A 57,671-nucleotide genomic window follows, 5' to 3' on the forward strand; every position below is an offset into this window, starting at 1 on the left:
AGAAAGCCCTGATTGGTCTGCCGCCTTTCAGGGCTTTTGTTTTATGCCTTTACCTGTTCCCGTGCATGCTCTCTGGTCTGACTGATTGGGGTAAGTTTTTCGATACGGGGTTGCAGCCGTCCTTGGTAGTTACTCCAGCCGATAGAAGCCATATAAAAGCCAGCCTCAGGCTTGAATTCCGGGTCATAACTTGGGATGACCCCTACTACCTGATCTACGAAGCATTGCAGATCGTGGCGGACGTATTCCCCGCGTTCACTTTTGCCAGTGCGTGAGCTGATTGCCAGTACTTGAATCTTGAGTTCCATGGTGTGTTTCCTTTAGTTGATTGAGTGCTTATGTACCCGCTGATTGGGTGTTAAGCCCCTACGGTGCGGGCGTTGCCGAGGGGAGTTCTATTCATAAAAGGATTGCTCTAACGCGTTTTTGGTGACGAGCGCGAGGTTGACCAGGCGGTATTTGCCGATCTCAACAACGGGGAGGTAGCCCTTATTAATCCAGCCCGTCACGGTGTCTTCAGTGACGCCTACCAAGTCAGCAAACTTGCGACGCGCCATCACGGGCACAGGTGGCAATTGACTTGTATCTAATTGAGTGTCCATAATCACCTATAGCTTTCATTGCATGTCATTGGATGTTCTTATAGGACTATATTCGTTTAAGAATATAGTATGGATCAAACTATATTCGCATAAAGATACAGATGTCAATATCTCAGGGTAAAAAAATTAGATTGATCCGTGAGAGCTTAAACATGGGGAGAGGTGAATTCTCAGATACCACGGGGATACCAAAACAAACCTTGATTGGTTATGAGATGGAAAGAACAAAACCCGGGGGAGAAGCTCTCGCTTCAATCGCAAAGGTGTGGCCAGAGTTTGCTGCATATCTTCTTACGGATGAAACTCACATAAAACAAAGAAAACCCGAGTTAGATCAAACAAGATTAAAAAGCCAAGAATGAAACATCAAATAGGCTAATAAATAATAAGCACAAACAGTTAATTAAAGTCAGGAGGGGAACATGGCAAGACAAATAGGATTAAGTATTTCGGGGATTAATATCGTTACACACCCACACTCCCCAGAGAGATATGTGGATTTATTCAAGTCTCTTTACTCACTTAAACTAAGCAGATCAATTCGCACCACTCAACGCATCATGCTTGGTGAGCTGTCAAGAATTGATGACAGCGATCTTACAGAAGGAATTTTTGGAAGAATATACAAGTTTGATCAAATTGATCCAAATATGCCTTGGTTCAATGTAGAAACAAATGAGGTTGCTACAGATGAAGAACTTGCTGCTATTTCGATACCAGAATCATTAAAGCCAAACTTCACAACATTTGATTTTGTCTTCTACCCTAAGACACACAAATTTTTCTTCACCAGCTCTCATAAAGGGAAACATTTAAGCGCTGGCGTTGTGAAACGGCTATTTGAATATCTTATCGAGCACCCAGCAATCAGAGAGAATTTTGGAAAAGTAGAAATAACAATAATTCCAGACCAAACACAGCTAGAAAATATATTTAATATTTACAATTTACGGAAATTAGAGATTGATGTTGTTTTACCTAATCCAGACGACAACGAAGAGGACGAAAGAGAAATATTTAGTCGCTTAGAGCGGCAAAATGCGAGAAGAATTAAACAAGTAATTGTTGCAGAACCTAGAGAATCAATTGAGCCTGACGAAGAAACAAAGAAACTTGCAAGAGTTGCCGCTTCGAACGGAAAGGTAATAGGAACTGGTTATACCCAAACAGGTGAAAAGATTGAAGAGTCAACAACAAAAACCCCATGGAGCAACCAAATCACATACGATCCGGACACTGAAATTCCAGCACTTGTTCTAATCCAAAACACCAGGCCATGAACACGATCAAAAAGTATGGGAAACAATATATAGGTGTAAAAAACATCCTTAAGAAATATTGGAGGATTTATGGTGGCTGTAATGCATTGATTGGCTCACCCTATTTGCACCTATCTTTACTTTTAACAGCGATAAGCTCGCACTACTGGATTTATACGGAAAATTGGTTTGATCTCCCGACATCGGTTCTTCCAAATCTTATTGGTTTTACACTAGCCGGGCTGGCTATTTTCTTATCATTTGGCAATGATCAATATCAAAATCTCATAACCGGAAAATTCCCAGATGAAGACTCCAACAGAAACTCTCCATACCTAGGATTTTCAGTTACCTTTCTTCATTTTGTTTTAGTGCAAATAGTTGCGCTTCTTTTTGCATTGATAACAAAATCCCTTCAATTTCCATTTCCATTTGGAGTTGAATTTTATAACAACTATTTCAAATATTTTGTTATAGCTGCAAATGGAATAGGATACTGGATATTTTTATACAGTATCTGCATTGGGATTGCAGCGGTTTTTAGCATATTTAGACTAATTTGTTCCTTTGATGAATACGCCACTCTCGAAAGGGAAAGGCTATTACAAATAGAAAGTGAGTCTAATGCTAAAAACATTTCTAAGAATGATGATATCAAGCTAAAAAATTAGAGCTATATTCATACATTAAATTCAAGCAAGTAGTCAGCCCATTTTTGCATCATCTCCGTTCTCTGTTCGATAAATTTAGTGCGGTTATACGCAGCACCTAAGGCATCTGGGACTTTATGGGCTAGCTGATGCTCGATGACGTAGGGATCGAAGTTTAAGCGTTCGTGCAGTATCGTGCGGGCCATGGCGCGAAAACCGTGGCCTGTTATCTCTGTTTGGGTGTTATAGCCCATTCTCTTTAAGGCGGCATTGATTGCTGCCGCGCTCATGGGCTTTTTTGGATCGTGTCCACCCATAAATACCCATTCTCCATGCCCCGATACAGGCTTGATCGCTTCCAGCAGCTCAACCGCCTGTGTGGAAAGTGGCACCAAGTGATCAATATTGGTTTTGCTGACCCTAAAGCGCCACTCCTTCTTTTCCAGATCAATATCTGCCCATCTTGCCTTGCGTAGCTCGCTAGGGCGCACGAATACGAGTGGGGCTAACCTCAGGGCTGTCTGTACCGTGAAAGAGCCTGTGAAGCCTTCTATTGCTTTCAGCAGTTGGGCAACTTGCTCGGGTTCTGTGAACGAGGCCATATGCTTGACGTTATGTGATGGCAGAGCTCGTCTTAAATCATGCGTAACGTCACGTATTGCCCGGCCCGTTTGAACCGCATATCTGAAGACCTGCCCTGTCGCCTGCAATGTGCGGTGCGCAGTCTCTATTTTGTTTTGCGCTTGAATACGCCGAATGCATTTCAGAATCTCAGGGGCAGTTAACTGATCAATAGGGACTGCTCCGATCCAAGGGAACATGAAGACTTCCAGCCGCCGAAATACGCGCTGGCGGTGTAAGTCGCTTTTATTGAGCATATAACTGGCGACCCACTCCCGCGCTATTACCTCAAAGCAGCTTTCATTTTTGGCGGTTCGTGAGGCGCGCTCTGCTTTTCGGTTCTCACCTGGATCAACAGGTGGATCATTTGCAAGGAGCTTACGGGCTTTATCAAGTTTTTCTCGGGCATGGGCAAGTGTTGTATCTGGGTAAACACCTAGAGCAAGCGTCTTCCGTTTGTAGTTAAACCGATAATCGAAGCGCCAATATTTACCGGATGACTTTACGAGTAGATATAGACCATTGCCGTCTGTCAGCTTGTAAGGCTTTGGTTTGGGATCAGCATTCTTTACTGCGAGGTCTGTAAGGGCCATGACGGTATCTGGTAATGACGGTACTTGAGATACCGCGAAAGATACCGTCAACGATTATGGACTGTCAACGAACCTCAATAGAAATCTTTAAATGTGGAATATTTATAAATAATTGTATTTATTGATATTTATAAATCGCATTAGACACCATTGGATGTCTTTGGATTGCATTATGCGAGGAGTGGTGCCGGAGATAGGAATCGAACCTACGACCTTCTCATTACGAATGAGCTGCTCTACCAACTGAGCTACACCGGCACTTGAAAGAACTGCATGAGGAATGCAGGGCTTGAATTATAAGGGCTTGCGGCGGCGAGGGCAAACCGTGGCGTGACCTTGCCCACGCTTAAACCTAGTGCTGATTGCCGTAACCGATAAGGCCGAGGATGAATCGGACGGCGCCGAAGACCAACCAGGAAAAGCCGCGGCGGATGAAGTGACCGCGCTGCCATTCTTGTGGACGTATCTGCACGGCGCCCTCTTGAATGGCGAGCTCCAGATCGTGCTTGAGGGTGAGGGCAAAAGCGTTATCCATGACGGCGACATTGGCCTCGCGCGCCAGCAGAAGACTGAATGGGTCGATGTTGGAGGAGCCGACGGTGGCCCATTTGCTATCGACCATGGCAACTTTGCTGTGCATGAAGCTTTTACGGTATTCGTAAATCTCGATACCGCTATCCAGCAGCTGATGGTAGATGGCGTGGGTGGCGGTCATGAAGACGTACTCAAGCCGCCCTTGCAGCAGCAGGCGCACGCGCACGCCGCGCTGGGCGGCGGCAATCAGGGCGCGGCGAAAGCGGCGGCCGGGCAAAAAATAGGCATTGGCGATGAGGATTTCATCGCGGGCGCGGCCGATGGCTTGCAGGTACATGCGCTCGATATCGCGCCGGTGCAGCACGTTATCGCGAATGAGAAAAGCGGCGCGGACGTTGCCAGTGATGCTGGGTTTGGTGTCGCCATCAACCGTGGAGGCATAGCGCACTTGCAGGTGCATCCAGGCGATGCGCTGCCACAGGCGCTCTACGCGCAGCTGTATTTCGGGCAGCAGCGGGCCTTGCACCCGCACGGCATAATCAATGCGCGGGCCCATGTTTCCCGGCACATCCATGTCGTCAATAATGTTGATGCCACCGACAAAGGCGACTTGCGCATCGACCGTGACCAGCTTGCGGTGCAGACGTCGAAGGCGGTTGCGTTTGAAGGTCCAGGGCGAAATCTTGGGGCGGTAAAACAGCACCTGCACGCCTGCCTGCTCCAGCTGCTCGCGGGTGTTTTCAGGGAAATGCCGGCAGCCGTAGCCATCCAGCAGCAGATGCACCTGCACACCACGGCCCACCGCATGCAGCAGCGCCGCAGTCACCTGCTGGCCGATGTCGTCCATTTCGTAGATATAGGTTTCGAGAAAAATCTCGTAGCGCGCGCTATCCAGCGCTTGCAGCAGCGCGGGAAAATATTCCGTGCCGTTGCGCAGCAGGCGTACATCATTGCCCCGGCTGTAGCGCGGCCTCATCGTTTTTCCAGCACTGCTGAGAGGGCGGCATGGTCGGAGGTGTTGGCCGCACGCACGCCACCATGCACATGCGCGCTGTGGATGTGAAAGCCGCGCACATAGATGCGGTCCAGCCGGAACAGAGGAAACATGGCGGGGAAGCTGCGCGCCGGTTTGCCATGGGCATGCTCAAACACTTCGCGCATGTTGAGCGCATCCATCACCTGATGCCCGGCCGAGAGGCGCCAATCGTTAAAATCCCCGGCGATCACGAGCGGTGCATCTTCCGGAATCACGGCATGAATGTAATCGCGCAGGGCGCCAAACTGCTTGAAACGCCAGCGGGCCAGCAGCCCAAGATGCACACAAATGCAGTGCAGGGTTTGCGGCCAGCCTTCTATCGCGATTTCACAATGCAGCAGGCCGCGCTGCTCGATTTCATGCGCAGAAATATCGTGGGTGGTGGATTGCAGGATGGGAAAGCGCGACAGCACCGCATTGCCATGATGGCCGCCGGGGTAAACCGCGTTTTTGCCATAGGCGTAGTTGGGGCCGCAGGCGTCGGCCAGAAAATGAGTTTGGCCGTTCGTCGGCCAGTGTTTAAAGCGCAGGCCATTACCATGGTGCTCGTCTTGCACTTCCTGCAAAAACACCACGTCAGCCTGCAGGTTGCGGATCATCTCGCGCTGATCATGCAGGGCCAGACGCGCATTGAAGCTCGTCACCCCTTTATGAATATTGAATGTAGCTACGCGCAGCGTGGGCAGCATGGAATCCCGATTAAGTGAACACGCAGGGTGCGACGCTGAATCGGCATCAAGGTTCCTCGCTTATGAGGCATCCAGCATGCGTTGCAGCGTGAGCTTGGCCAGCTCGGCCTCGTGTGGCGGCACGCTGATGCGGTTGACCACATTGCCATCCGCCAGGTTTTCCAGCGTCCAGGCCAAGTGTTGCGGGTCGATGCGCGCCATGGTCGAGCACTCGCAGATCACGTGCGACATGAATTGCACCAGTTTGCCTTCAGGCTTCATCTGCTCGGCCAGGCGGTTCACCAGATTCAGCTCGGTGCCCACCAGCCACTTGGTGCCCGCGGGCGCTTCGGACACGGTCTTGAGGATATATTCGGTGGAGCCGACATAGTCAGAATTCAGGCACACCTCAAACGGCGACTCGGGGTGCGAGATGACGAAGCCATCCGGATGTTCAGCACGGAAGCGCGTGATGTTCTGCTCGCGGAACATCTGGTGCACGGCGCAATGGCCTTTCCACAACAGAATCTTGGCATTCTTGATCTGCTCTTCGGTGAGGCCGCCCATGGGCTGGTCCGGGTCCCACACGGGCATTTGCTCCAAGGGAATACCCATCTTGTAACCGCTCCAACGGCCCAGGTTCTGATCCGGGAAGAACAGGACTTTTTCGCGCTGGGCAAATGCCCACTCCAGAATCTTGGGCGCATTGGTCGAGGTACAGACGATGCCGCCGTGCTCGCCGCAAAAAGCTTTGAGGTCAGCAGCGGAGTTGATGTAAGTGACCGGCGTAATGGTGGCATCAAAATCCAGCACCTTGGCCAGCTCGCGGCGCGAACGCTCTACCTTGGCGAGGTTGGCCATATCGGCCATGGAGCAACCCGCCGCCAGGTCAGGCAGAATCGCGATCTGCTCGGGACGCGACAGAATATCCGCCACCTCGGCCATGAAATGCACGCCCAGAAACACGATGTACTCCGCATCCGTCTGCGCGGCAAAGCGCGACAACTTGAGCGAATCGCCGGTGTAATCGGCATGGCGGTAAACGCTCTCCTGCTGGTAATGGTGACCGAGGATCACCAGGCGTTTGCCCAGCCTGGCCTTGGCCGCCAGAATGCGTTCCTGGCAATCATCCTCGGCGGCGTGTTGGTAGCGTTCAAATTTGATGGTGGCTGTTTGCATGATTTCCGTTTACCTGTTGGGGCGCAAGCATCTGGCTGCCGCCCTATTGTGAGCCTGGGGCTCGAATTTCAAAAAACACCTGACTCTATAATGTTTCACCATGGCGGGCGCCCAGCATGCGCAGGGCTTCGACATTGGTCCATGAAAATACTTTTTTGGCGGCCTCACGCCAGTCCACCCACTTATAGCGCACGTGCTCATCCGGCGCGAGCTGCACGGGCAATGGGGCTGGCAACTCAAGGCCGAACACATGCTCGGTATTCTCCGTTACCCCCGGCGCGTAGCGATAACGCCAGTGCGGGTAGATTTCGTACACATTGGATGCCTGCCAGTCCGTGAACTCATACTGCCGGGCATCCAGTCCGGTTTCTTCTGCCACCTCGCGTATGGCCGCATCAAACGGGGCTTCCAGCGTGCCATCGGGCAGACGTTCCACACTGCCCGTCACCGATTGCCAGTAACCCGCCTTGTCGGCGCGCTCCATCAGCAGCACTTGCAAATCCGGCGTATGAATCACGATCAAGGCAGATACCGGAATTTTAAAAGAAGACATAGTCCAGGGACAGGCTAAAAGTTAAGTGGAATCGAACTATACCAGCGGGGGAGAGGCGGCGGCTTGGTTCTCCCCAAAATCAGTCACCCTCAAATTCGCACAGGGCATAAGCTTTGAGGCCCAGCGCCGCCAATCGTTTCATGCCCCCCAGATCCGGCAGGTCGACAATAAACGCACACTCGGCCACTTCGCCACCCAGCTGGCGTATCAACATCACCGCCGCCTCGGCGGTGCCGCCCGTGGCAATCAGGTCATCTACCAGCAATACCCGCTCGCCCGGCGCAATCGCATCAGTATGAATTTCCACGCGGTCAGTACCATACTCCAGCGCATAGTCATGACCCAGCACCTCGCCCGGCAGCTTGCCGCGCTTGCGCACCGGCACAAAGCCCACGCCCAGCCGATACGCCAGCGCCGCGCCCACGATAAAACCGCGCGATTCTATGCCCACCACCTTGCTGATGGTCTGGTCACGATACCGCGCCGCCAGTTGGTCTATGGTCAGCCGCAAGCCCTCTGCATCTTTCAGCAGCGTCGTGATATCACGAAACTGGATGCCAGGCTTGGGGTAGTCGGGGATGGTGCGGATGAGGGATTTGATGGTCATAAATGCTTTTGTGAAAATCAGCTCAATGAGGCAACAGCAACCAGCCCGTCACGATGTATTTGGAGCCTTGCGATACCACTTCGCCAGCATGCGCATGCGTCCACTCGGCTGGCCAGATCAGGGTTTTGCCTTTTTCCGGTTTGATCCTGAGTTGCTGATGAATAAAATGGGTGTGGCCATCCTCAAAATCATCGTTCAGATACGTCATGAAGGCAAACAGCCGATGCAATGATGCAATATCAGTGCGCTCGCTGTGTACATGGGCAAAATGCCCGCCCGGATTGTATTTCTGGATATTGAATCGGCCGATATCCAGCACGGGAAAGGTTTTCTCCAGAAAAGGCCATTGCTTGGCGTAATCGGTATAGCACGCATAGAGCTGAGCCATATACGCCTTGATGCAGCGATGACTGGGCGTATTGATATCCGCCGGAGCAATCGACATATCCAGCGAGTTTTTGACCTTGGGATCAAAGCCCTCCAAGGTCACGCCTTGGCGCTGCCTGTCTTGATGCTCCTCAAAAAAACGGATGAGCTCATCACACAAGGATATGTCATCCAGCTTCCAGGCACCGATAAAATGCGGACTGGTCTCACAGGCAATTTTGATTTGTTCCATCAGCTTACGCCTATAAAGTGGCGTACCCCTTTCCTAGCCTGAATCTTATAAAACCAGAGCCCTTGCGTATGGTCTCCAGTCCCTTGGTATGCATGCCTTGCGACAAATACAGGTTGCCCAGGTTATCAAAGGCTTCCTTGAAATTCTTGTGCGCCTTGGTCAAGCGCTCATAGGTCTCGATGGCACCAGCAATGTCGCCGCTACCCTTGAGCGCCGTACCGAGGTTGAGCAGAATTTCCGGCTTGTCAGCGATGTGTTGCAAGGCCGTACGGTAGCATGTGATAGCTTCGGCATATTGACGCTTTGCCAGATAAGCGTTGCCCAGATTGATATACGCCGTATGAAAATCCGGATGCCCCGCAATAATCGCCTGTAAGCGCTGGATGGCTTCATCCGTCTGCCCGGCATTCAACAAGGCATTCGACAGATTGAACCTGGCCTCCAGATGATCGCCCTGCATCGCCAGCACCCGCTCATACGATTCAATCGCCGCCGCATACTGCCCGGCTTGCGCAAGGGTATTGGCGAGATTGAAATGCGCCTCCCATACCTGCGGATTGCTCGCAATCACATACCGGAAACTGGCGATAGCCTCGGTTAACTGGCCCAGCGCCTTTTGCTGTACACCAAGCAGAAAATAGGCCTCTGCATATTGCGGATTGGCCTTGATCGCTGCCTGCAGACTGGCAACCGCCTCTTTTACCTTCTTCTGCTCTACATAGAAGACCGCAAGGTTGTAATGCGCATCCGCAATATGCGGATGAATGGCCAGAGCCTGCTTGCAGGTAGCAATCGCTTGCTGCAAACGTCCAGAGACATAGTGCAGATTGGCATAGTTAAGATACACCGCCGGATTGCGCGAACGCATGCCAACCAATTGCCGAAAAACCGCTTCTGCTTCCTTGTACTGACCACGTTGCTGCAACAACAAAGCCTGATCCAACAGCTGGTTCTCGGTAGGCATGCCAGGTGAGCCAGGTTTCATCGCTTCACTCCTCTCGATCTGTTGCCGCTAGTGCCTGGCGAAACAGGTCTTCAAGATTGGCCGCATAACGCGCCGCATCAAACACGTGACGCTCATTTTTGTTGCGTTCCAAAGCCTGCCGCAATGTATCACGCCGGGATTCGTCCCCGGCCAGTTGCAAGGCGAGCCGCTCGTAATCAGACAAAGAGCTTGTCATCAGCTCCTGCATGCCTAATGCCTGTAACAGACTGCCCGCCACTCGCGAGGAGAATATCTGCCCCATGCAAGTAATGACAGGCAAGCCAGCCCATAAAGCATCGCTGGCAGTGGTATGAGCATTATAAGGATAGGTATCCAGGAATAAATCAGCCAGCCCTTGGCGTGCCAGATGGTCTTCCAGACGAGGCAAGCGCGGAGCAAAGACCAAGCGATCAGCCGCCACGCCTAAACGTGTTGCCTCGGCCCGCAAATTGTTTTTCACGTGATCACTCGCATCAGACAACCAGAGCACGCTAGCTTCAACATGGTTCAACAAGCGCATCCAGACCTCAAACACCTCTGGAGAAATCTTGTAATGATTGTTGAAAGCGCAAAATACCAGGCCCTGCTCAGGCAGCCCCGCTTGGGCACGGCTTGGCGTGGCAGCGGGCAGCACGCTGGTATCGCGTGGCAACAACGGCTCTGGCAGTCGCAATACCTGCTCAGAATAATGCGTGGCTAGCTCAGGCGGGATAACCGTATTGTCCGCAATGATGTAATCCATGTAAGGCGCACCCGTCGTACCGGAATACCCGAGATATCCTATCTGCAAAGGCGCCGCGCGGAGAGCAAAAATCGCAGGGCGGGCATGCGTGGTATAGCCCATCAAATCAATAGCGAGATGCACACTCTGCTCACGCATCAGAGCCACTACTTGCTCGTCACTCTGCTGGCGCACATCAAAAAACTGATCACATGCATTGATCACACGCTGGCGAATGGGACTACCATCATTCGGGCCCAGAGATATGCCAATGACTTCAAACTGGGAGCGGTCATGGCGCTCAAGCACTTCAATCAAAAGCTGCGAAACAGGATGCTGGCGGAAGTCTGCAGAAACATAGGCAACCCTTATTTTCCCGGTAACTTCGGGCATGGCGGGACGAGCTGCCCCTTCAGGATACATCGTCTGGGCAAAGGTACGCGCACACGCAAGTTCAATCTCAGGGGCATCTGACACGGGGCGCAATTCAAACACCTTGATCGGACGACCACCACTCATGATCTGGCGCCTGATTTCTTTTACGCTGGCAGCATAACCATGCCAATCGCAGCCATGGATACGAGAATACAGTCGACCACCCTGCGCCCACTCATAGGAGGGATCCAGGGCTAGTAGACGGTCAAACGTAGCAATGGCTTCCGGGTGAAGGTAAAGCTGCTGATACACATTCGCCAGATTGCTCAATGCGCCCGCATGTTGAGGCGCAATGTCTAGTACTCGCTCATACAGGGCAATCGCACCCCGGTAATCATAAATATCCTGCAAGGCGTTACCCTGATTGATCAGAGCGCCGACATGCTGAGGATTCAACTTTAATGCCTGCTGAAAATGCAGTACCGCACGTTGAAGCTGACCGCTGGCACGACATATTTCACCCAGATTGTTATGGGCATCTGGCTGATTGGGATACGTGCGTATCGAGCGTTCTAGCAACTGGATAGCTGCCTCTGCATTACCCGCGTAGTAGGCCAGCACGCCCAGCAGCGTCATGGCCTGATAATGGGTAGCATCTGCCTGCAAAATACGCTGGCAGATGCCTATTGCTGACGCAAAATCTCCATTTTCAAAATGCCGAACAGCTTGGGCCAAGGCTTGTGCATGCACCGGCGATGAGGCATCGCCGGCCCTCCCACAGCACTGTTTATATTTTTTACCGCTGCCGCAAACGCAAGGATCGTTGCGGCCCGGTTTTGCTGCTGACATCAATCTCGCTCAAGCCTTTGCTAATCGCAAAATCAGGCTGCAGCGTTCTGTTGCCGTACGCGGATATGCAACTCACGCAACTGCTTCTCGTCGACTTCGTTGGGCGCATTGGTCATCAGGCATTGCGCGCGCTGGGTCTTGGGGAAGGCAATCACGTCGCGGATGGATTCGGCACCAGCCATCAGCGTGACCAGACGGTCCAAACCGAAGGCCAGACCTCCATGCGGAGGTGCGCCGTATTGCAGGGCGTCGAGCAGGAAGCCGAATTTCTCCTGGGCTTCTTCCTTGCTGATCTTGAGCGCGTCGAATACCTTGGATTGCACTTCCTGTTTGTGGATACGCACGGAACCACCGCCGACTTCCCAGCCATTGAGCACCATGTCGTAGGCTTTGGACAGGGCAGCACCGGGGTTGGTGGTGAGCAAGTCTTCGTGACCATCCTTGGGGCTGGTGAAGGGGTGATGCAACGCGACCCAGCGGTCGGCTTCTTCGTCGTGTTCGAACATGGGGAAATCCACCACCCACAGCGGTGCCCAGGCACGGCCATCAACATGGCCTTTTTCGTGGCCGACCTTGGTGCGCAAGGCGCCCAAGGCTTCGTTCACCACCTTGGCCTTGTCGGCGCCGAAGAAGACGATATCGCCATTTTGCGCACCGGTGCGGTCAATGATGGCTTGCAGCGCATTGACGTGGATATTCTTGACGATGGGGCTTTGCAGGCCTTCTTCGTTGAGCTTGGTGATGTCGTTGATCTTGATGTAAGCCAGACCCTTGGCACCGTAGATCTTGACGAACTCGGTGTAGGCATCGATCTCGGAACGGCTGATGGCGGCGCCATTGGGCACACGCATGGCGGCCACGCGACCACCCACCATATTGGCAGCACCGGCGAACACCTTGAAATCGACATCTTTCATGATGTCGGTCAGCTCGGTGATTTCCAGGGTGACGCGCATGTCAGGCTTGTCGGAGCCGTATTTGTTCATGGCTTCGGAGAATGGCATACGTGGGAACTGCGCAGGCAGGTCAATATCCTGCACGCTCTTGAACATCTTGCGGATCATGTCTTCCACGATGTTCATGATCTCTTCTTCGCCGAGGAAGGAGGTTTCGATATCGACCTGGGTGAATTCAGGCTGGCGGTCCGCACGCAAGTCTTCGTCGCGGAAACACTTGGTGATCTGGAAGTAGCGGTCAAAGCCCGACACCATCAGCAATTGCTTGAACAGCTGGGGCGATTGCGGCAGCGCAAAGAACTGGCCGTGATGCACGCGTGATGGCACCAGGTAATCGCGGGCACCTTCTGGAGTGGAGCGCGTCAGCATCGGCGTTTCCACTTCAATGAAACCGTTGCTGTCCAGATGGTCGCGCAGGGTCTTGGCCACGCGGTAGCGCAACATCATGTTTTTCTGCATGGCGGGGCGACGCAGGTCGATGTAGCGATGCTCCAGACGCACCATTTCGCTCAGATTGTCGTCATCCAGCATGAAGGGTGGTGTCAGCGATGCATTGAGAATCTCGATCTCGGTCGCCAGCATTTCAACTTCGCCAGTAGGAATATTGGCATTCACCGTGCCTTCAGGACGGGCGCGCACCTTGCACACCACCTTCAGCACAAACTCGCTGCGTACGGTTTCGGCCAGCTTGAAGGCTTCCGGCGTATCGGGGTCGATCACGATCTGGGCCATGCCCTCGCGGTCGCGCAGGTCGATGAAGATCACGCCACCATGGTCACGGCGGCGATGCGCCCAGCCGCACAGGGTAACAGTCTGGCCAATGTGTTCGCGGTTCAGGTGACCGCAGTAATGAGTACGCATAGTGAATATCTTATTTTGTCGGGTTGGTGATGATAGGGGATTTGTCGGCAGGTGCCACCACCCCCATGGAAATAATGTACTTGAGCGCTTCGTCCACACTCATGTCGAGCTCGATCACATCTTCGCGCGGCATCATCAGAAAGAAGCCGGACGTCGGGTTGGGCGTGGTCGGCACATACACGCTGACGTAGTCACCCTTGAGATGGTTCGAGACATCGCCGCCGGGCTGCCCGGTCAGGAAAGCCACGGTCCAGCTGCCTTCACGCGGGTATTGCACCAGCAGCGCCTTGCGAAAGGCATTGCCGGAATCGGAAAACAGCGTATCCGATACCTGCTTGACGCTGTTGTAGATGCTTTTTACCACCGGCACACGGCCTAACAGGTTTTCCCACAGGGCGATCAGCTGCTTGCCGAAAAAGTTGGTGGCCACCAGCCCGGTGACAAAAATAATCAGCAGGGTAAGAATGGCGCCAATGCCGGGGACACTGCGCCCGAACTGGGCTTCAGGGCGCCAGGCCAGCGGTAGTAGCAGCAGGCTCTGGTCCATCAGGCCGATCAGGGTCGCCAGCACCCAGGCAGTAATGAACAGCGGCACCAGCACAAGCAGGCCGGTAATAAAATAACGCTTCATGGATGGATTTCTTGATTAGGGGTTAGTGGCAAGCGCAGCCGGGGTTGCAGGCGGCAGCTGCCGCTTCAGTCTTTTTTTCGGGTTTGGCACTCCCACCCTTGAAATCGGTGGCATACCAGCCGCTACCGCTCAGCTGAAAGCTGGGAGCCGATACCTGCTTGGCAAAGGTTTCCTTGCCGCACTCAGGGCAAGCAATATTCGAGGTGGCTTCGCTGACCTTGCGCATGACTTCTTTTTTGAATCCGCAACTGGTGCATTGATAATCGTAAATAGGCATGACGAATCCTATATATAAACGTAAATGATAAAAAACGTAATTATACCCGAACACAAGCCCATACATAGGGCGATTAGGGCGAATTATCAAGTGCTTGGCTCAGGCCAACCACAATAAAAAAACCGCCAGCCCCAGGGCTGACGGTTTGGTATGGCGGCCGCTTTACATCAGGATGAAAGCGGAAACTCGCTGACTCAGGCAAGCTGGGCTTGCAACTCATCCTGTATCTCGAAGATATCCGCCACGATGCCGTACTTGGCAATGGTGAAAATCGACGCGCCGGGATCGGTATTGACCGCCACGATGGTGCTCACATGCTTCATGCCTGCCATGTGCTGGATAGAACCGGAAATCCCCATCGCCACATACAGTTTGCAGGCACTCACCACCTTGCCGGACTGCCCGACCTGGCGCGACTTGGGCAGCCAGCCGGCGTCGGCAATCGGCCGCGAGCAGCACAGGGTGGCATCGATGTTATCCGCCAGCTCGCGGAAGTCTTCCACATTGGCCTCTTCGCCTATGCCGCGGCCGATGGACATGATGAACTCGACCGTGGTGATGTCGATATCGCCACCCCCGCCCTGCTCAATGAACTCCAGCGGACGGCTGCGGCCGCTCAGTTCACTGCGGTCATCCACGGTCAATAGCGGTGCCGCTGCGGCTTCTACCGGCTTGAAAGCGCCGCCGCGTATGGTCATCACCGCACAGGCATGGCCAGGGAAATCCACCTCGACATTCACCTTCTGGTTATAACCACCACGCGTGGCGACCAGAGCGCCACCATCGTAGGCGAGCTTGAAAACATCGGTGGCATAGCCATAACAGCCCTTCACCGCCACCGCCGTGGCGTAGCCCAATGAATCCACACTGTGCGGTAACAGCACGGCGATGGGTTTACGCGAGACGATCAGCGCAGACACCGCCTGTTCGGCCAGCTCCGGTTCAAATTCGGCACTATTGGTCTTGCAGGCGATGATTTCGTCCACGCCTGCCCATTGCAACTGGCTGGCGAGCAACTCCACCTCTTGACCAATAATCGCTAGCAGCACGCGGTCATCCGCCGCGGTTTTCAATTGCTGGGCAGCGGTGATCAGCTCCAGCGTCACCGGACGCACTTCGCCGCGCCGGTGTTCGGCTACTACAAGAATAGTGTTCATGCAGCTTCTCCCTTGTATTCCTTGATGATTTCAATCAGCTTTGCAGCTTGCTCCGCGATCGTGCCTTCTATCATCTGGGCGCGACCCTTGACCGGGATTTCCATGCGGCGCACACGCGATAGCGCGGCGGTGGCGCCTACTTGCGTGGCATCCATCCCCAAGTCGCCCAGACTCCAGTGCTCAATCGGTTTGGCGGCCGCCTGCTTGATACCACGCAGCGAGGCATAGCGCGGCTTGTTGATGCCAAGTTGCAGCGTCAGCACGGCCGGGCAATCAATCTCTACCGCCTGCAGCATGCCGCCTTCCAGTTCGCGCTTGATGCGCGCAGTGGCAGCGCCGGGCTGATAATCCAGCTCGGCCACCACCGCCGCATGCGGCCAATCCAGGCTGGCGGCGATTGCCATGCCGGTGGCGGCATTCGCCTGGTCCGAGGACTGCACCCCGGCAAACACCATGGCAGGCGCTTCCTTTTTCACCACGCCCGCCAGAATGCGGCCTATGGTCACGGCATCCAAGCCTTCCATGGCGTCATCCCACACGCGGATAGCGCGATCAGCGCCCTTGGCCAGGCACTTGCGCAGGCTTTCATCCACACGCTCCGGCCCCACCGAGACGGCAATCACTTCCACCGCGCCTTCGGCAGCGGCTTCCTTGATCTTCATGGCCTCTTCCAGCGAGTAGTCATCCCACTCATTGAGGTCATACATCAGAAAATCCTCATCCACATCCAGGCCATCGGCGCGTATCTCGAAATCATCATCGAGCGCGGCCACCTGTTTTACTGCCACCACTATTTTCATGCCTTCCTCCTGTAGAAATACCGGTCGGCCACCGGGCGCAAGGCGCGCGCGGCCAGCCATTGAAATAAGGCGAAACGCACCCGCGCATCGGGGTCGTCCCGCAGTTGCCATTTGTCCTGGTCGCTAAGTTTGGGGCTGCTCGCCAGCATCACGCGATGCAGGTAATACGGGTCTTGCAGCAGCGGCAGCAAGACGTCTGGTCCGGCGGCCGGGTTCAGGATCACGCCGCGCCGCACGTCAAGTTCATCCGAAAACACCAAACGCTTCAGCAGCGCTGGCGCCGTGTGTGGATTGGCCGCCACGCCGGACAGCACATCCACCGCGCTATCGCGCGCCAGGCTCGCCATCAGACAGGAAGTGACATTGGGCTGATACGCCACTGCGGCGCGCACCCAGCTTCTATGGTCAGAAGCCAGTTTCTCCAGCAGGGTGATGGGGCAATTCGGGTTACGCGCCACGGCACGGCGCACATCTTCATGAATATCCAGCGCGAGCTTTTGCAGCACATGCTTGCCCACCACCGGGTTACGCCCCAGCCATTGCCGCACCCAGGGGTCGCGGTCTTCCGCCAGCATCTGCATGAGAGCAGGCGAGAGATCAGCCCGGCAGGCCACCGCACGGCGCACGCTGTCACTGTCGTCCAGCGCCAGACGCGCGCTCAAGGCCAGGGGCAAACCCACCCGGGTCGCCAGTGCGGCGCGTATGGCGTTGTCCTTGTGTTGGCTCAAGGCATCCACCGTCGCCGCAGGCAACAGCGGATGCTTGACCAGCGACCGCAAAATCAGGGTTTCGGTGGATTTAGCCGCTTGCAGCAGCAAGGCTTCCGGCACCTGCTTGTGCGCCAGCACCGCGGCGCGCACGAACTTGTCGCCACGGTGATAGAGCGTGCTCAGCAGATCAGCAGGCACCGCCGCATGGCTGGCAATTTCCTTGTCAAAACGCCTGGGAAAGCGCTGCGCCAGCAGGCGCAATACCTCAGGCTGTGCGCTGGGGTTGCGCGCCAGTCCCTTCAGCACCACCTGATCGTGATCGCCCATGGCAATCTGCAACAGCAAGGGCGCAGGCGTGTTGGCATGCAGGGCAAGGAGACCCGTAAGCGCAGGATCATCCGACTGGCTGAACTGATGCTTGAGCGTGCTGCCTTCCGTGTTGCGGTGCTTGACCACGCGCCCTGCCAGCGGCATATGCTCCAGCCGCGACAGGGCATCCAGCACATTGGCGGGCGTGTGCTCCCAGCGCGCCAGCATCAGCACATCGCGGCGACTGCCAAACAGTCGCTCCTCCAGCCGCTGCCGCTGTCTGGCATCGGCGATACCATGCACGGCCACCGCCGCATAAAAGTCACCACTCTCCAGCACATGCGCTACCAGCGCCTGTGCGGTCATGGGGACCAGTGACTCAGACTTCGACAGAAAGCGCTGGGGACTCATCGTATTCCACACATTCTTCTATCAGTTCAATCAGCTCGCGCACCACAAACTTGCCCTCGTAGCCCGAGGTCTTGAGGGCATCTTCAAACATGGTGAGATCCTTAGGGCAGGACACAACGAACACTTGCAGGCCTTCGATCCTGCCCGCTTCATGCATGCGGTTTTGCGATGGTTTTTCGGTGCCGGGCGCATCGGGTATCCAGATACGGCCTCCACCAGCGCCGCAGCAGAAAGAGTTGTCACGATTGCGATCCATCTCCACCAGCTCGCAACCCAGCATCTGCAGGATGTCGCGCGGCGCATCAAAGCCCTTGTTGTAGCGGCCCAGGTGGCAAGGGTCATGAAAGGTCACGCGGTAGCCCAGCGGTTTGCGCAGGCGCAAGCGGCCTTGCAGCAACAACTCGCGCACCACGGTGGTGTAATGCTGAATCTCGAATTCGCCGCCAAAGTCGGGGTATTCGTTGCGGATAGTGTTGTAGGAATGCGGGTCGGTCGTGACGACGGACTTGAACTCGCAATCGCGTATCGAAGTAATGTTGGCGGTGGCGAGGTACTCATACAGCCCCTCCTCGCCTACCCGGCGCACATCGTTGCCCGCGTTCATTTCGCCCTCAAACAGCAGGCCAAAATCCACCCCGGCCTGTTGCATCAGCCGGGCAAAGGCGCGGGTGACTTTCTGGTTGCGCGGATCAAACGAGGCGTAATCACCGACGAACCACAGCATGTCGACCGCTTCCTTGCGCGCATCCTTGATGGTGAACGGCAACTCCTTGGTCCAGGCGGCGCGCTTGCGTTTGGATTCGCCAAACGAATTACCGGTTTTATGGATAGTCTGCAGGGTTTTCTCCAGCAGCGGCTCCATGTTGCCGTCTTCCACCAGCTTGCGGCGCATCTGCACAATAATCGGCACATGCTCCACCGCCACCGGACAGATTTCCACGCAGGCGAGACAAGTGCGGCACGACCACAAGGTCTCCATGAATACCTGCCCCGGCGCCTTGCCATGCACATCCAGCTCGGCTTTCTCCGGCAGGGTGGCGGCATTGAGGCTGTGGTTGGCAAACTCACGCAGCGACAGGATTACATCGCGTGGCGACAGTGGCGCCCCCACCGCGTTGGCCGGGCAGGCCTCGTGGCAGCGGCCGCACTTGGTGCAGGCATCCAGATGCAACAGCTCTTTCCACTTGAAATCGGTGATGTACTGATAGCCCGCGCTGGCCTGCTCTTCCGGCACCTTGGGCAGGCGACGGCCCGCCAGGGGGTCGCGCAGCATGAGCGAGGTGGGCGCCGTGACAATATGCTTGATCTTGCTGTAGGGAATCAACGCGATAAAAGTCAGCGCCAGCAGGCCGTGAAACCACCACAAGCCGCTGCGGACCAGCCCGGCACCTTCCGGTGACAAGCCGACCGATTGCATGGCATGCGCCATCACGGCACCGACGGGTGACCAGAAGCGCAGGTCCCACACCGTGGGCTGGCCGCTCAGCCAGACCAGACGGGTGGCTTCCAGCACAAAGCCAGTGATGCCAATCAGGATCAGCGCCCACAGAAAGGCCCAGTCCTCGCGGCGATAGTCACGGCGATCGTAATCCGGGTCTTCCGGGCTGCGATCCGGGCGGGCGTAATCCAGCTTGGGCAGCCTCAGCCACTGGCGGCGATACATCATGTAGAGCACGCCTGCGATCAGGCCTGCGCCAGCAAGATCCAGCACCAGCGAAAACCACAGGTAAAATTCGCCATGCCAGAAGCGCCAGCCAAACAGCGGCTGCAAAATGTCATATTCAAGCGTGATGGTCGCCGTGCCGATGAACAGCAGGGCAAAGCCGAAGAAGATCAGCGCATGCGCACGCCCCGCCTTGCGGTCCCGCCGCACCAGCGTACGGTGCGTCAGCATATCCTGCACCATGTTGACAGCACGCTGGCGCCAGGCGCCGATGTCCAGCGGACGGCCGCGCCGGTATTTGCGCACCTGGGTATACACACCGTGGGCAAAGATGCCGATGGCGGTGTAGCCCAGCAGATAAAACAGGGTGATGCTCCAGGAAGAAAAATCCTGGAAAAGTATGCGGGTGACCAGGGTGGTATCGTTCATGAACTGTCTCTTTTGCTATCGGGGTCTTCAGGGCCCGGGCGGCTGACCTGCAAGCCAGCGGGAAGCCATGCCTCCCGCTGTTGCACCGGACCCTGAAGTGAACCGTTGACTAAACCTTGTACTCGATCTTGAACTGACCGCCCGGCATGTGGGCTGCACCCCATACCGCCACCTCGCGCTTGTAAGGCAGCGGGTATTGCGGATTGGCTTCTTCGATCTCGCGCGCCACGCGGTGGCCGGTAAAGGTCGCGTCGGCAATCAGGCGGGGAGCCTCGGCATCGCCAATCAGGTACACACCCTTGATGCCATTGGCCTCCCACTCGCTTTCGCGGGCTTTCAGGTCGTTGAACAAGGCGTTTTCGGAATGACGGCCGGTGACCAGAATCAGCGAATCAAACTCCAGCCAGCGGTGGGTCTTGTTGGCATCACGAGGAGCCACGCCCGGACCGCGATAGGTGCGCTTGGAACCATCGCCCCAGATGTTGTAAATCTCCAGACGGCCCGGCTCAATACGCGAGCAGAAATGGTCGCCCAGCTCTTCCACCCCCAGCTCATGCAGGCGGCGCATCATGTTTGGGTACTCCAAAGTGAAGTGCATGTAGTTCGCCAGATGCACACCAGACACGATAGTGACCTCGTGCCCCGCCACAGCCAGCTTCTCGGCCAGGCTAGGTGCCATGAAATAGGTATCGGCGTTCAGGATCACCACGCGCTTGCCTATCGCCTTCTTGCCTTCCATTACCTGCTCAGGCGTGAGCTGGTCAGCGCGCGAAGCATCGGCGCCGGGGAGGGCGTCGTGCGTCAGGCAGTTGGTGCCATCGGTATTCCAGCTGGAGCCGGTAGCAATCACCACCTTGTCGGCGCCGTATTGCAAAATGTCTTCGGCCGTCAGGCGTTTCTGCCCAAGGGCGATCACGGAATCCTTGTTTTTCTTCACCAGCTTGTTGAGCTGGGTTTCGCGGTAATCGCGGTGGTAGCTCCATTCACCCAGGCCAGGCAAGGTCGCCACACTATTCAGGTGGCCGCCGACTTTTTCGGCGCTGTCATACAGGTGCACGGTATAACCGCTTTCCATCAGCACGCGTGCGCATTCCGAGCCGGATGGGCCTGCGCCCACCACCAGCACGGCATCGCTGGAAGCGGTCTTGCGGAATTTTTCCGGATGCCAGCCACGGCGGTATTCTTCGCCTGCCGTTGCGTTCTGGGTGCAGATCATCGGTGGGCCACCAATTTCCCAGCGCGAGATACACACGTTGCAGCCGATGCAGACGCGAATATCGTCATAGCGGCCTTCTTCAATCTTCTTCGGCAGGTAAGGGTCGGCAATCGATGGGCGGGCCGCACCGATGATGTCGGCATAGCCCTTGGTCACGATCTCGGTCATTTTTTCCGGATCGGTGTAACGGCCCACGCCCAGCACCGGCTTCTTGGAAACCTGCTTAACGAACTTGGTCCAGGGCACCTGATGGCCCTGCTGGTAAAAACGCGACGGGCCCGCATCTTCGCCCCACTCGGCAATATCGCCGACATCCACGTCCCACAAATCCACCAGCGGATCGGCCAGCTCAATGAACTTCATGCCATCCACTTCCACCTCGATCTGGCCAGGGCCATACACGGTGTCCACGGCAAAACGCGTGGCAATCGCACAGTCATCGCCCACGGCGCGGCGTACCTTTTCCAGCGTCTCCAGCCAGAAGCGGGCGCGGTTTTCCAGCGAGCCGCCATAGCCATCGGTGCGTTTGTTGTAGTAAGGATTCAGGAACTGCAAAGGTAGGTAGGAGTGCGCACCGTAGACATACACAATGTCAAACCCGGCATCGCGGGCGCGGTAGGCGGCATCCACATAGTATTGCTGCACCATGGCGATGTCGTTCAGGTCCATTTCCTTGCAATAGGTCAGGGTCTCGAACTCTGAAGCGTACTGGCTGGGGCCGCGTGGCGTGGCGCGGGACTCCATGCATGGTGCATGCGCGCCGCCGTACCACATCTCGATACCAGCCAGGGCGCCGTATTTATGTACCTCATCGGTCATGGCGCGCAGGTTGCGCACGTCACCCTCATCCCAGATACGCGCCGACAGGCGGTGGGTATCGTCAGACTCGGGGTGGATGGAACAGTATTCGGTATTCATCGCCGCCCAGCCGCCTTCGGCCTTCATGGAGCGGTGAGCCGCCTGAAAGCCCGGTTTGTCCGAACCGGCGCCGATACAGTGCGGCACCTGGTAAAAGCGGTTACGCAGGATTTTCGGCCCAATCTGAATGGGCTCAAACAGAATGTCGTGTTTGGGATCGCGTGCCATGAAGTGTCCTCTCGAAATAGGCGAAGTGAATCGTTGTTGTAGGGCTATTTTCGAGGGGCAGGCACGGTCTCACAATTCTCCTTAGGGCTTACCACCTAGGGAGTACCGACAAGATAAACTTTCATTACAAATCAATTGATTAAATAAAAAATGGGCCGCCTTGCGGCGACCCGTCTCCATGCCCGGCTAGCGCGGAATACTAACCGAGATGATGGAACACGTAGACCACCACCACACCCGCCACCAGGGCGACATAGGGCAGGATACCGGCCCGGCTTGCCACACCGGCTTCGTCACCGACATGCATGTCTTCGAGCATGGCCTTGGGGAACTGGCCTTTGTCCTGCACATAGTGGCGGTAGATGAAGACCGGGATGATCAGCGCGGCGAAGAACAGGCCGGTAATCAATGTACCTTCACCCCAGACATCGGCACCGAACCCCATCAGGGCCAGGTTGACGAAGCTGAGTACGCCACCAGCTGCCAGCAGGATGGTGGGGGCCTTGTAGGGGCGCAGCCAGCTTGGACGGTCCATGCGGTGTATCCAGCCGGAGTTGAGGTTGAGGAAGTTGAAGATGATGTAGCCGATATTGGATGCTGCCAGCACGAACACATAGTCAGACAGCAACAGCAGCAGCAGATTGAAGCAGAGGTCAGTCCACATCGCAGGGGTAGGCGCGCCGTGCTCATTGACCTTGGACAGGTACTTGGGCAGCCAGCCATCGACCGAGGCCTGGTACAGCGTGCGCGAAGAACCCGCCATGGAGGTCATGATAGAGAGCAGCAGCGCCAGCACCAGCATGATGACCATGACATTGCCAATGATCTTGCCGCCGCCTGCCATGTCGGACAAGGCGCTGGCAACACCCATGCCACTGTAGATATCAGGCGCCAGCATGCCGCTGTAGACAGCAGGGGTAACCGTAGCGCCTGCAGCATCGACGACCGCTGGGGTGACCAGTTGACCCAGGCCAAGGTGCGCCTGGAAGGCAATTGGCACCAGCGTAAACACGGCGATAGAGAGCAGGCCAGAGTAGAAAATGGCCTTGAAGGTATCGGTCTTGGGGTTCTTGAACTCGCGGGTGTAACAGACGGAGGTTTCAAACGCATAGGTAGACCAGGCGGCAATAAAGAGACCGCCAGCCATCAGTTTCCAGCCTTCAATGCCCCATACGCCATCCACCACATTGCCTGCGGCGTCATAGCTCAGTGGTGCCATGGGGAAGAAGTTTACCTGTGGCACATCGCCCGTCAGGATAGGGATCAGACCAATCAGCATCAGCGGGATCAGTGCGGTAATACCCAAAATCATGGTCACACGGGCTGAACGCAGAATGCCGCCATGCTGCACGGCAAACACCGACATCAGCACCGCAGCGCCGAGGATGAACGTGGCATTGATGCGCAGCACCAGGTCTGTCTTGATGAAGCTCAGATCCATCAGCGTGATCTGCCAGGTGTTGATGACGGCATCCGGCGCAAACAGTGCGCTCAGCATGTAGCCTGCGGCGAGACCGGAGCCTATCGCCAATACCGGCGACCAGGCGAACCAGTTACACCACACCGAGATAGGTGCAATGAACTTGCTGTAGCGCACCCAGGCCACGGCGCCATAGACGGAGGCGCCGCCAGATTTGTGCGGAAACAGGCCAGCGATTTCAGCATAGGTAAAAGCCTGAATAAAGCCGAATGCGATCGAGATCATCCAGACGATCCAGGAGGGTTTGCCGACGGTGGCAGCAATGGCGCCTATGGAAAAAAGCACCAGTGCCGGTACACCGCTGGCCACCCAGAACGCACCCTGCCAGCCGATCTTACGGTGCAGGGTAGAGTTCTGGGCGACGACATCGCCGGATAAATCGGCGGAGATCGCGTCTACGGGCGGATTACTGTTCAATTTAATTCCCCTTATCGAAAAGTCATGCAGTCAGCAGGCCCATGGCCAGCACATACGGTACTGACATGTCCTGCATTGGGCTCCATTGAATACCCGCCTCCCCCGCCTCACAATTCTCACTACGGATTACTACCTAAGAAGTAGCAAGAAAATGGTGCGGCATGCATGGTTTAAAGCAGGTTCCGGTCCAACTTGGGGCATCAGGCAGCCTGGGCGCCAGCATGAGCCCGCCCTACTCCCTCAGGAGTATGGAAAGACAGGCCGCGTGCCCCTTACCATTTCTGGCAAATACCTTTAAAGGAATCCGCCTCATGCAAGCCCCGCCCTATACCGCCAGACTACAATCCACCCTGCACCGCCATTACGCGCGCAACCAGCGCTGGGGATTCATGTGGGCCTTGTGGACCGCGATTCTGTGGGGCGCCTGGTATGTACCCGGCACGGCGCTGTGGTTTGAGTCACCGTATGTCGATATCCCGCAGGACCAGCAATCGCTCAGGCTGGCTGCCACCGCCGTGATGACCTGGGTGCATGCATTGGCAGTGTTTGTGTTTTTACTACTGTGGAATGGCGTGCTGGGCAAGGTGGGGGATTACGCCCGCACCATGGTGCGCTTTCGACGCATCTCCAAGTGGTATGCGCTGGCGTCGCTTTGTGGCGGACCGATGGCGATCTTTGGCTCCTATATGGCCATGGGCTATGTGGGGCCGGTATTTGCCGCTGTCACCTCGCTGTTTTACCCGGTGATAGGCGCCGTGGTGGCGCGCCTGTGGTACCGCGAAAAAATCTCCACCCGCGCCGCGCTGGGCATGGTGATCATCATGATGGGGGGCCTGGTGATTTATGGCCCTGGCCTGTTTGGCGAGGTGGGTGGCGATAACAGCCATGCATGGCTGGGCTATCTCGGCGGCATCATGTCTGCACTGGGATGGGGCATGGAAGGTGCCGTGGCGGCGCGGGCGATGGATGTGACCGACCCGGACGTGGGCATTCATTGCCGCTTCAGTTTCGAGATTCTGTTCTGGGGCATATTGATCCTGCCTGCCCTCGCGCTTTTTACCAGTCTGCCAATAGGTGAGCTACTACTCACTACCGTGCAAAACCCCAAGGCCATGGTGTGGATAGTGCTGGCCTCGGCCTGCCATGCCTATTGCTACACCGCCTTTTACAAGAGCTTCAGCCTGATCGGCGTCGGTCGAGGCGAAGCCATTGGCAACCTCTACGCGGTATTTGCCCTGCTGTTTATTGCAGCCTTTACCCTGCAAATGCCACCGTGGTATTTCCTGGTCGGCCTCATCCTCACTGTGGCGGGCAGCTTTGTCATGTTTGGCGAATCCGCCGAAACCGTAGCCCAGTTACGCGACAATCCAGCGGGAGAACACGCATGAAATTGCATATCAAGGGATTTTTACTGACACGGCTGCACCAGCTGGGCGGCATGCGGGATCAGGCGCTGATCGAGCTGACTCTGCAAGCCTACAGCCTGCAAGGGCGCTACGCGATCAACAGCCTGCATGTGGCGCTGGATGAGTTGTCGGCGGCCGGCCTGGTCGTGCGCAATGAACCGCAGCTCATCACCGAAACCGTAGGCGATATATTACCGCGCGAAGCACTGTCGTTTTATTACCAGCTGACACCGTTTGGACTCACCCGCATGGAAGATACCGGCTTGCTGGCCAAGGATGGCACTGCCATGGAGGAGTATTGCGCATGAACAGTTTCTGGGGATACGCCGGGGCCGATGTGCTGGCCATCATCATCATCGGCCTGGCCAGCTTTATCTGCCTGATCTGCGCCCGGCTGTTTGTCAGCCGCCGCTAGGCTGGGCAAGGCCAGGTGGAAGAGCAGGCACTTACTTTTTTCGATGTGCCCATACGGCCGCCTCAAGCCGGCTGGTGAGCTTGAGTTTGCTGAGCAGATGTTTGATATGCACCTTGACCGTGGTATCGGAAATACCCAGTTTGCGCGCGATGGTTTTATTGTTGAGACCATCCGCCAGGCACTGCAAGATCTCCTGCTCGCGGTCAGTCAGCGCCACGTCATCATCCGCCTTGCGCGTGCGCGGTTCCAGCAAGGCCTGCTTCAGCACTTCGGTCAGGCTGTCCTGTATCACCGTCATGCCGGAGATCACTTTTTTGAGGCTGGCACAGAGGTCTTCCGGTTCCATGTCCTTCAGCAGATAACCATCCGCCCCGGCGCGCAACGCCTCCAGCAAGTCATCCTCGGCATCCGACACCGTCAGCACCACAAAACGGGCCTGCAAACTGCTTTCACTTTTGAAGCGGCGCAGGGTTTCAATGCCGTTGAGACCTTTCATGTTGAGGTCGATCAGCACCACATCAGGCTGCAAAGGCGGAGCCAGCAACAAACCCTCGCTACCGGAAGCCGCCTCGCCCACCACCCGGAATGCCGGGTCGGCTTCTATCATCTGACCAACGCCCTTGCGAAACAGCGCATGGTCATCAATCAGGAACACCTTGGTCGGCATCGCGCCGCCAGATGTCAGCTCAGAAGTCGGTGTACTGGGGGTGCTCAAGGTCGTGCTCTCCTGTCATTGTGCCAATTGCGGCGTAAATACCAATCTTACCCGCGTGCCGCCCGTGCGGCGACGCAAAACTGCCAGCTCGCCCCCCAGGCTGTAAGCACGCTCCTGCATGATGCTGTGCCCGTAATGCCCCGGCTCGCCCGGCTTGCTGGCATAGCCGATACCATCATCATCAATGGTCACGATGACCGAGCCATTGCTCTGGTAGACCAGCGCCACGGTCACCGTGCTGGCGCCGGAATGGCGCACGATATTCGACAGCGCCTCGCGGATGACATGCAGGATATGGAATTCCTCGTTCACCGTCAGGCGGCAATTCACCAGCCGATTATCCAGCGCAATGGAAAGATTGGAGCGCTGCATGAATTCGTCAATCGCCGACTGGATGGCAAAACCCAGCCCGCGCACATCCATGTGCACGCGAAAGGTGGACAGCAGCTCGCGCAACTCGCGGTAGGCATTATCCAGCCCCTGACGCAGCTCGTTCACAATGCCGCGCAGGTCGGCATGCTGAGTCTGCGGATGACTTTGCAGACGGAAAATCTGGATTTTCATGAACGACAGCGACTGCGCCAGCGAATCATGCAGCTCACGGGCAATGGCGGCCCGCTCATCCAGCAGCGCGGCACGACGGCCTTCCTGCTCGCGGTTCTGCGTGCCCATCACCATGGACAGCAATTGCGCAGTCATCTCCACCAGCTCGATGTCGGTTTCATCAAACACATGCGCTGCCTCGGCCTCCACCATCAGCATGCCCAGCGTTTCCCACGGGCCGGTAAAGGCTGCAACGAGACAGTGGCTGCCATCTTCGCCATTGGCTGGTTCAAGCTGGTAACTCACCGCCTGGCTGGTATTCAGCTCGGCCAGCAGGCTGGGCGGCGTAGGATGCGGCGCATGCTGCGAAAACAACATGCGCTCCACCGGCTCACCGGCGGATTTTTCGGCAAACAGCAGCGCCACATTCTGCACATCCAGCGTGCTTTCCAGCATGTACAGCACCTTGCGCAGCAGGGCTTCGCTGATGTCCGGCGTATTGATCATGCCCACCAGCCGGTGCAAAAACCCCTGTGCGCGCAACAAGCGGCGCAAGCGCTCACTGCGCGTCTGGTTGAACCACGCGCTCTCGGCCTTGAAGCCCTCCAGCCGCGCCGCAATGCGAAAGACGGTTTGCTCCAGCCGGGCAAATTCGTCGGCATGGCCCTGGTCATCCGCCACCTGAAACTCCTGAGGCAGCAACTTGGCCAGATGGCCGATGCGGTCTATCAACAGATGCTTGGCCTTGAACGCCACGGCAAACAGGCAGCACACCAGCAACAGGCCACTCACCAGTTGCAAGAGGCCGATCACCGACTGCTTAACCTCCACATCGTGCTGCAGCTCTTCTGCCAGCCTGTCGTAATCATGCAGCACCCGGTCCACGGCCTGCAGCCAGCCCGCCGTATGCTCGGCCTGCGGATAGGTATTGAGCAACGATGCCGTGTCGGCTTCCAGGTGGGCAATGGCTGGCGGCAGACGCGAACCCAGTTGCTGGCGGAACCACGAGAACTCCATCACCCCACCCCCGGCATTGAGTCCGGCACCGGGCAGCCGGCTACCCTGCGGCGTGGCAACGACTTCGGCCCGCAGCACCTGCCAATGGAATTTTTGCGCGTAGAGCTGGCGCATGGCAGACTGGTTGCCAGGAATGTAATCCAGCAGAAACAGGGAGCCGACCTGCATCATGATGATGAGCAAGAGCACACAGAACAGCAGCAGTACCAGCCGCAGGTAAAGCGTATGGCGCAGCAGGGCCTTGATTTCAGCCACTTCAGACAATTGTTTCAACCAGCGCATATCAGGACACGGTCTCCCCGGAAACCCACATATAACAGGACACAAGCATGAGCATATACGTATTCAGCACGCTGATCCTCAGTATCATTTTTCTATTCGTCTTCAACACCTGGTGGGCGGGTAGCGCCCCGTTCAAGATGCATCTGGCCGGGATGGTGATCGTCGCCACCACGGCATTTTCCGCCCTGCTCATGCTGGCGGTATATCCCCTGCTGCGCAATCGCAGCAAGCTGGACCTGAGCAATCCGGGCTTCGACCGCAAGGCCTGGGGCATCAATGTGTCATCGCTACTGGCAACCCCTGCCGCCGTGGTGGAAGGCTATACCGTCATTTTTGCCAACAACGCCTTTCTTGCCGAGCTGGGCATGCAGGGCATTTCGGATCAGATTCTGGGCATGCCACTGACCAATGTCATCCATCCCGGCGATCATCAAGCCCTGGCAGCCCTGCTCGCCACGCCCAACCACGATAAAAAAGCCACTCAACGGTTGCGCCTGCTGTGCATGGATGGCTCGGTGCTGCCTGTGCATATTTCCGTCTCGCCCATCAGTGAAGCCGCCGATAACGAGCAACTGCTGCTGCAATTTTCGGCGGTGTCTTCGCACGATACGCCGGGCGCCAATTTCCGCGAGCAGTTTCCTTATCATCTGCTGGTCAACCAGATCGAGCAAGTCGTGTTCCAGGTCGATACCGCGCAAAACATTCTTTTCCTTAACCCATCGTGGCAAGGCCTGCTCGATTTCAACGTGGAAGATTGCCTGCAAAAACCACTGCTGAGCTTTATCCACCCGGAAGACAAACCGCTGGTGGAAGCCCGCCTGCATTCGCTGATCCAGGGCAAGCGCAGCCGTTGCCTGCTGGAAGCCCGCGTCATCAGCAAAAACGGCGACTCTACCTGGGTGGAGCTGCGCGCGCGCAACACCTCGTCAGTCAAGGGCGAGCGTTCCAGCGTGGTCGGAACCCTCACCGACATCAGCCACAGCAAGCAGGCCGAGGCCAGCCTGCGTACCAACCGCCGTTCGCTCAGCATGCTGATCAACAATGCGCCCTGCATGATCTATCGCTGCAAGAACGACAGAAACTGGAGCTTTGAATTCGTCAGCGATGGCTGTGCCGAAGTCACCGGTTACGAGGCGCATGAGATGATCAATTCGCTTAACTTTTCCTATGTCGAGATCATCCATCCGGAAGACCGGGTCCCGGCCTGGCAGCATGTGCAGGAAAAACTCGCCATGCAGGACAAGTTTCAGCTGGTGTACCGCATCATGACGCGGGCAGGCAATACCAAATGGGTATGGGAACAGGGCAAGGGCGTTTACTCCAGTGCCGGTGAACTGCTGGCGCTGGAAGGCTTTATTGCCCACATCAGCGATGACGATGCCCCCACCGGCCTGATTGCCGATATCAAGCGACTGATACAGTCCCAGCCTACCCACAGCGGCGAATAAAAGAGGGCGTTTTGCAACGCCCCCTTCAGGTACATCCCGGCTAAACCCCCAGGGATCAGAACGTGCGCTTGATAAACAGCACCAGATGGTCATCACCAGTCTTGCGGCCCTTGGCGTCTACCCACAAATCGCCATCGGCATTGGTACCGGTGTAGTTGAAGCCGGCATTCCAGCCTTCACTCTTGCCAACAGAGAAGTCCTTGTTAAGGCCGATCAGGTAATCGCTGTAGCTCAAGTCCCCGTAGTTTTCAACACGCTGATGACCTGCGTGTGCCACCAGGTTGATATCCTGTACTGGCAACTTGTAGTTGAAATTCAGCTCGATGTAATCGGTGCCCTTAGTATCGCCATGGCCCAGCGTGCCACCGATAGACTTGGTGTTGTAACCGAAGAAATCGGTCACGGCACGCGAGTACTTGAGAGTGAACCACTTGTAGCCCAGCGCGCCGTTCAGCTCGGTGGTATTGGCAGACTGACCGGCAATCTTTTCATTGTCAGGATAGTAGAACTGCAAGAAACCAACATTCAGGCTGAGGTCAGGCGTGAACTGGTGCAGATAGCCGCCGTAGATATCGACTTCGAGCGTATTGCCATAGAGCGCATTCTTGTCGACATTGGTGCCCCATACACCCAGGTAAAGACCGCTGGAGTGGGCATAGTCAAAACCACCTTGCACGGCAGGGCGCTCGTTGGTGTAGGTGATGCCACGAAACACATACTGACCAAAGAAACCGATATTGCTGGTCAGGGTGTGGGGCGAGGCTTCGGCGGCGGCTTCATCCGCAGCCAACGCCGGCAGGTTGAAAAGACTGCAGGCCACAAGACCGGCCACACTCAGACGCTTTACATGGTTCATTACGTTCCCCTTATGAAAAGATAGATGCAAATGGAATTGCCCGGTAACCACGGCGCCATGGCTTAAGCCTTATTCAGGCTGGGTGCCAGTGCCGATGTCGGCGCCGTCGTCGAATCTGGAAAGCCAGGCCAGCACGGCCTGCTGATACTTGGTGATGCCCTTGTACTCCACGAGATCAGGGTGAAGATCGCGCAGCACGCGATGAAAACGCTTGGCCCAACGTGGGTAGGTCGCCATTTCCTGCATGCTGATGAGGTAGCAGCGGATGCTGAAGACAATGGCATTGCTGCGCGGCATGCGGAACAGGGTTTGCAGCTCCACACGCAAATGCGCGAGTTCGCCTGCATTCTCTGCGGTGACCTTGTTGCGGTCGCCGCCCCATAGCGGGTAGTTTTCGGGCGAAGTATCGAGGCGCGGATTGATGGTCATGGTCCAGTTGAGGCGCCGTACCGGATTGGCCTGTTGCAGGCTCATCAGGAATTTCAGCGCGCGATCCATCACACCCAGCTTGGTGACTTGCGGCACCGGCCCGTGCCATTCATTCCATGACATGCCGACATTGAATGCCAGCGACCAGTCAGCCTGGCTGGTGACAATGCCCGCATCGGCAAACAGGGTGTCTTCACGCTGATCCAGCAGCACAAAGTCGCCCTGCACCTGGCGGCCCATATATTCAAACGGGCCCATGGGCAGTGTGGCGGCATCGCCAAATACAAAGGATTGCTCAATTCCCAGCGGACGATTGACCCAGGTCCAGGCCTTGCCGTTTTTGCTCAGGCTGAATTGCTCAGGATAATCGCGCGCCAGGCTTTCCATGGTGAATTCCAGAAAATCCCACTCGGCATCCATCATGTGCGGCAATACCGCGCAGCGGCCCGGGTCCTGCTCCAGGGTAATCGCCTTGTCGCGGCACTCGGCCACGTAGTGCTCGTCCACATCCAGCGTGAATTCAGTCACCGCACCCTTGGGACCCGCCGTATGCGGCTCGATGTTGACCGAGTACATGTACTGGTCTTCGGGAAACGGAAAGGGGAAACGGCGTATGGCTTCCGGCGAATTGCGGAAGGTATAGTCGTCGCGAAAGGTTTCCTGCTTGAAAGCGAGGCTCATGGGAGCATTCCTCAAAGGTTGAGTTCCAGATAACCGCATTTGGCCCGTGACACACAGGGCATGATCTTGCGGCCGCTAGCCTTGTCGGCGTCGCTCAGGTAGTGATCGTGGTGTTGCAACTGCCCATCGGTGCCCAGCACCTCCAGCTCGCAGCGGCCACAGGCGCCACCACGGCATAGCGAAGGCGCATCCACGCCAGCGGCCTCCAGGGCTTCCAGCATGCTCATGTCGCCTTGCACGGTAATTTCCAGTTCGGACTTGCTGAGTTTGAGCGTGAATGGCTCACCCACCGGTGGGGCCAGGAATTGCTCGCTATGGATGTGGTGCTCGGGCCAGCCGAGCGCGCGTGCTGTCGCCACCAGCGCTTCGACCATGCCTTGCGGGCCGCAGGCATAGACGTGGGTACCCAGCGGCTGGGCGCGCAACAGGGCGTCAAAATCCATGCGCTGGCCCAGGCTTTCGTCATAGCACACCGCCCGCTGGCTGACGCGCCCCTTGAGGGCATCGGCAAACGCCGCATGCTCGCGTGAGCGAAAACCATAGTGGAGGCTGTAATCGCCGCCCAGACGCTCAAGATCATGAATCTGCGCCATGAACGGCGTAATGCCGATGCCACCAGCAATCAGCAGGTGATGCTTGGCCACGCGTGACAAGGCAAACAGATTCACCGGATAGCTAATATCAAGCACGCTGCCGACCTTGACCGCTTCGTGCATGTAGATGGAGCCACCGCGCGACTGTGGTTGGCGGTGTACGGCAATCTCGTAATGCGCGCGGTCTTCCGGCGAACTCAGCAGCGAATAGGCATTGCGATAGGTGCGGCCGGGCGCAGGCATGGTGACGACAATATGACTGCCGCCAGAAAAGGCGGGCAGCTCGCCGCCACTAGCATCCACCAGCGTGAAGTGACGCACGCCAGCGCTGACGTCCTGAATGGAGGCCACTTTGACCTGTAACTGACTCATGGATAAATCTCCTCGATCTGGGGCACTTCGCCGGGGTTTTCGGCATCCACCATCAGCCCCATGTAGGCGCCCATGCGCCGCGAAAAGTGGTCGCGCACAAACAGCTTGCGGCCGCAGCCGCCGCAGGTGGCGATATTGCTGGTGACTTCATGCGTGAGCGACTTGCAATGCACGCAGTACACCGACCGCGCCAGTGAGCCGGTCAACTCTTTCATGACGTCTTGATTGAGAATGCCGAAGGAAGCGGCCGTCTCGGCCACATCCCACATGAATTTCTCGATGCCTGTGGTGTAAATGCGCAAACCCATGCGGGCTTCGGCCAGATAGCTTGCCCAGGCAGCCATCAGATCGGCCGTTGTCTCAAACACACGCAGATCGGCATCTACTGCTGCCTGCAAGGCTGGCAGGTAATCCTTGTCAGCGCCTGCCGGGCTGTAAAACACCGTGATCGGCTGCTCGGGCAATGCCTGCTGAAAAAGCTTGAGTACGGCAAGCCCGCCTTCGCCTTCTGCCAGCACGGCATGCGCCGTGGCTTTATCGTTCCAGAGTAGGGCCGTATAGACCGGCTTGCTGCGTATCCAGTAACCGCGTTCCATCTTAAATGTCCTCTTAAACTGCTTAACCTGATCCTGCTGACCTACGCGCCTTCGGGATGGGTGCGCAAACGCAAGGGGTCGTAAAACGGCGTAGGCGCGATGTGGGCTTTGCTTACACCGCTACTGTTGTGCACTTCCAGCGTGGTGCCGATGGCTGAGAGTTCTGGTTTCACATGCGCCATGGCGAGCGAGAGCATGAGGTAGCGGCTGTAACTGGCACTGGTGATCACGCCGATTTCCTTGCCATCCTTGAACAGCTTGGCGCCGGCTTCCATAGCCGATGCGCTGCGACAGACGAGGCCGACATGGCGCACACGCTCGCGGCCTTTCAGCTTGAGTACGGCGGCCTTGCCGATGTAATCCCCCTTCTTGTCGAGGTCCACGCCCCAACCCATGTTGACTTCCCACGGTGTGGTATCGCCTTCCGGCATTTCAAACGGAAAGAACAGCAAGGCGGCTTCAATGCGGGTCAGCTCCAGCGAATTCCAGGAGGCGGCAATGGCACCGAAAGGGGCACCGACCTCGAGAATCTTGTCCCACAAGAAGACGGCATCGGCGGCGGTACAGTAAACCTCATAGCCACGCTCGCCGGAGTAACCGCCACGGGCGATGATGATGTTTTTGCCAAACAGCACAGTGGGCACATGGCGGAAATAAGGCAGGCCTGCCAGATCAAAGCTGAGGTGCGGTGCCAGGATAGCCAGCGATAAAGGGCCTTGCAGCGAGAGAATATGTATATCCAGATCAGGCTCGATCTTGATGTTTTTACCAGCAGACAACAGCTTGAGTTGCTCGGGGGTTTTACCGCTGCCATGCGAGAGACGGAAATCGGTGGCCGAGTCGCGAATCACCATGATGTCGTCACACAGCGCGCCGGTTTCATCGACTTCGGCGGCCAGCAATGAACAGCCGGGCTCGAGCCGGGTGATATCGCGCGCCACCAGCTGGTCGATCACGGCTTCGGCATCCGCGCCGCTGACCTTGACGATGTTCAGTGCCGATACATCATACAAACCCGCTTTGCTGCGCACGGCCACGACTTCGTCATGCACGCTGGTATTGTAGCTCCACGGAATCGGCATATCGTTCCAGGTATCGCCATCGAGCTTGGAGCCGAGTGCGCGATGTCGTTCATTCAGGATGGAATTTCTTGCCATGTGGATGTCCCCTTTAAAATTTGATGCGGTGTTGAACTTGGCATCACGATAGCCAAATCACCGGGGGACCAAAATTCTCTTGAAGGGGTACTACCAAAGAAGTACGCATAAGAAATCTAAGTTTTTAGATGCAAAAGCTTGAACAAGCCAATGAAAACACTTTAATTCTTCGCATTAATTCTATATATTCGCGAATAGTATGCGCGAATATCGGTCTGGCCTCATGCCCATTTCGCGCTCAGAATAATCATGACATATCGATGGGTTTTGCCGCGCCAATGAACTTCCGAACGTCCGCGTTGGATATAACTACAAGGCTCTTCTGGTGCACAAAACTGGCAGTGCTTGCCTGCCTTTTTGCCCAGACGGCATGGGCTGACACCAACAAGGTCAACCTGCAGCTCAAATGGCATCATCAATTTCAGTTTGCAGGCTACTACGCCGCCCAGGCCAAAGGGTTTTACAAAGACGCCGGGCTGGACGTCAATATCATCGAAGGCGGCCCCGGCAAACCGGCACTGGATGCCGTGCTGAATGGCACGGTGCAATACGGCATCAGCGATGCCGATCTACTGCTGGCCCATATGCATGGCAAGCCGATCGTCGCCATGGCGGCCATCTTCCAGCACTCCCCCTTCATTATCGTCAGCCGCGAAGACAGCAATATTCGCCGCCTGGCTGATCTCATGGGCAAATCGGTCATGATGAAACATGACCTCAGCGCCGTGCAGTTTGATGCCATGATGCTGAAAGCCGGGCTGGACCCTGCGAACGTGCATTTTGTTACCCACACCGGGCAGCTCGATGACCTGATCAACGGCAAGGTCGATGCGATAGCTGCCTACTCCACCAACGAACCCTACCGCTTGCGTGCGCGTGGCGTAGAGCCCGCCATCATCAGTACGACTGATTACGACGTGGATTTTTATGGGGATACCCTGTTCACCTCACGCAGCGAAGTCGATTCGCACCCGGACCGGGCTGATGCTTTCCTGAAAGCAACGCTCAAAGGCTGGCGTTATGCCTTTGACAACCCCGAGGAAATTGCCGACCTCATCCTGCGATTGCCTGGCGTAAAACAGAGTGGGGCCACCAGGGACTCACTGCTGGCAGAAGCCAAAAGCATGCGTCCGCTGGTCATGCCCGATATCGTCGATATGGGCCACATGAATACCGAGCGCTGGAGCCACATCGCCCAGCTGCTGACGCGCTTGAAGCTCGCACCCGATAACTACCAGCCACGCAAGTTCATCTACCACTACTCCACCACCCCCAACAGCCTCAATACTCGTTGGATTGCGTTTGGCATTGCGGCCTTGCTGCTTTGCGTGATGCTGGTGATTTTGTGGAATGTGCAGATGCGCCGTCAGGTGCGCATGCGTACCGAGGCATTACATGCAGAAATCGCCCGTCGCGAACAGACCGAAGCCTACCTCAAGATATCCAGCCGCATGGCGCGCGTGGGCAGCTGGGTGCTGAGCCTGCCAGAAAAAAACATCTACTGGTCAGAAGAGGTGCTGGATATTCACGAGTGCCCGCCCGACTTTGTGCCGACGATGGAAAGTGCCCTGGCGTTTTATCCAGAAGAGTGGCGTAGCCGCATTGTGCAGGCTCTAGAGGAATGCATACAGCATGGCGCAAGTTTCGACGAAGAGCTGCCCATCCTCACCTGCAAGGACAAGCTCTTGTGGGTGCGCATCATTGGCCAGTCAGTGGTTGACCAGCACGGCAACATCACCCGCCTGGAAGGCGCGATTCAGGACATCAGCGCGCAGAAAGTGGCCGAAAGCCGCATTCAGCATCTGGCGTTTTATGATTCCCTGACCAGCCTGCCCAACCGCCAGCTCTTCATAGACCGGCTGGAACATACCCTGGCCTACTCCGCACGCACCAGCAAGTCGGGGGCGGTGCTGTTTATTGATCTGGATAACTTCAAAACCCTGAACGACACCATGGGCCATGACCTGGGTGACATGCTGCTGCAACAGGTCGCCATGCGCATTGCCGGTTGCCTGCGCGAAAGCGACACCGTGGCGCGCTTTGGCGGCGACGAGTTTGTGGTGCTGCTGCATGAGCTGAGCGGCAATCACCAGGAAGCCGCCGCCCAGGCGCGTCTGGTCAGCGAAAAAATCCTGATCAGCTTTGCCCATCCCTTCCAGTTCAGTGGCTATGAGCATCACACCAGCGCCAGCATAGGCGTCACCCTGTTTGATCAGCAGCCCACGACCGTGGATGAAATCCTGAAGCGCGCCGATCTGGCGATGTACCAGTCCAAGGCCGCTGGCCGCAATGTCATCCGCTTTTTTGATCCTGAAATGCAAGCGCTTATCGCCGACCGGGTTGAGATGGAAGAAGATCTGCGCAATGGGCTGCGCAATGACGAATTCTTCTTGTGCTATCAACCCCAGGTCGATAACCAGGGACGCCTGCTCGGGGCCGAAGCCCTACTGCGCTGGCGTAATCCCCGGCGCGGCATGATACCGCCCAGCACCTTTATCCCATTGGCGGAAGACAGCGGCCTGATTGTGAGCGTGGGTAACTGGGTCATGTACGCGGCCTGCAAGCAATTGGTTAACTGGGCACAGCAGCCGCTCACCTCCAAGTTGACCCTGGCGGTGAATGTCAGCGCCAAACAGCTGCGCCAGATGGATTTTGTCGATCAGATTGTCGAGGTGCTGAATGTCACTGGCGCCAACCCGAAACGTCTCAAGCTGGAACTCACCGAAAGCCTGATGGTGAACAATATTGAGGATGTGATCGCCAAAATGACCGAGCTGAAAAATCTTGGCGTTGGCTTTTCAATTGACGACTTTGGCATCGGTTATTCGTCGCTGTCCTACCTCAAATTGCTGCCGCTGGATCAGCTCAAAATTGACCAGTCGTTTGTACGCGATGTGCTCACCGACCCCAACGATGCAGTGATTGCCCGCACCATTATTGCGCTGGGCAAGAGCCTGAATCTGCAGGTGATTGCGGAAGGCGTGGAAACGCTGAGCCAGCGCGAGTTTCTGGATAACTATGGCTGCGATGCCTATCAGGGTTACCTGTTCAGCAAACCCGTACCCGCCGATGAGTTTGAGCGGGATGTGGTGCAGACCTTCGAACACTTCTAACGCATATCTGCCACCATGCGTATCGGCACGACAGCCTGATCCCGTGTTGGCCAGATTATCCCGACAAGTATCTCAGCCAGTGATAACGGGCGCATCGGCGCCATGATCAGCAAAGCGCAATGAAATGCGCAGCCCGCCTTCTGGCGTGGCATCCTGCATCTGTATCGTGGCACCATGCACCTGGGCAATCTCCAGCACAATGGCCAGCCCCAGCCCACTACCCGGCTGCTTGGTACCAATCACCCGGTGAAAGCGCTCGAATACCTTTTCGCGCTCATCCTCGGGAATGCCCGGACCATCATCTTCGACGCTCAACACAAAGCTTTCTCCATCGCGCAGCAAGCTCACCGTCACACGGCCGCCTTCGTCGCTATAGCGTATGGCGTTATCCACCAGATTCGATAGCATCTCTTCCAGACTGGTGGCATCGCCCAATACCCAGGCATGCGCAAGCTCACTCTCAAATCCCAGATCAATATTCCTGGGCAAGGCCAGGGATATCAGGTCACCGGTCACATGCTGCGCCAGGGCGCGCAAATCCAGCACATGCATCTGGATTGCCTGCATCACCTCGGGCTCGGCACGCGCCAGTATCAGGAGCTGATTGACCATGTGCACCAGACGCTCGGTGCTGATGGCGATATTGCCCAGGCTTTTTTGCAAGGCATCGGGGTTGGTTTCATATTGCGCAAGTTCAGTCTGTGCCATGACACCTGCCAGCGGCGTACGCAGCTGGTGCGCGGCATCGGCAATAAAACGGTTTTGCGATTCCAGCAGGCGTTGCACCTGCTGCATGAGCTGATTGATGGACTCGACCAGCATGCTGACCTCCTCAGGCACCTGGGTCAGTTGCACGGGGCTGAGGTCGCGCGGAGTGCGCTGGGCAAGGGCGGCGTGCAGATCCCACAGGGGACGCAAGCCGCGGCCAATACCAAACCACATGAGCAACACCGCCACCAGCAGTAGCAGCAATTGTGGAATCAGTATCCCCAGCAATATCTGGCTGGCCAGATGCTGGCGCTGATTGCGCGTCTCTGCCACCTGAATGCGTACCGGCGCATTGCCTTCTTCCGTCGCGATCACCACCGGCATGGAGACGACGCGCACATCGTGTCCACTCACTTGGCCCGCGCCGTAATACAAGGTTTTGTGCTGCCCGCTCAGCGGCTTGAGATAAGGGAGCGCGTGATCGCCCCCCATGAAATGGCCTTGCTGATCGTACACGCTGTAATACATGACATCCTGCTGGCTGGAGAGCAGCATGTCGCGCACTTCCGGCTTCAGCTCCAGCTGGGCGTTGTTGAGGCGATCCTGAATAAGTATCTGCGAGACATCGTAAGCGGTTTCATATAGCGCATGGTCGAACGCCTTGCGCAGGAAGTGCAGCGAGATGCGATAAAGGATGGTGGAATCAACCGCAATCAAGATCAGCAATGGCAGTAACAACCATTTGAGCAGCTGCCGCCGTACAGAAAAGCGCGATTTCATGCCTGCTGTTTTTCCAGGAGATATCCCAGGCCGCGCACGGTACGTATCATGATGCCGTAGGGCTCCAGTTTCTTGCGCAAGCGGTGCACATACACCTCAATGGCATTGTTGCCGACATCCACATCCCAATTGCAGAGATTTTCCACCAGTGCTTCCTTGCTGACCACGCGCCCGCTGCGCAGAATCAGCGCTTCTAGCACGCTCAGCTCCCGCTGCGAAAATTCCACCAGGGCACCATTCACCGTCACTGTCCTGTCCGTGCTATCAAAGCGCATGGGGCCGAAATCGATATGCGACGTCACTACCTGATGACTGCGACGTATCTGCGCACGCAGCCGCGCTTCAAGCTCCGGCAATTTGAAAGGTTTGGTCAGGTAATCGTCCGCACCCAGATCCAGTCCATGCACACGGTCATCCAGCCCCTCGCGCGCCGAAAGAATCACCACGGGCACCAATTGCTTGCGCTGACGCAGGCGCCGCAGCACCTCCAGGCCATCCATGCGCGGCAGGCCCAGGTCCAGCACCACGGCATCGTAAACCTGTTCATGCAACGCCACATCAGCCTGCTGCCCGTCCTGCGTCCAATCCACCGCATACCCGGACTTGATCAGCGAGCGATGTATGGCATCACCGAGTACGGCGTCGTCTTCCACTAGCAAAACCCGCATGACGATTCCCCTGCCAAAATAAACCAAAAGCGTATTTCCGCCGACTTACAGTCGGCTTACATTAACCTATCTTAACACTCGAACCACCCGAACTCAGCCTCAGCAGTGGTGGGCATATTCGTATTTTCCTCGCCTGCCGGCCTGCGCTAAACTGGCTGTTCTTTCATATTCATGCAGTGAAAGGAGTAAGTCTCATGACAACAGGTACCGTAAATTTGCATCGCGTATTTCGCGCGCCACCACAGCGGGTGTATCACGCTTTTCTGAATGCAGAAGCCCTGGCAAAGTGGTTGCCACCCTACGGTTTCACTTGCAAGGTTCATCATCTGGAAGCCAAAACAGGTGGCAGCTTCCGCATGGCATTCACCAACTTCAGCTCGGGAAGCGAGCATGCCTTCAGCGGCGAATACCTGGAGCTTATCCCCGATGCAAAACTGCGCTACACCGACCGCTTTGATGATCCCAACCTGCCTGGCGTGCTGGAAGTCACCGTCACCCTGACCGTGGTCTCATGTGGCACGGACATCGCCATCCAGCAAACGGGCATTCCTGCTACGATCCCCGTCGAAAGTTGTTACCTCGGATGGCAGGAATCTTTAGCCCAGCTTGCCACGCTGGTAGAGCCGGATATCCCAGGATAGCAAGGCCACCTCAGGGATAATACTCACATCCGCTTTTGATTAAGCATCGATTCCCCCTCTGTGCAGACGCATTGTGAGTCCGCCAGAAATACATCAGGCCTTTTACATGAAACACATACCGTTATTGATCACCAGCTTGTTACTTTCGTCTTTACCCTTGCACGCGCAGGCATCAAAAGCGTATCAGGGACAGTTTCTTTATCAATATGAAGGCGGAAATGTTTACCGGGTAACGGTAAATGATGCCAAATCCATGGTGTGGAAGTGCATCGCAGGCTCGGAAAAAGGTGCGCATGGAACCGAAAAACCTGAGCGCATCAAGGTAGATGACAATATCTACTTTGCCACATGGCGCGAGAAGACAGGCATCAACGTGACTCAGGTGATCGACCTGAAAAACATGAAGGTGTACTCCACCATTATTGATGGCAAAGAACGCTATGTTCTCTCAGGCAAGATTGTTCGGGAAAAGTAACCTTATCCCATTAGCATGAAGGCCTGACAGACATGAAAAAAGCCCGTTGAACTAAATCAACGGGCTTTTTGGTATTGGCGGAGTGGACGGGGCTCGAACCCGCGACCCCCGGCGTGACAGGCCGGTATTCTAACCAACTGAACTACCACTCCATTCGTTAAGGATTTGGTGGGTGCTGACGGGGTCGAACCGCCGACATTCGCCTTGTAAGGGCGACGCTCTACCAACTGAGCTAAGCACCCGTTTCCTCACGAAGGCCCGCATATTACACAAGGCCGGGCCGTTTGCCAAGTACAACGTGCAAGCTTTATCTTGAGGCCCCGCCAGGCAAGGTGGTGCGCGTTTGTACCAAGTCGCTGGTTTCAAACAGCGCAGCGGTCCAATCGATGAAAGCGCGCACCTTGGATGAGAGGTGGCGGTTTTGCGGATAGAGCACATACAGGGGCAGGTTTTCCGATAAATGGGTGCCCAGCACCACTTGCAGCTCGCCACTGGCAATGTGCTCCTGCACCATGAAGGTCGCCGCCTGAAAAACGCCCAAGCCTGCCAGACAGGCCGCCAGGCAAGCATCGCCGTCATTGAACAGCATTTTACGGTGACTGGACACCTCATATCGCTGGCCCTCGCCTTCAAAATCAAACTCGAAGACCTTGCCGGTTTTAGATGAGAAATAATGGATGCCAGTATGGCGTTCCAGATCGCGCGGCTGCATGGGTATGCCATGTTTGCGCAGATAGTCTGGCGTTGCACAAGTAACAAAGCGCAATGAGGCAACGCGTCTTGCCACCAGCGATTGATCTAGGGGATCGCCACCACGAATCACGCAATCAACCCCCTCTTCCAGCAGATCCACCGGGCGATCATTACAGCCCATTTCAAGGATGATGTCGGGGTATTTTTCCGTAAAATCCGCCAGCGCCGGGATCAGGATGCGCCGCCCGATAGAGCCCGGCACATCCACCCGCAAGCGCCCGCTGGGGCGAGATGTTGCCTGGCGCAGGGCGGCTTCGGTTTCTTCCAGTTCATTCAGCAATGCCACCGCACGCTCGTAATAGGCGGCACCGTCGGTAGTAATGCTGACATGGCGCGTGGTGCGGTTGAGTAATTTTACACCCAGCCGGTTTTCCAGGCCCTGCACCTGGGCTGAAACCGTGGTTTTGGGAAGATTCAGCGACAATGCCGCCTTGGTAAAACTTGCCAGCTCCACCACACGCGTAAAGGCTTGCATCGCCTCAAATCTGTCCATTGCCATTGCTTACCCCTAGATTGTCCTGATTTTTTGCACAGTGATTCTGATTTTAGCCTATTTATCTTGATTTATGCTCAATATAAAGTGCGACTAACACTTTTCAGTCTTCAATTTTTCAAACTTCAAGGAGCTTCATCATGGCAGACAAACTGATCAACAAGGTAGCAGTGATTACCGGCGCATCAAAAGGCATAGGGGCTGGCATTGCCAAGCTGTATGCCGCCGAAGGTGCTGCGGTTGTCGTCAACTACGCATCCAGCAAGGCTGGTGCCGAGCAAGTCGTAGCCGAGATTACCTCCGCAGGTGGCAAAGCGATTGCCGTTCAAGCCGATGTCGCCAAGCAGGCGGATATTCAGCGCTTGTTTGCCGAAGCCATCAAGGCTTACGGCAAAGTGGACATTCTGGTCAACAATGCCGGCATTTACGAGTTCTCTCCACTGGAAGCCATCACCGAAGAACACTTCCACAAGCAGTTCAACCTGAATGTGCTGGGCCTCATCCTCACAACCCAGGAAGCCGCCAAGCATTTTGGTGAAAACGGCGGCAGCGTCATCAATGTCAGCTCAGTAGTCTCCAGCACATTTGCTCCGGCACAAGGCGCCGTCTACAGCGCCACCAAGGCAGCAGTGGATGCCGTTACCCGCTCGCTTTCCAAGGAACTGGGCCCACGCAAAATACGCGTCAACGCCATCAACCCCGGCATGGTGGAAACCGAAGGCCTGCATAGCGTTGGTTTTGCCGAAGGCGAATTCCGCGCCCACATTGAAAGCCAGACCCCGCTAGGCCGTATTGGCCAGGTGCAGGATATTGCCCCGGCTGCACTTTTCCTGGCATCCGATGACGCGGCCTGGATCACTGGCGAACCACTGTTTATCTCCGGCGGCTTGCGTTAAACCCGCCGACAACCCCATCGCCAACCTTCAGGAACAGCCGTCCATGAAACCCGTACCCGATCATCAGCAAAGCCTGCCGTGGAGCACCAGTTTTATCTCTCCGCATACCGACCGCCTGGTCGGTGTCCAGGTCTTTGGCCATGGCAAGCACGAACTTGCCAAACCGGTGATCGTGTACTTTCACGGCGGCCTGTTCAACTGTGGCACGGTGGAAGATGCCGCTGGACTGGCACGCATGCTGGCCGACGATTGCGTTGTGGTCTGCGTGGATTACCCGCTGGCACCGCAACTGCACTTCCCTGACACCGTGGAAGTGGCATTTGACGCCACGCAATGGGTGCACAAGCAGGCAAAGAAACTGGGCGCAGACCCCAAGCAGCTGTTTGTCGCGGGGGATCAGGCGGGTGGCAACCTGGCCGCCGTGGTGGCCATGATGGCGCGTGACCGTGGCCTGGGCCGCGGCAACCATCTCAAGGGACAAATACTGATCAACCCCATGCTGGACCCGGGCCAGTCCACCCTCTCCATGCGCGCTGCCGAAGATTGCCCATGCCGCAAGGCCTGGGCTGACTACCTGCCTGTGGCGAGCGATGCCTTGCACCCTTATGCCGCACCTTTGCATTCAAAACGTCTGGCAGAGCTATCCCCGGCCTTGATCCTCACTGCCGACAACGACCCCTTGCGCGATGAAGCCGAGCTCTATGCCTCGCGCCTCATCGCGGCAGGCGTTTCGGTCAAGGTGCGCCGCATGTCCTGCAACAAAGAGAAAGACAGCCTCGCCAGCCCGCGCTGCCAGGGGTTTCACGAGGTGACGCAACTGCTGACCCAATTTATTACCGAGATGGCATAGCCAGCGCACGCCAGCCAAGCGCCACCTCAAGTTTCACGAATTCACCATTTTCAAAAACAGGGAGTTACACATGAACACAGCATCCCCCCGCTTTAACCGCAAACTGATATGGCTGGCTCTGGGCGTCGCGCTCATCGGCACGGCAGGCATTGTTTCGCACAACAGCCAGGCCGCCCGACCTGCAGCCACCGCTGCTGCCCCCGCCCCGGTGACGGTTGCCACCGTCATTGAAAAATCCGTCATCGAATGGGATGAATTCTCTGGCCGCGTAGAGGCTGTGGAGTATGTGGAGATACGCCCGCGCGTGACCGGCACCATTGATGTCATTCACTTCCGCGATGGCCAACTGGTGAAAAAGGACGACCTGCTGTTCACCATAGACCCACGCCCTTTCCAGGCGGAACTCGCCCGCGCCGAAGCCGACAAGGCCAGTGCCGAGGCGGCACTTGAGCTGGCCCGCACCGAGCAGGAACGTACCCGCCGCCTGATAGAAGACCGCGCCGTGGCTCAACGTGAACTGGATGAGCGCAACAACACCTATCTGGTGGCCAATGCGCGCCTGAAAGCCGCCGAAGCCGCCGTGATGACTGCACGCCTCAACCTGCAATACACCGCCATTACCGCACCGGTGAGCGGTCGCGTGTCGCGCGCTGAAATCACCGTGGGCAATCTGGTCGGCCCTACTGGCAATTCCCCCGCGTTGACCACGCTGGTGTCCGTATCGCCCATGTATGTGAATTTTGAAGTGGATGAGCAAACCTACGGTCGTTATCTGGCCCATGGGGCTGGCAACAACTCCAATAGCGAGCGCATTCCCGTCGCTATTGGCCTTGCCAGCGAAACCGGCTACCCGCATCAAGGCCAGATCCGCTCGTTCGACAATCGCCTGGATACCGCCTCGGGCACCATCCGTGTGCGTGCCGTGCTGGATAACCAGGATGGCGCGCTGACGCCCGGCATGTATGCCCGCGTGCGCACCGGCGGCGGTGGCGAAAAGGCCGCCCTGCTGATTGACGACAAAGCCATCGGCACCGATCAGGACAAGAAATTCGTGATGGTGGTGGATGCCGACAACAAGGCCAACTATCGCCCGATCAAGATCGGCCCCATGGTGGAAGGCATGCGTATCGTACGTGAAGGCCTGAATGCCGGTGAACGCATCATCGTCAACGGCTTGCAGCGCGTACGCCCGAACGATGTTGTGGCGCCCACGCCCGTTGCCGAATCGCCTGCTGCGCCAGCGGCGAAGTCGGCCAGTCTCGTGCCCGCGCCCACCCGCGCGGCTGCCAAGAAAATCCGCATCTGAGTCGGCACCACTGACCAGTACAGGGAGAATGTAACGTGAATATATCCAGATTTTTTGTGGACAGGCCGATCTTTGCCGGCGTGCTGTCCGTTCTTATTTTTATCGGCGGCTTGATCTCCATGTTCAACCTGCCGATTTCAGAATACCCCGAAGTCGTGCCGCCATCCGTCATCGTCAAGGCCCAGTTCCCCGGCGCCAATCCGCAGACCATCGCGGAAACCGTGGCAGCGCCAATTGAAGAGCAGATCAATGGTGTGGAGGGCATGCTGTACATGGCATCGCAAGCCACCTCTGATGGTCTGATGACGCTGACCATTACCTTCAAGCTCGGCACCTCGCCCGACTTGGCCCAGCAGCTGGTACAAAACCGCGTCAACCAGGCCTTGCCTCGCTTGCCGGAAGAAGTGCAGCGACTGGGTGTGACCACGGTGAAAAGCTCGCCCGACCTCACCATGGTCGTGCATTTGCTGTCGCCCAATGGTCGCTACGACATGACCTACCTGCGCAATTACGCCCTGCTGAACGTGAAAGATAGATTGGCGCGGATTGAAGGCGTAGGTCAGGTGCAGCTGTTTGGCGCAGGCGATTACTCCATGCGCATCTGGCTGGACCCGCGCAAGGTGGCCGAGCGCAAGCTCACCGCAAATGATGTGGTCACCGCCATCCGTCAGCAGAATGTGGACGTAGCTGCCGGTGTGATCGGCGCATCCCCATCGCTGCCCGGTACCGATTATCAGATCTCGGTGAATGCGCGCGGCCGACTCAACACCGAAGAAGAGTTTGAGAATATCGTCATCCGCACCTCGCCCGATGGCGTGGTCACGCGCCTGAGCGATGTGGCGCGCGTTGAGCTGGGCGCCAGTGAGTATGCCCTGCGCTCGCTGCTGGATAACAAATCGGCTGTTGCCATCCCTATCTTCCAGGCACCTGGCTCCAATGCCCTGCAGATTTCGGAAAACGTGCGCAAAACCATGGCCGAGCTGCAAGAGGACATGCCCGAAGGTCTTGAATACCACATCGTGTATGACCCCACGCAGTTCGTTCGTGCATCCATTCACGCCGTGACCGAAACGCTGCTGATCGCCGTCGGCTTGGTGGTGCTGGTGGTGATTATCTTCCTGCAAACCTGGCGCGCTTCCATCATCCCGTTGCTCGCGGTGCCGGTGTCGGTCATCGGTACCTTTGCCGTGATGATGGGCCTGGGCTTCTCCATCAATACGCTCAGCCTGTTCGGGCTGGTGCTGGCGATTGGTATCGTGGTGGATGATGCCATCGTGGTAGTCGAAAACGTGGAGCGTAATATCGAGCGCGGCCTCTCGGCCAAGGAAGCCACCTATCGCGCCATGCGTGAAGTGTCTGGCCCGATTGTCGCCATTGCGCTGACGCTGTCTGCGGTATTCGTACCATTGGCATTCGTCAGCGGACTGACCGGCCAGTTCTTCAAGCAGTTTGCGCTGACCATCGCCATCTCTACCGTGATTTCGGCATTCAACTCGCTGACGCTCTCGCCCGCTCTGGCTTCGTTACTGCTGAAGCGCCATGACGAAAAGAAAGATGCCTTCCAACGCACAATTGATCGCTTGTTCGGCTGGTTCTTTGTACGCTTCAATCGCGTGTTCCATCGCGGCTCTGAAAAATACGGCAATGGCGTCACCGGCGTATTGCGCCACAAGAGCGTCATGCTGGTGCTGTATGGCGCGCTGATCGGCTCCACCATGCTGCTGATTCACCTGGTGCCTACCGGCTTTATTCCGGCGCAGGACAAGCAATACCTGGTGAGCTTTGCGCAATTGCCCGATGCTGCTTCGCTGGATCGCACCGAAGATGTGATTCGTCAGATGAGCGAGATTGCGCTCAAGCATCCCGGCGTGGAATCCGCCGTAGCCTTCCCTGGCTTGTCGATCAACGGGTTCACCAACAGCCCCAACTCCGGCATTGTGTTTGCCACGCTGAAACCGTTTGATGAGCGCAAGGGCGCGGACCAGTCCGGCTTTGCCATTGCCCAGCAGCTGAACCAGCAATATGCCAGCATCCAGGGCGCGTTTATTGCCGTGTTCCCGCCACCACCGGTACAAGGTCTGGGCACCATAGGCGGCTTCAAGTTCCAGATCCAGGACCGTGGTGCGCTGGGCAATGTGGCGCTCAACGATGCCCTGCAGGCCTTTATGGAAAAAGCCCGCAAGGCGCCTGAGCTGGCCGGCATGTTCTCCAGCTTCCAGATCAATGTGCCACAACTGTATGCCGATGTAGACCGCACGCATGCGCAGCAACTCGGCGTTTCCATCCCGGAAGTGTTCGACACGCTGCAGATTTACCTGGGCTCGCTGTACGTCAATGACTTCAACAAGTTTGGCCGTACCTACCAGGTGCGTGTGCAGGCAGATGCGCCTTTCCGGGCCCATGCGGAAGACATTGGCCTGCTCAAGACCCGCAATGCACAGGGCGACATGGTGCCATTGGCTTCGGTGCTGAAGATGACGCAAAGCTACGGCCCAGACCGCGCCATGCGTTACAACGGCTTCCCGTCGGCTGACGTGAATGGCGGTGCTGCGCCAGGCTATAGCACAGGCGAGGCACAGGCCGCGGTGGAACGCATTGCCGCTGAAACCCTGCCACGTGGCATCGGCTTTGAGTGGACGGAACTGACCTATCAGGAAAAGATTGCCGGCAACACGCTGTTCGTGATCCTGCCACTGTCCATCCTGCTGGTGTTCCTGGTGCTGTCTGCGCAGTATGAGAGCCTGACCTTGCCGCTGGCGGTGTTATTGATTGTACCCATGGGCCTGCTGTCTGCCATCTTTGGCGTGTGGCTGACCAATGGCGATAACAATATCTTCACCCAGGTGAGTCTGGTGGTGCTGGTCGGCCTTGCGTGCAAGAACGCCATCCTGATTGTGGAGTTTGCCCGTGAGCTGGAGCTGGAAGGCCGCAAGATTTATGCAGCCGCCATTGAAGCCGCCCGCCTGCGCTTGCGCCCCATCCTCATGACCTCCATCGCGTTTATTGCGGGCGTGATACCGCTGGTGGTATCCACTGGCGCGGGCTCGGAAATGCGCCATGCCATGGGGATAGCCGTGTTTGCCGGGATGATAGGCGTGACCGTATTCGGCCTCTTCCTCACCCCTGTGTTCTACGTACTGATTCGTACCATGGTGACCAAATGCCAGGACATCGGCCATGCGCATCACGCTGCCGCCCCTGCCATTGAGCCAGCACCCGCATTTGAGAAAGGAAACCAAGAATGAACAAGCACAGCCTGAAACTCAGCTTGCTGGCGACAGCGCTGGTGCTGGCCGGATGCTCCACCGCCAAGCCGCCGGAGCAGATCAACCTGCAACTGCCCGGCCAGTATCGCGAAACCGCGCAACTGGATGGTGCCTGGCAAGCAGGCAACCCGGCCGACCACATTGACCGTGGCGCCTGGTGGACGGTGTTTAACGATACCGAGCTGAATAATCTGATTGAAGCGGCCACTGAAAGCAGCCCAACGCTGGCCATCGCCCTGGCCCGGGTGAAAGAAGCCCGCGCCAATGCTGGCGTGGTCGATGCTGACCGCAAGTTCCAGCTGAATGGCGGCGTGGGCCCCACCCGCCAGCGCGATCCGGATACATCGGCCAATACCGAGTGGCGCGCGCAGGTAAATGCCTCGTATGAGGTGGACCTGATCGGCCGCCTGTCTGACCAGAGCCGCGCCGCCCGTCTGGATGCGCAAGGCCAGGAGGCCGCCTATCGCTCGGTATTGCTGGCGCTGCAAGCCGACATTGCCCAGCAATATTTCACGCTGCGCGCACTGGATTCGGAGCTGGAGATTCTGCGCAAGACCATAGACCTGCGTCAGGAAGAGCTGCGCATGGTGCAACGGCGCTTTGACCTGGGGGATATCGGTGAGCTTGACCTCGCCAAGGCCAAAACCGAGCTGGCCACCGTGCAGGCCGAGCAGGAGTCGGTCGTGCGCAACCGCGCCCAGCAAGACCACGCGCTCGCCATCCTGCTGGGCAAAACCCCGGCTGAATTCACTCTGGCCGCAGCGCCCTTGCAGCTCAGCGTGGTGCGGGTGCCGGTTGGCCTGCCATCACAACTGCTGGAGCGTCGCCCGGACATTGCCCAGGCGCAACGGGCGCTCGCCGCCGCCAGCGCCCGCGTGGGTGCTGCCAAGGCCGCGTTCTTCCCACGGCTGGTGCTCACCGGCACCGGTGGTTACGAGTCGAACGAACTGCATGAACTGTTCAAATGGTCCAGCCGCAGCTGGCTGCTCGGCCCGCTGGTCGGCACCGCGCTCACGCTGCCCATCCTCGATGGCGGCCGTAACAAGGCCAACCTGTCGCGCGCCGATGCCGTCTATGAACGCGAAGTTGCCAACTACCGGCAACAAGTGCTCGTCGGCTTTCAGGAAGTGGAAAACAACCTGAGCGGCCTGCGCACGCTGGACCGGCAGATCGACTACCAGCGCCAGGCCATCGCCTCCGCCAGCATCGCCGAGCGCCTCGCCAACACCCGCTACAAAAACGGCTCTGCCAGTTATTTTGAAGTGATCGACGCGCAACGCACCAGCCTCTCCGTGCAACGCGCTGAAGTGCAGACCGCCGGGCTCAGGATGCTGACATCCGTGGGCTTGATACGGGCACTGGGTGGGGGATGGTTGGAAGATAAGCCGCAGTCGTGATCTAGTATCCACGAATAATCTGCCGCACAGGATGCCCAGGAACTTCTTATAACGAGTTCTTGGGCATTACTTTATATTTTTCACACTTCTCTGCAGATCAACTCAATCCAAGCAGACTTGATATGTCAGAATATTTGATTCCAATGTAAGATATTTTGGTACATAGCTGTCATAGAGCAGCATGTCATTCATGAAAACATTATTTAAAGGGGAAACTGTGAATCACTATCTGCAAAAGGCAGCACTTGCTGCCTTCATTCTTGGCCTAACGGCATGCGCCGGCACTACCCCTCTACAAAGAGCTCAGCTGTCTTCCTTATCCAGAACGGCAAACTCTACAGAGGTTGACTCTGCCATTGCAAACGCTACCCCCCAGCAACAATTTGAGTTTCAACAAGAAAATAACCGCTACTACGTCCGTACATTCAATTTGCAGACAGGCACCAGGACTGAAATGATGACGCTCTGCACTCCTGCGTGCATGGTTATTCCGATGGAAGTTCCTGTATTCGCTGAGTACGCCATTCTTCAAGAACTACCTCAAAAAAATCTGCTTGCTTGGGGTACTTTAGAGGAACTAAGCAAAGATCCTGATGAGAAGATAAGTGGGTTGATGCCCCGACTGAAAGAGCAATTAGCCGCGCAAACTAAAAAATAAGGGAATCAGCCATGCACTTTTCAAAATTGCGCTTGCTTGTTGCCGTCATCATCCTGGGATTATGTGGATGCATCGGCCCACAACTTTACCATCAGCAACTCTCCTTTTTGAACAAAGGAATGTCTCCGACAACCACGATTGATCAGTTGAAACAATCTCCCAGATACACTCAACTGGTAGACCTCAACGGAAGATCCATACTTTTTCATCAATATTTACTCAACAGTGGCGTTCAGATAGATCAATATTTTTTGGCTTTTGAAAATAATCAACTGATTTACTGGGGATTTATTACCGAGTTTAGGCGCCAGCCAGATCAAACCCTGAGTGAGGCGCTAAGCGTTGCTCTGGCGAGGCAAGCCACGGATAAAAAATAAGCTGAGTAGCTTTCAGGCAATAAAAAAGCCCGCATGCATGCGGGCTTTTTTATTGCCGTGTTTGCTTAGAACGGAATATCGTCATCAAAATCATCAAAGCCTGAACCACCTGCTGGCTTGGATGTAGCGGCTGCTGGCGCCGGACGGGCTTGGGCTGGGGCGGCAGATTGACGTGGCTGGTACGAAGCGGACTGGTCTTCGTCCATGACTTCGTAGGCGTTGCCGCCGCCGCTGCGGGCGCCGAGCATTTGCATGCGGTCGGCAACCACTTCGGTGGTCTGGCGTTCGTTGCCTTCTTTATCCTGCCATTTGCGGGTTTGCAAACGGCCTTCGATATACACGCTGGAGCCTTTTTTCAGGTACTCGCCGGCGATTTCGGCTTGCTTGCCAAACATGGAGATGCGGTGCCACTCGGTGCGCTCCTGTTTCTGACCGTTTTTGTCTTTCCAGCTGTCGGTGGTGGCAATGCTGAAGGATGCCAGCGCGTCGCCGGATGGCATGTAGCGCATTTCGGGGTCACGCCCCAGATTGCCGACCAGAATGACTTTGTTCACAGATGCCATGGTTAATCCCCTATTAATCTTAAAACTTCAGCTTCATCGAATGCGTGTTGCAGATCGACCTTGAGCATGAGCATGCTTTCGTCCGGCAACACTACCACTTCGCGCACGCCACTGACGGCGGCCAGGCGGGTGGAAAGCTGCTGCGCATCCGCTGAACTCATATCGCGTAAATGGTACATTTTACTCTTAACTGCGGGCGGGCTTGTCATACTCAAGGCAAAAATTAACCAAAGGCCCATCAGCACACTACAGAAAATGAAGACCGCGGCAAAGCCATGGTAGTGCGATAAATAGCCGCCCATCACACCGCCGAGAAACACCCCGAAGGATTGCGAGGTATTGTAAACACCGATGGCAGTGCCTTTGGATGCAGCAGGCGCAATTTTGGAAATGATGGATGGCAGCGTGGCTTCAAGCACGTTAAAGGCAATGAAGTAGAGCGCGAGCGATGCGACGATGCCCCAGAAGTGGCTGATGGAGTTTGCCAGCATGAGTTGGGCAACCAGCATCAGACCAATGGCGGAAACAAACACTTGCTTGAGCTTGGCGCGTTTCTCGCCATAAATAATGGCGGGGATCATGAGGATAAAGCCCACCAGCACTACCGGCAGGTAAATCTGCCAATGGTCGTTTTCGCCCATGCCGCTGCTTTGCTTGATGGCAAAGGGGACGACTACAAACATCGCCATCTGCGCCGCATGCAGGGCAAAAATGCCGTAATTGAGGCGCAGGAGTTGAGGGTTCTTGAGGACATCGCGCAGCTTGGAGGTCGACGCTTCGGCGTCGGAGTGAAAGCGGCTGACGATAGGGTCAGGCACCATGAATTTCACATCCAGAATCGCCAGCGCGGCAAGCGCACCAGTGAGCAGGAAAATGCCGGGCACGCCTATCCACTGGTTAAGCGCGGGCCCCAGCACCAGCGAGGCGGCAAATGTCACGCCTATGGTGCCGCCTATCATCGCCATGGCTTTGGTGCGGTGCTCTTCACGCGTGAGATCGGCCACCAGGGCAGTAACGGCGGCAGAAACCGCTCCGGCGCCCTGAATCGCACGACCAATAATGACGGTGGTGAGGTCATGCGCAAAGCCTGCCACCAGGCTGCCGATGACGAACAGGATCAAGCCGGCATAAATGACTTTTTTGCGGCCGAAGTGGTCAGAGGCCATGCCAAACGGCAGCTGGAATATCGCTTGCGTCAAACCGTAGGCGCCCAGCGCCAGACCGATCATCAGATGGCTATCGCCCCCAGGCAGGGTTTCGGCATAAATAGCGAAAATCGGCAGGATCAAAAACATACCCAGCATGCGCAATCCATAGATGGATGCCAGGCTCATGCTGGCGCGCAACTCCTGAGCGGACATACGTTCATTAGATGACATGGAAATAGATTGGGTTGGGACCGAAAATTGCGTATATTAACAGGTTGCCTCCACTCAGCCCTAGATTCACTTGGGCTATTTTGATGGCCGCCGAATATAAGCGCCTGGGGGCAGACCAGCCAGGCCGAATACATCAACAGCCATGGCCTGCACAAACATTAGTCCACCATTAGGAAAGCCTCTTCGGCTGCGGATTTTCACGGATTTGATTAGGTGATTGGATTTGCATGGAATACATACGGATACGCGGCGCTCGCACGCATAACCTGAAAAACGTTTCACTCGACCTGCCACGCAACAAGATGATCGTCATCACCGGGCTTTCCGGTTCCGGCAAATCCTCATTGGCATTCGACACCCTGTATGCCGAAGGGCAACGCCGGTATGTGGAGTCACTCTCCGCCTACGCCCGCCAGTTTCTGGCGCGCATGGATAAACCGGATGTCGATCTGATCGAAGGCTTGTCACCCGCGATTTCGATTGAGCAGAAATCCACCTCGCACAACCCGCGCTCCACCGTGGGTACCGTGACCGAAATTCATGACTATCTGCGTCTGCTGTATGCACGCGCAGGCGATCCGGAATGCCCGGACCATGGCATCAAGCTGGAAGCGCAGACCGTCTCGCAGATGGTGGATAGCGTGCTGGCCTTGCCGGAAGAAACCAAGCTCATGATCCTGGCGCCGGTGGTCAGCAACCGCAAGGGCGAACAGGTAGACCTGTTTGAAGAGCTGAAGGCGCAGGGCTTTGTACGGGTGCGGGTGGATGGCGAGACCTATGAGCTGGACGCCGTGCCCAAGCTGGCAAAAACCACCAAGCACAGCGTGGATGTGGTGGTGGACCGCCTGAAGGTGCGCGCCGACATGAAGCAGCGCATTGCCGAATCCTTTGAAACCGCCTTGCGGCTGGCAGAAGGCAAGGCGATTGCCTTGGAAATGGATACCGCCAAGGAACATCTGTTCTCGGCCAAATTCTCCTGCCCGGTGTGCGATTACTCGCTGGCTGAGCTTGAGCCACGCCTGTTTTCATTCAACAACCCCATGGGCGCCTGCCCCAAGTGCGATGGCTTGGGCCAGATCAGCTTTTTTGATCCCAAACGCGTGGTCGCCTTCCCGCATCTTTCGCTAGCGAGCGGCGCCATCAAGGGGTGGGACAGGCGCAACCAGTTTTACTTCCAGCTGCTGTCTTCCCTGAGCCAGCATTATGGCTTTGATCTGGATACCGCCTTTGAAGAGCTGCCCCCGCATGTGCAGCATATTCTGCTGAACGGCAGCGGCAAGGAAGAAATCAGCTTCAAGTACCTGAACGAACGCGGCAATGTCTATCAGAAGTCGCATGCCTTTGAAGGCATCCTGAACAACTTGCAGCGCCGCTACCACGAAACCGACTCGGTGACCGTGCGCGAAGAGCTGGCAAAATACCTCAACTCGCAAGCCTGCCCGGAATGCAGCGGCACCCGCCTGCGTCGCGAGGCACGCCACGTAAAGGTCGGTGGGCGCAATATTCATGAAGTATGCGAAATCGCGCTGAAACATGCGCTGGTGTTCTTTGACACGCTCGAACTCAGCGGCCAGAAGCTGGCCATTGCCGACAAGATCGTCAAGGAGATCAGCAGCCGCCTCAAGTTCCTGACCAATGTTGGCCTCGAATACCTGTCACTCTCACGCTCGGCAGAAACCTTGTCTGGTGGTGAAGCACAGCGTATCCGGCTGGCATCGCAGATAGGCTCCGGCCTCACCGGCGTGATGTATGTACTGGATGAGCCTTCCATCGGCCTGCACCAGCGCGACAATGACCGCCTGCTGGAAACCCTGATGCGCCTGCGCGACATCGGCAATAGCGTGATCGTGGTAGAGCATGATGAGGACGCGATCATGGCGGCGGATTATGTGGTCGACATCGGCCCGGGCGCGGGTGAGCACGGCGGGCATATTGTGGCGGCGGGCACGCCGAAAGAAATCCAGGACAATCCCAACTCGCTGACTGGCCAATACCTCAGCGGCAAAAAAGCCATCGCCATTCCTAAGAAACGCCATCAGCCTGACCCGGAGCGCTGGCTCAAGCTGACCCATGCCACCGGCAATAACCTGAAAGATGTGGACCTGGCAATACCGGTCGGCCTGCTCACCTGCGTCACCGGCGTGTCTGGTTCGGGCAAATCTACTCTGGTCAATGACACCCTGTATCGCGTGGTGGCGAAGCATCTGTATGGCAGCTCCACCGAGCCTGCTGAATTTGCCGAGATTGACGGGCTGGCGTTTTTTGACAAAGTGGTCGATGTAGACCAAAGCCCGATTGGCCGTACCCCGCGTTCCAACCCGGCCACCTACACCGGCCTGTTTACGCCTATTCGCGATCTGTTTGCCGGCGTGCCGGAAAGCCGCGCACGCGGTTATGGTCCAGGCCGTTATTCGTTCAACGTAAAAGGCGGGCGCTGCGAAGCCTGTCAGGGCGATGGCGTGCTGCGGGTGGAAATGCACTTTCTGCCAGATGTGTACGTGCCTTGTGATGTATGCAAGGGCCAACGCTATAACCGCGAAACGCTGGAAATCCAGTACAAAGGCAAGAACATCCACGAAGTGCTGGGCATGACAGTGGAGCAGGCCCGTGCCTTCTTTGATGCAGTGCCCGTGGTGGCTCGCAAGCTGCAGACTCTGCTGGATGTGGGCCTTGGCTACATTACGCTGGGGCAATCTGCCACCACACTCTCCGGTGGCGAAGCCCAGCGCGTCAAGCTGGCACTGGAGCTATCCAAACGCGATACTGGCCGCACGCTTTACATTCTGGATGAGCCGACCACTGGTCTGCACTTTGCGGATATTCAGTTGTTGCTGGACGTGATACATCGCCTGCGCGATGCGGGCAATACCATCGTTATTATCGAGCACAACCTGGATGTGATTAAAACCGCAGACTGGCTGATCGACATGGGCCCCGAGGGTGGGGATGGCGGTGGCATGGTAGTGGCAGAGGGTACGCCCGAGCATGTTGCCACCATTGCAAAAAGCTATACCGGCAAGTACCTCAAGGATTACCTTTAGCCACAAAGAAACAGCCCCATGCGGCTTGTGCTGCATGAGGCTGATTTGAAGAGCGCTGATTTAAACGGCGCTGACTTTAAAAGGCGTAGTCAGGTCGTAAATGCGGGGCTCAGGTCTTAAAGAAAGCTTTCCGCTTCCGGGATCAGCGGACGATAACTGTCGATGCGCTCAATCCACTCAATACGGTCCACGCCCAGCGCTTTTGCCACTTCCGGCTTCAGCGTTTCGGCAATGTGGGCTGACTCTTCCAGACTTTCCAGACCAAACGCGATATGCGCTGCCATGAACACCACAGGCGCCAGATCGCACGCCATTTTATCCAGCGGGTCGGCGTAATAGCGAATGACGCGCTGAATATCCTCGGGGAAATTCCAGCGACGCGCCAGCTCGGCGCCGACCTGGCAATGATCCAGGCCCAGCGTAGCATTTTCCAGGGCTTTGCGCTCAATGACGCTCAGGCCTTTGCACTCTTCATCAATCTCGGCCGCCTGCACGGGAAATACAATATGGATGAGCAGTTGGCCGATGCTGTGCATGAGTGCGGCAAGGTAGGCAGTCTCGGTGGACTTTTTCAGCTCTTGGCTGATTTTGCCGGCAACAGCAGCGGTCACCAGGCTATGGCGCCAGAAGCGATTGATATCAAGCCCGGGAAGCGTTGTAAATGTGCCGGTCACGCCAGAGGCAATTACCAGAGTGCGCAGCTTGCTGACACCGATCACCGAGATGGCGTCGGGAATGGTTTTGATGGTACGGCTCACACCATAGTAGGATGAATTGGCCATGCGCAGCACTTTGGCCGAGAGTACCTGGTCATGTGCAATGCGCGTGCCGAGCTGACCGAGGTCAACATCTTCATTGTCCAGCATCAAAATGACTTCTTGCACCACCTTGGGCAAGGTTGGCAGATTGAGTATTGAATGAAAAAACTTGTCTACAACATCCATCTTGAATTCACCCCCATAGATTTTGATTGCCGGGATTGCTTCCGGTCTTCTGGTTACCGCGCTCTAAGGCACAGTGACTGCATTCATCCGCGCCTGGATGATGCCGGTTTTCTTCAGTAAGCCGCGTGCATTTCGATGGCTGTCATAATAGCGCGGATTTGGCACCATGGCAGCGAGTTTGGCGGCTTGTGCTGATGTCAGGCCTTTTGCAGAAGTATGAAAGTAATACCTTGCAGCGGCTTCGGCACCAAATACGCCATTACCCCACTCAATCACATTCAAATAAATCTCATAGATACGCCGCTTGCTCATCATCTTTTCCAGCATCAGCGTGATCATGGCTTCTTCCAGTTTGCGCCAAGGGGTGCGCCGTGTGGATAAAAACAGATTTTTGGAGAGCTGCTGGCTGATGGTGGAACCGCCGGCCACGATGCGGCCTTTTTTCAGGTTTTTCTCATAAGCTTTTTGAATACCATCCCAATCAAAGCCTTCATGCTCGACAAAACGGGAGTCTTCGGCCGCAATCACCGCCCGCTTAAGATGCACGGATATGTGGCTGTAGGGTACCCACTGATGCCGCAACTCTGCGCCGGGTTTAT

The 57,671-nt window shown here is 56.4% G+C and carries 51 protein-coding genes, 3 tRNA genes and 1 pseudogene (1 of these 55 running past the window's edge); 17 read left to right on the forward strand and 38 right to left on the reverse strand.

Features of this window, described 5'->3' with window-relative positions; genetic code table 11:
- Nucleotides 1-41: 41 nt before the first annotated feature.
- Nucleotides 42-308: a hypothetical protein gene (locus LG204_RS00005; protein ID WP_012777809.1), complete on the reverse strand. Its 267-nt coding sequence runs from the start codon at nt 306-308 to the stop codon at nt 42-44.
- Nucleotides 309-395: 87 nt separating this feature from the next.
- Nucleotides 396-602 carry a MerR family transcriptional regulator gene (locus LG204_RS00010; protein ID WP_230335346.1) on the reverse strand — a complete coding sequence of 69 codons (207 nt, stop codon included), beginning with the start codon at nt 600-602 and terminating at the stop codon, nt 396-398.
- 101 nt (nt 603-703) lie between these two features.
- Here LG204_RS00010 and LG204_RS00015 point away from each other — a divergent pair, with 101 nt between their 5' ends.
- From LG204_RS00015 to LG204_RS00025, 3 genes are read left to right on the forward strand one after another with little or no spacing between them, the layout of a single operon-like run.
- Nucleotides 704-964, forward strand: a complete 261-nt coding sequence (locus LG204_RS00015) for a helix-turn-helix domain-containing protein (RefSeq protein WP_230335347.1) — start codon at nt 704-706, stop codon at nt 962-964.
- Nucleotides 965-1,024: 60 nt separating this feature from the next.
- Nucleotides 1,025-1,882, forward strand: a complete 858-nt coding sequence (locus tag LG204_RS00020) for a DUF4747 family protein (RefSeq protein WP_230335348.1) — start codon at nt 1,025-1,027, stop codon at nt 1,880-1,882.
- Nucleotides 1,879-2,532, forward strand: coding sequence for a hypothetical protein (locus tag LG204_RS00025; protein ID WP_230335349.1), 654 nt, complete (start codon nt 1,879-1,881; stop codon nt 2,530-2,532). The genes LG204_RS00020 and LG204_RS00025 overlap by 4 nt, the downstream gene beginning before the upstream one ends.
- 8 nt (nt 2,533-2,540) lie before the next feature.
- Here the strand turns inward: LG204_RS00025 and LG204_RS00030 are convergent, their stop codons facing one another.
- The 20 genes and pseudogenes from LG204_RS00030 to LG204_RS00120 form a co-directional block, all read right to left on the reverse strand.
- Complete coding sequence (locus LG204_RS00030; protein WP_230335350.1) at nt 2,541-3,725, reverse strand: tyrosine-type recombinase/integrase; 1,185 nt, start codon at nt 3,723-3,725, stop codon at nt 2,541-2,543.
- Nucleotides 3,726-3,907: 182 nt separating this feature from the next.
- Nucleotides 3,908-3,983, reverse strand: a tRNA-Thr gene (locus LG204_RS00035).
- A 94-nt stretch (nt 3,984-4,077) separates the two neighbouring features.
- Complete coding sequence (gene clsB / locus LG204_RS00040) at nt 4,078-5,235, reverse strand: cardiolipin synthase ClsB (RefSeq protein WP_230335351.1); 1,158 nt, start codon at nt 5,233-5,235, stop codon at nt 4,078-4,080.
- Nucleotides 5,232-5,984: an endonuclease/exonuclease/phosphatase family protein gene (locus LG204_RS00045; protein WP_230335352.1), complete on the reverse strand. Its 753-nt coding sequence runs from the start codon at nt 5,982-5,984 to the stop codon at nt 5,232-5,234. The genes clsB and LG204_RS00045 overlap by 4 nt, the downstream gene beginning before the upstream one ends.
- A 60-nt stretch (nt 5,985-6,044) precedes the next feature.
- Nucleotides 6,045-7,142 carry a quinolinate synthase NadA gene (gene nadA, locus LG204_RS00050; protein WP_015830951.1) on the reverse strand — a complete coding sequence of 366 codons (1,098 nt, stop codon included), beginning with the start codon at nt 7,140-7,142 and terminating at the stop codon, nt 6,045-6,047.
- An 85-nt stretch (nt 7,143-7,227) separates the two neighbouring features.
- Nucleotides 7,228-7,695, reverse strand: coding sequence for a dihydroneopterin triphosphate diphosphatase (gene nudB / locus LG204_RS00055; RefSeq protein ID WP_230335353.1), 468 nt, complete (start codon nt 7,693-7,695; stop codon nt 7,228-7,230).
- A gap of 79 nt (nt 7,696-7,774) precedes the next feature.
- On the reverse strand, nt 7,775-8,302 hold the full coding sequence (locus tag LG204_RS00060; protein ID WP_230335354.1) for an adenine phosphoribosyltransferase: 528 nt from the start codon (nt 8,300-8,302) through the stop codon (nt 7,775-7,777).
- Nucleotides 8,303-8,324: 22 nt separating this feature from the next.
- Entirely contained in the window at nt 8,325-8,921 is a 597-nt protein-coding gene (locus LG204_RS00065) for a 2OG-Fe(II) oxygenase (RefSeq protein ID WP_230335355.1), read from the reverse strand.
- Between the two features lie 10 nt (nt 8,922-8,931).
- On the reverse strand, nt 8,932-9,906 hold the full coding sequence (locus tag LG204_RS00070) for a tetratricopeptide repeat protein (RefSeq protein WP_230335356.1): 975 nt from the start codon (nt 9,904-9,906) through the stop codon (nt 8,932-8,934).
- Between the two features lie 4 nt (nt 9,907-9,910).
- Nucleotides 9,911-11,737, reverse strand: a complete 1,827-nt coding sequence (locus LG204_RS00075) for an O-linked N-acetylglucosamine transferase, SPINDLY family protein (RefSeq protein WP_230335357.1) — start codon at nt 11,735-11,737, stop codon at nt 9,911-9,913.
- A 36-nt stretch (nt 11,738-11,773) separates the two neighbouring features.
- Nucleotides 11,774-11,851: pseudogene (locus LG204_RS14125) on the reverse strand (SEC-C metal-binding domain-containing protein); the annotation flags it as partial.
- Between the two features lie 32 nt (nt 11,852-11,883).
- Nucleotides 11,884-13,668 (reverse strand): aspartate--tRNA ligase, encoded by a 1,785-nt coding sequence (gene aspS, locus LG204_RS00080; RefSeq protein WP_230335358.1) that lies wholly within the window; start codon nt 13,666-13,668, stop codon nt 11,884-11,886.
- Nucleotides 13,669-13,678: 10 nt separating this feature from the next.
- Nucleotides 13,679-14,299: a DUF502 domain-containing protein gene (locus LG204_RS00085; RefSeq protein ID WP_230335359.1), complete on the reverse strand. Its 621-nt coding sequence runs from the start codon at nt 14,297-14,299 to the stop codon at nt 13,679-13,681.
- 22 nt (nt 14,300-14,321) lie between these two features.
- Complete coding sequence (locus LG204_RS00090; RefSeq protein ID WP_230335360.1) at nt 14,322-14,576, reverse strand: FmdB family zinc ribbon protein; 255 nt, start codon at nt 14,574-14,576, stop codon at nt 14,322-14,324.
- A gap of 194 nt (nt 14,577-14,770) precedes the next feature.
- A complete protein-coding gene (locus tag LG204_RS00095) occupies nt 14,771-15,733 on the reverse strand; it encodes an electron transfer flavoprotein subunit alpha/FixB family protein (RefSeq protein ID WP_230335361.1) in 963 nt (320 codons plus the stop codon).
- Entirely contained in the window at nt 15,730-16,533 is an 804-nt protein-coding gene (locus LG204_RS00100; RefSeq protein ID WP_230335362.1) for an electron transfer flavoprotein subunit beta/FixA family protein, read from the reverse strand. The genes LG204_RS00095 and LG204_RS00100 overlap by 4 nt, the downstream gene beginning before the upstream one ends.
- The gene (locus LG204_RS00105) at nt 16,530-17,963 is read right to left on the reverse strand and encodes a DUF2336 domain-containing protein (RefSeq protein WP_230335363.1); all 1,434 of its coding nucleotides are present in this window, start codon (nt 17,961-17,963) and stop codon (nt 16,530-16,532) included. The genes LG204_RS00100 and LG204_RS00105 overlap by 4 nt, the downstream gene beginning before the upstream one ends.
- A complete protein-coding gene (locus LG204_RS00110) occupies nt 17,932-20,055 on the reverse strand; it encodes a heterodisulfide reductase-related iron-sulfur binding cluster (RefSeq protein ID WP_230335364.1) in 2,124 nt (707 codons plus the stop codon). Before LG204_RS00110 ends, LG204_RS00105 begins: the two co-directional genes overlap by 32 nt.
- Before the next feature lie 109 nt (nt 20,056-20,164).
- Nucleotides 20,165-22,357 carry an oxidoreductase gene (locus LG204_RS00115; protein ID WP_230335365.1) on the reverse strand — a complete coding sequence of 731 codons (2,193 nt, stop codon included), beginning with the start codon at nt 22,355-22,357 and terminating at the stop codon, nt 20,165-20,167.
- 199 nt (nt 22,358-22,556) lie between these two features.
- Nucleotides 22,557-24,254, reverse strand: a complete 1,698-nt coding sequence (locus LG204_RS00120) for an APC family permease (RefSeq protein ID WP_230335366.1) — start codon at nt 24,252-24,254, stop codon at nt 22,557-22,559.
- Nucleotides 24,255-24,565: 311 nt separating this feature from the next.
- On the opposite strand from LG204_RS00120, the gene LG204_RS00125 reads away from it, so the two are divergent.
- Complete coding sequence (locus tag LG204_RS00125; protein ID WP_230335367.1) at nt 24,566-25,642, forward strand: DMT family transporter; 1,077 nt, start codon at nt 24,566-24,568, stop codon at nt 25,640-25,642.
- Nucleotides 25,639-25,968 (forward strand): hypothetical protein, encoded by a 330-nt coding sequence (locus tag LG204_RS00130; RefSeq protein WP_230335368.1) that lies wholly within the window; start codon nt 25,639-25,641, stop codon nt 25,966-25,968. The genes LG204_RS00125 and LG204_RS00130 overlap by 4 nt, the downstream gene beginning before the upstream one ends.
- Before the next feature lie 138 nt (nt 25,969-26,106).
- Here LG204_RS00130 and narL read toward each other — a convergent pair whose 3' ends face one another.
- The gene (gene narL / locus LG204_RS00135) at nt 26,107-26,742 is read right to left on the reverse strand and encodes a two-component system response regulator NarL (protein WP_230335797.1); all 636 of its coding nucleotides are present in this window, start codon (nt 26,740-26,742) and stop codon (nt 26,107-26,109) included.
- Between the two features lie 63 nt (nt 26,743-26,805).
- Nucleotides 26,806-28,632: a histidine kinase gene (locus tag LG204_RS00140; protein ID WP_230335369.1), complete on the reverse strand. Its 1,827-nt coding sequence runs from the start codon at nt 28,630-28,632 to the stop codon at nt 26,806-26,808.
- Nucleotides 28,633-28,679: 47 nt separating this feature from the next.
- Here LG204_RS00140 and LG204_RS00145 point away from each other — a divergent pair, with 47 nt between their 5' ends.
- Nucleotides 28,680-30,080: a PAS domain-containing protein gene (locus tag LG204_RS00145; protein ID WP_230335370.1), complete on the forward strand. Its 1,401-nt coding sequence runs from the start codon at nt 28,680-28,682 to the stop codon at nt 30,078-30,080.
- 55 nt (nt 30,081-30,135) lie between these two features.
- Here the strand turns inward: LG204_RS00145 and LG204_RS00150 are convergent, their stop codons facing one another.
- The 5 genes from LG204_RS00150 to LG204_RS00170 all read right to left on the reverse strand — a co-directional run bounded on the left by LG204_RS00150 (nt 30,136) and on the right by LG204_RS00170 (nt 34,764).
- On the reverse strand, nt 30,136-30,936 hold the full coding sequence (locus tag LG204_RS00150) for a TorF family putative porin (protein ID WP_230335371.1): 801 nt from the start codon (nt 30,934-30,936) through the stop codon (nt 30,136-30,138).
- Between the two features lie 69 nt (nt 30,937-31,005).
- Entirely contained in the window at nt 31,006-32,046 is a 1,041-nt protein-coding gene (locus LG204_RS00155; RefSeq protein WP_230335372.1) for a heme-dependent oxidative N-demethylase family protein, read from the reverse strand.
- Nucleotides 32,047-32,057: 11 nt separating this feature from the next.
- Nucleotides 32,058-33,011 (reverse strand): PDR/VanB family oxidoreductase, encoded by a 954-nt coding sequence (locus LG204_RS00160; RefSeq protein ID WP_230335373.1) that lies wholly within the window; start codon nt 33,009-33,011, stop codon nt 32,058-32,060.
- Complete coding sequence (locus LG204_RS00165; RefSeq protein WP_230335374.1) at nt 33,008-33,607, reverse strand: dimethylamine monooxygenase subunit DmmA family protein; 600 nt, start codon at nt 33,605-33,607, stop codon at nt 33,008-33,010. Before LG204_RS00165 ends, LG204_RS00160 begins: the two co-directional genes overlap by 4 nt.
- Before the next feature lie 41 nt (nt 33,608-33,648).
- Nucleotides 33,649-34,764 (reverse strand): aminomethyltransferase family protein, encoded by a 1,116-nt coding sequence (locus LG204_RS00170; RefSeq protein ID WP_230335375.1) that lies wholly within the window; start codon nt 34,762-34,764, stop codon nt 33,649-33,651.
- Between the two features lie 341 nt (nt 34,765-35,105).
- Between LG204_RS00170 and LG204_RS00175 the strand changes: the two genes are divergently transcribed.
- On the forward strand, nt 35,106-37,877 hold the full coding sequence (locus tag LG204_RS00175; protein ID WP_230335376.1) for an EAL domain-containing protein: 2,772 nt from the start codon (nt 35,106-35,108) through the stop codon (nt 37,875-37,877).
- 72 nt (nt 37,878-37,949) lie between these two features.
- On the opposite strand, the gene LG204_RS00180 is transcribed toward LG204_RS00175, so the two are convergent.
- Together LG204_RS00180 and LG204_RS00185 are read right to left on the reverse strand one after the other, a co-directional pair.
- On the reverse strand, nt 37,950-39,365 hold the full coding sequence (locus tag LG204_RS00180; protein WP_230335377.1) for a sensor histidine kinase: 1,416 nt from the start codon (nt 39,363-39,365) through the stop codon (nt 37,950-37,952).
- The gene (locus LG204_RS00185) at nt 39,362-40,033 is read right to left on the reverse strand and encodes a response regulator transcription factor (RefSeq protein ID WP_230335378.1); all 672 of its coding nucleotides are present in this window, start codon (nt 40,031-40,033) and stop codon (nt 39,362-39,364) included. Before LG204_RS00185 ends, LG204_RS00180 begins: the two co-directional genes overlap by 4 nt.
- 194 nt (nt 40,034-40,227) lie before the next feature.
- Between LG204_RS00185 and LG204_RS00190 the strand changes: the two genes are divergently transcribed.
- Entirely contained in the window at nt 40,228-40,674 is a 447-nt protein-coding gene (locus tag LG204_RS00190; RefSeq protein ID WP_230335379.1) for an SRPBCC family protein, read from the forward strand.
- 106 nt (nt 40,675-40,780) lie between these two features.
- Nucleotides 40,781-41,149 (forward strand): MoaF-related domain-containing protein, encoded by a 369-nt coding sequence (locus LG204_RS00195; protein WP_230335380.1) that lies wholly within the window; start codon nt 40,781-40,783, stop codon nt 41,147-41,149.
- Between the two features lie 75 nt (nt 41,150-41,224).
- On the opposite strand, the gene LG204_RS00200 is transcribed toward LG204_RS00195, so the two are convergent.
- The 3 genes from LG204_RS00200 to LG204_RS00210 form a co-directional block, all read right to left on the reverse strand.
- Nucleotides 41,225-41,301: transfer RNA gene (locus LG204_RS00200), tRNA-Asp, on the reverse strand.
- A gap of 14 nt (nt 41,302-41,315) precedes the next feature.
- Nucleotides 41,316-41,391: transfer RNA gene (locus LG204_RS00205), tRNA-Val, on the reverse strand.
- A 65-nt stretch (nt 41,392-41,456) separates the two neighbouring features.
- Entirely contained in the window at nt 41,457-42,401 is a 945-nt protein-coding gene (locus LG204_RS00210; protein WP_230335381.1) for a LysR family transcriptional regulator, read from the reverse strand.
- A 134-nt stretch (nt 42,402-42,535) separates the two neighbouring features.
- Here LG204_RS00210 and LG204_RS00215 point away from each other — a divergent pair, with 134 nt between their 5' ends.
- The 7 genes from LG204_RS00215 (at nt 42,536) to LG204_RS00245 (ending at nt 51,145) form a co-directional block, all read left to right on the forward strand.
- Nucleotides 42,536-43,291, forward strand: coding sequence for an SDR family NAD(P)-dependent oxidoreductase (locus tag LG204_RS00215; RefSeq protein WP_230335382.1), 756 nt, complete (start codon nt 42,536-42,538; stop codon nt 43,289-43,291).
- A 43-nt stretch (nt 43,292-43,334) separates the two neighbouring features.
- On the forward strand, nt 43,335-44,141 hold the full coding sequence (locus LG204_RS00220) for an alpha/beta hydrolase (RefSeq protein WP_230335383.1): 807 nt from the start codon (nt 43,335-43,337) through the stop codon (nt 44,139-44,141).
- Nucleotides 44,142-44,211: 70 nt separating this feature from the next.
- Nucleotides 44,212-45,447 (forward strand): efflux RND transporter periplasmic adaptor subunit, encoded by a 1,236-nt coding sequence (locus tag LG204_RS00225; RefSeq protein ID WP_230335384.1) that lies wholly within the window; start codon nt 44,212-44,214, stop codon nt 45,445-45,447.
- 35 nt (nt 45,448-45,482) lie between these two features.
- On the forward strand, nt 45,483-48,692 hold the full coding sequence (locus LG204_RS00230; protein ID WP_230335385.1) for an efflux RND transporter permease subunit: 3,210 nt from the start codon (nt 45,483-45,485) through the stop codon (nt 48,690-48,692).
- Complete coding sequence (locus LG204_RS00235; RefSeq protein WP_230335386.1) at nt 48,689-50,110, forward strand: efflux transporter outer membrane subunit; 1,422 nt, start codon at nt 48,689-48,691, stop codon at nt 50,108-50,110. Before LG204_RS00230 ends, LG204_RS00235 begins: the two co-directional genes overlap by 4 nt.
- 190 nt (nt 50,111-50,300) lie before the next feature.
- Complete coding sequence (locus tag LG204_RS00240; RefSeq protein ID WP_230335387.1) at nt 50,301-50,768, forward strand: hypothetical protein; 468 nt, start codon at nt 50,301-50,303, stop codon at nt 50,766-50,768.
- A gap of 11 nt (nt 50,769-50,779) precedes the next feature.
- A complete protein-coding gene (locus tag LG204_RS00245; RefSeq protein ID WP_230335388.1) occupies nt 50,780-51,145 on the forward strand; it encodes a hypothetical protein in 366 nt (121 codons plus the stop codon).
- A 65-nt stretch (nt 51,146-51,210) separates the two neighbouring features.
- On the opposite strand, the gene LG204_RS00250 is transcribed toward LG204_RS00245, so the two are convergent.
- Nucleotides 51,211-51,708, reverse strand: a complete 498-nt coding sequence (locus LG204_RS00250) for a single-stranded DNA-binding protein (protein WP_230335389.1) — start codon at nt 51,706-51,708, stop codon at nt 51,211-51,213.
- Between the two features lie 2 nt (nt 51,709-51,710).
- Nucleotides 51,711-53,087: an MFS transporter gene (locus LG204_RS00255; protein ID WP_230335390.1), complete on the reverse strand. Its 1,377-nt coding sequence runs from the start codon at nt 53,085-53,087 to the stop codon at nt 51,711-51,713.
- A 227-nt stretch (nt 53,088-53,314) separates the two neighbouring features.
- On the opposite strand from LG204_RS00255, the gene uvrA reads away from it, so the two are divergent.
- Nucleotides 53,315-56,128, forward strand: a complete 2,814-nt coding sequence (uvrA, locus tag LG204_RS00260) for an excinuclease ABC subunit UvrA (RefSeq protein WP_230335391.1) — start codon at nt 53,315-53,317, stop codon at nt 56,126-56,128.
- A gap of 116 nt (nt 56,129-56,244) precedes the next feature.
- On the opposite strand, the gene LG204_RS00265 is transcribed toward uvrA, so the two are convergent.
- Together LG204_RS00265 and mtgA are read right to left on the reverse strand one after the other, a co-directional pair.
- On the reverse strand, nt 56,245-57,072 hold the full coding sequence (locus LG204_RS00265) for an HDOD domain-containing protein (RefSeq protein WP_230335392.1): 828 nt from the start codon (nt 57,070-57,072) through the stop codon (nt 56,245-56,247).
- A gap of 63 nt (nt 57,073-57,135) precedes the next feature.
- On the reverse strand, nt 57,136-57,671 hold the 3' portion of the coding sequence (gene mtgA, locus LG204_RS00270; RefSeq protein WP_230335393.1) for a monofunctional biosynthetic peptidoglycan transglycosylase. It continues 157 nt past the right edge of the window; 536 of the gene's 693 nt are visible here — the last part of the coding sequence; the start codon falls outside the window, past its right edge; the stop codon is at nt 57,136-57,138.

This window comes from Methylovorus menthalis, assembly GCF_020523625.1.
Taxonomy (GTDB): Bacteria; Pseudomonadota; Gammaproteobacteria; order Burkholderiales; family Methylophilaceae; genus Methylovorus; species Methylovorus menthalis.

Excerpts from the sequence above, each read along its gene's own strand:
- LG204_RS00005 (WP_012777809.1), bottom strand. The coding sequence starts at position 308 with ATGGAACTCAAGATTCAAGTACTGGCAATCAGCTCACGCACTGGCAAA.
- LG204_RS00010 (WP_230335346.1), bottom strand. The coding sequence starts at position 602 with ATGGACACTCAATTAGATACAAGTCAATTGCCACCTGTGCCCGTGATG.
- LG204_RS00015 (WP_230335347.1), top strand. The coding sequence starts at position 704 with ATGTCAATATCTCAGGGTAAAAAAATTAGATTGATCCGTGAGAGCTTA.
- LG204_RS00020 (WP_230335348.1), top strand. The coding sequence starts at position 1,025 with ATGGCAAGACAAATAGGATTAAGTATTTCGGGGATTAATATCGTTACA.
- LG204_RS00025 (WP_230335349.1), top strand. The coding sequence starts at position 1,879 with ATGAACACGATCAAAAAGTATGGGAAACAATATATAGGTGTAAAAAAC.
- LG204_RS00030 (WP_230335350.1), bottom strand. The coding sequence starts at position 3,725 with ATGGCCCTTACAGACCTCGCAGTAAAGAATGCTGATCCCAAACCAAAG.
- clsB (WP_230335351.1), bottom strand. The coding sequence starts at position 5,235 with ATGAGGCCGCGCTACAGCCGGGGCAATGATGTACGCCTGCTGCGCAAC.
- LG204_RS00045 (WP_230335352.1), bottom strand. The coding sequence starts at position 5,984 with ATGCTGCCCACGCTGCGCGTAGCTACATTCAATATTCATAAAGGGGTG.
- nadA (WP_015830951.1), bottom strand. The coding sequence starts at position 7,142 with ATGCAAACAGCCACCATCAAATTTGAACGCTACCAACACGCCGCCGAG.
- nudB (WP_230335353.1), bottom strand. The coding sequence starts at position 7,695 with ATGTCTTCTTTTAAAATTCCGGTATCTGCCTTGATCGTGATTCATACG.
- LG204_RS00060 (WP_230335354.1), bottom strand. The coding sequence starts at position 8,302 with ATGACCATCAAATCCCTCATCCGCACCATCCCCGACTACCCCAAGCCT.
- LG204_RS00065 (WP_230335355.1), bottom strand. The coding sequence starts at position 8,921 with ATGGAACAAATCAAAATTGCCTGTGAGACCAGTCCGCATTTTATCGGT.
- LG204_RS00070 (WP_230335356.1), bottom strand. The coding sequence starts at position 9,906 with ATGAAACCTGGCTCACCTGGCATGCCTACCGAGAACCAGCTGTTGGAT.
- aspS (WP_230335358.1), bottom strand. The coding sequence starts at position 13,668 with ATGCGTACTCATTACTGCGGTCACCTGAACCGCGAACACATTGGCCAG.
- LG204_RS00085 (WP_230335359.1), bottom strand. The coding sequence starts at position 14,299 with ATGAAGCGTTATTTTATTACCGGCCTGCTTGTGCTGGTGCCGCTGTTC.
- LG204_RS00090 (WP_230335360.1), bottom strand. The coding sequence starts at position 14,576 with ATGCCTATTTACGATTATCAATGCACCAGTTGCGGATTCAAAAAAGAA.
- LG204_RS00095 (WP_230335361.1), bottom strand. The coding sequence starts at position 15,733 with ATGAACACTATTCTTGTAGTAGCCGAACACCGGCGCGGCGAAGTGCGT.
- LG204_RS00100 (WP_230335362.1), bottom strand. The coding sequence starts at position 16,533 with ATGAAAATAGTGGTGGCAGTAAAACAGGTGGCCGCGCTCGATGATGAT.
- LG204_RS00105 (WP_230335363.1), bottom strand. The coding sequence starts at position 17,963 with ATGAGTCCCCAGCGCTTTCTGTCGAAGTCTGAGTCACTGGTCCCCATG.
- LG204_RS00110 (WP_230335364.1), bottom strand. The coding sequence starts at position 20,055 with ATGAACGATACCACCCTGGTCACCCGCATACTTTTCCAGGATTTTTCT.
- LG204_RS00115 (WP_230335365.1), bottom strand. The coding sequence starts at position 22,357 with ATGGCACGCGATCCCAAACACGACATTCTGTTTGAGCCCATTCAGATT.
- LG204_RS00125 (WP_230335367.1), top strand. The coding sequence starts at position 24,566 with ATGCAAGCCCCGCCCTATACCGCCAGACTACAATCCACCCTGCACCGC.
- LG204_RS00130 (WP_230335368.1), top strand. The coding sequence starts at position 25,639 with ATGAAATTGCATATCAAGGGATTTTTACTGACACGGCTGCACCAGCTG.
- narL (WP_230335797.1), bottom strand. The coding sequence starts at position 26,742 with ATGCCGACCAAGGTGTTCCTGATTGATGACCATGCGCTGTTTCGCAAG.
- LG204_RS00140 (WP_230335369.1), bottom strand. The coding sequence starts at position 28,632 with ATGCGCTGGTTGAAACAATTGTCTGAAGTGGCTGAAATCAAGGCCCTG.
- LG204_RS00145 (WP_230335370.1), top strand. The coding sequence starts at position 28,680 with ATGAGCATATACGTATTCAGCACGCTGATCCTCAGTATCATTTTTCTA.
- LG204_RS00150 (WP_230335371.1), bottom strand. The coding sequence starts at position 30,936 with ATGAACCATGTAAAGCGTCTGAGTGTGGCCGGTCTTGTGGCCTGCAGT.
- LG204_RS00155 (WP_230335372.1), bottom strand. The coding sequence starts at position 32,046 with ATGAGCCTCGCTTTCAAGCAGGAAACCTTTCGCGACGACTATACCTTC.
- LG204_RS00160 (WP_230335373.1), bottom strand. The coding sequence starts at position 33,011 with ATGAGTCAGTTACAGGTCAAAGTGGCCTCCATTCAGGACGTCAGCGCT.
- LG204_RS00165 (WP_230335374.1), bottom strand. The coding sequence starts at position 33,607 with ATGGAACGCGGTTACTGGATACGCAGCAAGCCGGTCTATACGGCCCTA.
- LG204_RS00170 (WP_230335375.1), bottom strand. The coding sequence starts at position 34,764 with ATGGCAAGAAATTCCATCCTGAATGAACGACATCGCGCACTCGGCTCC.
- LG204_RS00180 (WP_230335377.1), bottom strand. The coding sequence starts at position 39,365 with ATGAAATCGCGCTTTTCTGTACGGCGGCAGCTGCTCAAATGGTTGTTA.
- LG204_RS00185 (WP_230335378.1), bottom strand. The coding sequence starts at position 40,033 with ATGCGGGTTTTGCTAGTGGAAGACGACGCCGTACTCGGTGATGCCATA.
- LG204_RS00190 (WP_230335379.1), top strand. The coding sequence starts at position 40,228 with ATGACAACAGGTACCGTAAATTTGCATCGCGTATTTCGCGCGCCACCA.
- LG204_RS00195 (WP_230335380.1), top strand. The coding sequence starts at position 40,781 with ATGAAACACATACCGTTATTGATCACCAGCTTGTTACTTTCGTCTTTA.
- LG204_RS00210 (WP_230335381.1), bottom strand. The coding sequence starts at position 42,401 with ATGGCAATGGACAGATTTGAGGCGATGCAAGCCTTTACGCGTGTGGTG.
- LG204_RS00215 (WP_230335382.1), top strand. The coding sequence starts at position 42,536 with ATGGCAGACAAACTGATCAACAAGGTAGCAGTGATTACCGGCGCATCA.
- LG204_RS00220 (WP_230335383.1), top strand. The coding sequence starts at position 43,335 with ATGAAACCCGTACCCGATCATCAGCAAAGCCTGCCGTGGAGCACCAGT.
- LG204_RS00225 (WP_230335384.1), top strand. The coding sequence starts at position 44,212 with ATGAACACAGCATCCCCCCGCTTTAACCGCAAACTGATATGGCTGGCT.
- LG204_RS00235 (WP_230335386.1), top strand. The coding sequence starts at position 48,689 with ATGAACAAGCACAGCCTGAAACTCAGCTTGCTGGCGACAGCGCTGGTG.
- LG204_RS00240 (WP_230335387.1), top strand. The coding sequence starts at position 50,301 with ATGAAAACATTATTTAAAGGGGAAACTGTGAATCACTATCTGCAAAAG.
- LG204_RS00245 (WP_230335388.1), top strand. The coding sequence starts at position 50,780 with ATGCACTTTTCAAAATTGCGCTTGCTTGTTGCCGTCATCATCCTGGGA.
- LG204_RS00250 (WP_230335389.1), bottom strand. The coding sequence starts at position 51,708 with ATGGCATCTGTGAACAAAGTCATTCTGGTCGGCAATCTGGGGCGTGAC.
- LG204_RS00255 (WP_230335390.1), bottom strand. The coding sequence starts at position 53,087 with ATGTCATCTAATGAACGTATGTCCGCTCAGGAGTTGCGCGCCAGCATG.
- uvrA (WP_230335391.1), top strand. The coding sequence starts at position 53,315 with ATGGAATACATACGGATACGCGGCGCTCGCACGCATAACCTGAAAAAC.
- LG204_RS00265 (WP_230335392.1), bottom strand. The coding sequence starts at position 57,072 with ATGGATGTTGTAGACAAGTTTTTTCATTCAATACTCAATCTGCCAACC.